54 protein-coding genes (2 of these 54 cut by a window edge) are annotated in these 56885 nt (G+C 64.1%); 12 read left to right on the forward strand and 42 right to left on the reverse strand.

Features of this window, described 5'->3' with window-relative positions:
* The 9 genes from der to ndk form a co-directional block, all read right to left on the reverse strand.
* Positions 1-644 carry the start of a ribosome biogenesis GTPase Der gene (gene der, locus P0D87_RS07760; RefSeq protein ID WP_029967444.1) on the reverse strand. The gene continues 694 nt to the left of window position 1, outside the view, so only the first 644 of its 1338 coding nucleotides appear in the window; its start codon is at positions 642-644; its stop codon lies beyond the left edge, outside the window.
* 10 nt (positions 645-654) lie between these two features.
* Positions 655-1008 (reverse strand): hypothetical protein, encoded by a 354-nt coding sequence (locus P0D87_RS07765; protein WP_149029190.1) that lies wholly within the window; start codon positions 1006-1008, stop codon positions 655-657.
* Between the two features lie 260 nt (positions 1009-1268).
* Positions 1269-2414 (reverse strand): outer membrane protein assembly factor BamB, encoded by a 1146-nt coding sequence (bamB, locus tag P0D87_RS07770; RefSeq protein WP_029967447.1) that lies wholly within the window; start codon positions 2412-2414, stop codon positions 1269-1271.
* Between the two features lie 74 nt (positions 2415-2488).
* Positions 2489-3118, reverse strand: coding sequence for a YfgM family protein (locus P0D87_RS07775; RefSeq protein ID WP_053858426.1), 630 nt, complete (start codon positions 3116-3118; stop codon positions 2489-2491).
* 79 nt (positions 3119-3197) lie between these two features.
* Entirely contained in the window at positions 3198-4538 is a 1341-nt protein-coding gene (hisS, locus tag P0D87_RS07780; protein WP_053858427.1) for a histidine--tRNA ligase, read from the reverse strand.
* 20 nt (positions 4539-4558) lie between these two features.
* The gene (gene ispG, locus P0D87_RS07785) at positions 4559-5875 is read right to left on the reverse strand and encodes a flavodoxin-dependent (E)-4-hydroxy-3-methylbut-2-enyl-diphosphate synthase (RefSeq protein ID WP_053858428.1); all 1317 of its coding nucleotides are present in this window, start codon (positions 5873-5875) and stop codon (positions 4559-4561) included.
* Between the two features lie 83 nt (positions 5876-5958).
* Positions 5959-7035, reverse strand: coding sequence for a helix-turn-helix domain-containing protein (locus tag P0D87_RS07790; protein ID WP_053858429.1), 1077 nt, complete (start codon positions 7033-7035; stop codon positions 5959-5961).
* 215 nt (positions 7036-7250) lie between these two features.
* A complete protein-coding gene (rlmN, locus tag P0D87_RS07795) occupies positions 7251-8402 on the reverse strand; it encodes a dual-specificity RNA methyltransferase RlmN (protein ID WP_029967454.1) in 1152 nt (383 codons plus the stop codon).
* Positions 8403-8560: 158 nt separating this feature from the next.
* Positions 8561-8986 carry a nucleoside-diphosphate kinase gene (gene ndk / locus P0D87_RS07800; protein WP_006051306.1) on the reverse strand — a complete coding sequence of 142 codons (426 nt, stop codon included), beginning with the start codon at positions 8984-8986 and terminating at the stop codon, positions 8561-8563.
* Positions 8987-9339: 353 nt separating this feature from the next.
* Here ndk and P0D87_RS07805 point away from each other — a divergent pair, with 353 nt between their 5' ends.
* Positions 9340-10038 carry a Bax inhibitor-1/YccA family protein gene (locus P0D87_RS07805; RefSeq protein ID WP_006051305.1) on the forward strand — a complete coding sequence of 233 codons (699 nt, stop codon included), beginning with the start codon at positions 9340-9342 and terminating at the stop codon, positions 10036-10038.
* Positions 10039-10192: 154 nt separating this feature from the next.
* Here the strand turns inward: P0D87_RS07805 and P0D87_RS07810 are convergent, their stop codons facing one another.
* The 10 genes from P0D87_RS07810 to P0D87_RS07855 form a co-directional block, all read right to left on the reverse strand.
* Positions 10193-10966: an MBL fold metallo-hydrolase gene (locus tag P0D87_RS07810; protein ID WP_053858430.1), complete on the reverse strand. Its 774-nt coding sequence runs from the start codon at positions 10964-10966 to the stop codon at positions 10193-10195.
* A gap of 7 nt (positions 10967-10973) precedes the next feature.
* Positions 10974-12113, reverse strand: coding sequence for an NlpB/DapX family lipoprotein (gene bamC / locus P0D87_RS07815; RefSeq protein ID WP_053858431.1), 1140 nt, complete (start codon positions 12111-12113; stop codon positions 10974-10976).
* A 125-nt stretch (positions 12114-12238) separates the two neighbouring features.
* Positions 12239-13165 (reverse strand): 4-hydroxy-tetrahydrodipicolinate synthase, encoded by a 927-nt coding sequence (gene dapA / locus P0D87_RS07820; RefSeq protein ID WP_053858432.1) that lies wholly within the window; start codon positions 13163-13165, stop codon positions 12239-12241.
* 43 nt (positions 13166-13208) lie between these two features.
* On the reverse strand, positions 13209-13808 hold the full coding sequence (locus P0D87_RS07825) for a class I SAM-dependent methyltransferase (RefSeq protein ID WP_053858433.1): 600 nt from the start codon (positions 13806-13808) through the stop codon (positions 13209-13211).
* A 17-nt stretch (positions 13809-13825) separates the two neighbouring features.
* On the reverse strand, positions 13826-15028 hold the full coding sequence (locus P0D87_RS07830; protein ID WP_006051300.1) for a tryptophan--tRNA ligase: 1203 nt from the start codon (positions 15026-15028) through the stop codon (positions 13826-13828).
* 6 nt (positions 15029-15034) lie between these two features.
* Positions 15035-15697 carry a site-2 protease family protein gene (locus P0D87_RS07835; RefSeq protein WP_006051299.1) on the reverse strand — a complete coding sequence of 221 codons (663 nt, stop codon included), beginning with the start codon at positions 15695-15697 and terminating at the stop codon, positions 15035-15037.
* A gap of 47 nt (positions 15698-15744) precedes the next feature.
* Positions 15745-16380, reverse strand: a complete 636-nt coding sequence (locus P0D87_RS07840; protein WP_006051298.1) for an L-threonylcarbamoyladenylate synthase — start codon at positions 16378-16380, stop codon at positions 15745-15747.
* Positions 16381-16539: 159 nt separating this feature from the next.
* Positions 16540-17370 carry a 3',5'-nucleoside bisphosphate phosphatase gene (locus P0D87_RS07845; protein ID WP_044021762.1) on the reverse strand — a complete coding sequence of 277 codons (831 nt, stop codon included), beginning with the start codon at positions 17368-17370 and terminating at the stop codon, positions 16540-16542.
* Positions 17371-17500: 130 nt separating this feature from the next.
* Positions 17501-18385: an alpha/beta fold hydrolase gene (locus P0D87_RS07850; protein WP_029967461.1), complete on the reverse strand. Its 885-nt coding sequence runs from the start codon at positions 18383-18385 to the stop codon at positions 17501-17503.
* A 104-nt stretch (positions 18386-18489) separates the two neighbouring features.
* Positions 18490-19413 carry a ferritin-like domain-containing protein gene (locus P0D87_RS07855; protein ID WP_053858434.1) on the reverse strand — a complete coding sequence of 308 codons (924 nt, stop codon included), beginning with the start codon at positions 19411-19413 and terminating at the stop codon, positions 18490-18492.
* Between the two features lie 403 nt (positions 19414-19816).
* Between P0D87_RS07855 and P0D87_RS07860 the strand changes: the two genes are divergently transcribed.
* From P0D87_RS07860 to P0D87_RS07870, 3 genes are all read left to right on the forward strand, one after another.
* Positions 19817-20341 carry a gamma carbonic anhydrase family protein gene (locus tag P0D87_RS07860; RefSeq protein ID WP_006051294.1) on the forward strand — a complete coding sequence of 175 codons (525 nt, stop codon included), beginning with the start codon at positions 19817-19819 and terminating at the stop codon, positions 20339-20341.
* Positions 20342-20415: 74 nt separating this feature from the next.
* Positions 20416-21366 (forward strand): Hsp33 family molecular chaperone HslO, encoded by a 951-nt coding sequence (gene hslO / locus P0D87_RS07865; protein ID WP_006051293.1) that lies wholly within the window; start codon positions 20416-20418, stop codon positions 21364-21366.
* Positions 21367-21481: 115 nt separating this feature from the next.
* Positions 21482-21868, forward strand: coding sequence for a hypothetical protein (locus P0D87_RS07870; protein ID WP_029967468.1), 387 nt, complete (start codon positions 21482-21484; stop codon positions 21866-21868).
* Positions 21869-21987: 119 nt separating this feature from the next.
* Here P0D87_RS07870 and ftsB read toward each other — a convergent pair whose 3' ends face one another.
* From ftsB to P0D87_RS07915, 9 genes are all read right to left on the reverse strand, one after another.
* Positions 21988-22419, reverse strand: coding sequence for a cell division protein FtsB (gene ftsB / locus P0D87_RS07875; protein ID WP_006051291.1), 432 nt, complete (start codon positions 22417-22419; stop codon positions 21988-21990).
* Positions 22420-22533: 114 nt separating this feature from the next.
* Positions 22534-23817, reverse strand: a complete 1284-nt coding sequence (gene eno / locus P0D87_RS07880) for a phosphopyruvate hydratase (RefSeq protein ID WP_053858435.1) — start codon at positions 23815-23817, stop codon at positions 22534-22536.
* Between the two features lie 80 nt (positions 23818-23897).
* Positions 23898-24752 carry a 3-deoxy-8-phosphooctulonate synthase gene (gene kdsA / locus P0D87_RS07885; protein ID WP_053858436.1) on the reverse strand — a complete coding sequence of 285 codons (855 nt, stop codon included), beginning with the start codon at positions 24750-24752 and terminating at the stop codon, positions 23898-23900.
* Positions 24749-26422, reverse strand: coding sequence for a CTP synthase (gene pyrG, locus P0D87_RS07890; protein ID WP_006051288.1), 1674 nt, complete (start codon positions 26420-26422; stop codon positions 24749-24751). Before pyrG ends, kdsA begins: the two co-directional genes overlap by 4 nt.
* Before the next feature lie 121 nt (positions 26423-26543).
* Positions 26544-27347: an alpha/beta fold hydrolase gene (locus P0D87_RS07895; protein ID WP_006051287.1), complete on the reverse strand. Its 804-nt coding sequence runs from the start codon at positions 27345-27347 to the stop codon at positions 26544-26546.
* Between the two features lie 246 nt (positions 27348-27593).
* Positions 27594-30725: a ComEC/Rec2 family competence protein gene (locus tag P0D87_RS07900; protein WP_053858437.1), complete on the reverse strand. Its 3132-nt coding sequence runs from the start codon at positions 30723-30725 to the stop codon at positions 27594-27596.
* A 134-nt stretch (positions 30726-30859) separates the two neighbouring features.
* Positions 30860-31648, reverse strand: a complete 789-nt coding sequence (locus tag P0D87_RS07905) for a TatD family hydrolase (RefSeq protein WP_029967474.1) — start codon at positions 31646-31648, stop codon at positions 30860-30862.
* 163 nt (positions 31649-31811) lie between these two features.
* Entirely contained in the window at positions 31812-32555 is a 744-nt protein-coding gene (gene lolD, locus P0D87_RS07910) for a lipoprotein-releasing ABC transporter ATP-binding protein LolD (protein ID WP_029967476.1), read from the reverse strand.
* A complete protein-coding gene (locus P0D87_RS07915; RefSeq protein ID WP_006051283.1) occupies positions 32548-33801 on the reverse strand; it encodes a lipoprotein-releasing ABC transporter permease subunit in 1254 nt (417 codons plus the stop codon). The genes lolD and P0D87_RS07915 overlap by 8 nt, the downstream gene beginning before the upstream one ends.
* A 605-nt stretch (positions 33802-34406) precedes the next feature.
* Between P0D87_RS07915 and P0D87_RS07920 the strand changes: the two genes are divergently transcribed.
* The 5 genes from P0D87_RS07920 to P0D87_RS07940 all read left to right on the forward strand — a co-directional run bounded on the left by P0D87_RS07920 (position 34407) and on the right by P0D87_RS07940 (position 41277).
* Positions 34407-35585, forward strand: coding sequence for a hypothetical protein (locus P0D87_RS07920; protein ID WP_053858439.1), 1179 nt, complete (start codon positions 34407-34409; stop codon positions 35583-35585).
* Positions 35586-35644: 59 nt separating this feature from the next.
* Positions 35645-37351, forward strand: a complete 1707-nt coding sequence (recJ, locus tag P0D87_RS07925; protein WP_053858440.1) for a single-stranded-DNA-specific exonuclease RecJ — start codon at positions 35645-35647, stop codon at positions 37349-37351.
* A gap of 184 nt (positions 37352-37535) precedes the next feature.
* Positions 37536-38640 (forward strand): peptide chain release factor 2 gene (gene prfB, locus P0D87_RS07930; RefSeq protein ID WP_107706556.1). Its coding sequence is split into 2 segments (ribosomal slippage): positions 37536-37616 and positions 37618-38640, totalling 1104 coding nucleotides; the frame shifts between segments, so codons are not numbered across the junction.
* 117 nt (positions 38641-38757) lie between these two features.
* Positions 38758-40284: a lysine--tRNA ligase gene (gene lysS, locus P0D87_RS07935; RefSeq protein ID WP_029967482.1), complete on the forward strand. Its 1527-nt coding sequence runs from the start codon at positions 38758-38760 to the stop codon at positions 40282-40284.
* Positions 40285-40518: 234 nt separating this feature from the next.
* Entirely contained in the window at positions 40519-41277 is a 759-nt protein-coding gene (locus P0D87_RS07940; protein ID WP_053858441.1) for a glycine zipper 2TM domain-containing protein, read from the forward strand.
* Between the two features lie 131 nt (positions 41278-41408).
* Here P0D87_RS07940 and iscX read toward each other — a convergent pair whose 3' ends face one another.
* From iscX to P0D87_RS07990, 10 genes are all read right to left on the reverse strand, one after another.
* Positions 41409-41606, reverse strand: coding sequence for a Fe-S cluster assembly protein IscX (iscX, locus tag P0D87_RS07945; protein WP_006051276.1), 198 nt, complete (start codon positions 41604-41606; stop codon positions 41409-41411).
* A 15-nt stretch (positions 41607-41621) separates the two neighbouring features.
* Positions 41622-41963 (reverse strand): ISC system 2Fe-2S type ferredoxin, encoded by a 342-nt coding sequence (fdx, locus tag P0D87_RS07950; RefSeq protein WP_006051275.1) that lies wholly within the window; start codon positions 41961-41963, stop codon positions 41622-41624.
* A gap of 155 nt (positions 41964-42118) precedes the next feature.
* Positions 42119-43990, reverse strand: coding sequence for a Fe-S protein assembly chaperone HscA (hscA, locus tag P0D87_RS07955; RefSeq protein WP_053858442.1), 1872 nt, complete (start codon positions 43988-43990; stop codon positions 42119-42121).
* Between the two features lie 123 nt (positions 43991-44113).
* Entirely contained in the window at positions 44114-44641 is a 528-nt protein-coding gene (hscB, locus tag P0D87_RS07960) for a Fe-S protein assembly co-chaperone HscB (protein ID WP_029967488.1), read from the reverse strand.
* 140 nt (positions 44642-44781) lie between these two features.
* The gene (iscA, locus tag P0D87_RS07965) at positions 44782-45105 is read right to left on the reverse strand and encodes an iron-sulfur cluster assembly protein IscA (RefSeq protein WP_029967490.1); all 324 of its coding nucleotides are present in this window, start codon (positions 45103-45105) and stop codon (positions 44782-44784) included.
* A 144-nt stretch (positions 45106-45249) separates the two neighbouring features.
* A complete protein-coding gene (gene iscU / locus P0D87_RS07970; RefSeq protein WP_006051271.1) occupies positions 45250-45666 on the reverse strand; it encodes a Fe-S cluster assembly scaffold IscU in 417 nt (138 codons plus the stop codon).
* 94 nt (positions 45667-45760) lie between these two features.
* Positions 45761-46984, reverse strand: coding sequence for an IscS subfamily cysteine desulfurase (locus P0D87_RS07975; protein ID WP_006051270.1), 1224 nt, complete (start codon positions 46982-46984; stop codon positions 45761-45763).
* Positions 46985-47056: 72 nt separating this feature from the next.
* Positions 47057-47587 (reverse strand): Fe-S cluster assembly transcriptional regulator IscR, encoded by a 531-nt coding sequence (iscR, locus tag P0D87_RS07980; protein ID WP_006051269.1) that lies wholly within the window; start codon positions 47585-47587, stop codon positions 47057-47059.
* 131 nt (positions 47588-47718) lie between these two features.
* Positions 47719-48216, reverse strand: a complete 498-nt coding sequence (locus P0D87_RS07985) for a low molecular weight protein-tyrosine-phosphatase (protein ID WP_053859064.1) — start codon at positions 48214-48216, stop codon at positions 47719-47721.
* A 171-nt stretch (positions 48217-48387) separates the two neighbouring features.
* Positions 48388-48627, reverse strand: a complete 240-nt coding sequence (locus P0D87_RS07990; protein ID WP_029967494.1) for a hypothetical protein — start codon at positions 48625-48627, stop codon at positions 48388-48390.
* A 269-nt stretch (positions 48628-48896) separates the two neighbouring features.
* Here P0D87_RS07990 and P0D87_RS07995 point away from each other — a divergent pair, with 269 nt between their 5' ends.
* Positions 48897-49421: a hypothetical protein gene (locus tag P0D87_RS07995; RefSeq protein ID WP_044021733.1), complete on the forward strand. Its 525-nt coding sequence runs from the start codon at positions 48897-48899 to the stop codon at positions 49419-49421.
* Positions 49422-49647: 226 nt separating this feature from the next.
* On the opposite strand, the gene P0D87_RS08000 is transcribed toward P0D87_RS07995, so the two are convergent.
* Complete coding sequence (locus tag P0D87_RS08000; protein ID WP_006051263.1) at positions 49648-51063, reverse strand: lactate utilization protein B; 1416 nt, start codon at positions 51061-51063, stop codon at positions 49648-49650.
* A gap of 18 nt (positions 51064-51081) precedes the next feature.
* Positions 51082-51804 carry a (Fe-S)-binding protein gene (locus P0D87_RS08005; RefSeq protein ID WP_053858443.1) on the reverse strand — a complete coding sequence of 241 codons (723 nt, stop codon included), beginning with the start codon at positions 51802-51804 and terminating at the stop codon, positions 51082-51084.
* 179 nt (positions 51805-51983) lie between these two features.
* Between P0D87_RS08005 and P0D87_RS08010 the strand changes: the two genes are divergently transcribed.
* Entirely contained in the window at positions 51984-52796 is an 813-nt protein-coding gene (locus P0D87_RS08010) for an IclR family transcriptional regulator (RefSeq protein WP_006051261.1), read from the forward strand.
* A 134-nt stretch (positions 52797-52930) separates the two neighbouring features.
* Here P0D87_RS08010 and pbpG read toward each other — a convergent pair whose 3' ends face one another.
* Complete coding sequence (pbpG, locus tag P0D87_RS08015; RefSeq protein ID WP_006051260.1) at positions 52931-54115, reverse strand: D-alanyl-D-alanine endopeptidase; 1185 nt, start codon at positions 54113-54115, stop codon at positions 52931-52933.
* Positions 54116-54884: 769 nt separating this feature from the next.
* On the opposite strand from pbpG, the gene P0D87_RS08020 reads away from it, so the two are divergent.
* Positions 54885-55457 (forward strand): phasin family protein, encoded by a 573-nt coding sequence (locus P0D87_RS08020; RefSeq protein ID WP_006051259.1) that lies wholly within the window; start codon positions 54885-54887, stop codon positions 55455-55457.
* Positions 55458-55814: 357 nt separating this feature from the next.
* Here the strand turns inward: P0D87_RS08020 and lpdA are convergent, their stop codons facing one another.
* Positions 55815-56885: the 3' portion of a dihydrolipoyl dehydrogenase gene (lpdA, locus tag P0D87_RS08025; RefSeq protein WP_053858444.1), read on the reverse strand. It continues 705 nt past the right edge of the window; 1071 of the gene's 1776 nt are visible here — the last part of the coding sequence; the start codon falls outside the window, past its right edge; its stop codon occupies positions 55815-55817.

Genomic DNA, 56885 nt, shown 5'->3' on the forward strand with positions numbered 1-56885 from the left:
CGCGTGGTGCCGGGCATGTCGAATGCGATCACGCGCTCTTCGCCCACCAGCGCATTGATCAGCGTCGACTTGCCCACGTTCGGACGGCCGACGATCGCGATCTTCACGCCGCGCGCTTCCTTGTCCTCGTCGGTCTCTTCGGGCTGGCCCGCGTACGCGACGCCGAGCGCCTCGTTGATCATTTCGGTGACGCCGTCGCCGTGCGCGGCCGAAATCGCGCGCGGATCGCCGAGGCCGAGTTCGTAGAAGTCGGCGGCAACGGTGCTGTACTTCATCCCCTCGGCCTTGTTGACGACGAGGAAAATCGGCCGGCCCGTCTTGCGCAGATAGTCGGCGATCGACTTGTCTTGCGGCGCGAGACCATTGCGTCCGTCGACGATAAACACGACGATGTCCGACTCCTCCACCGCCTGGCGCGTCTGGCGCGCCATCTCGTGCAGGATGCCGTCTTTCGCGACCGGCTCGAAACCGCCGGTGTCGACGACGAGATACGGCCGCTCACCAGTGCGCCCTTCGCCGTAGTGGCGATCGCGGGTGAGGCCGGGCAAGTCGGCGACGAGCGCGTCACGCGAACGCGTGAGGCGGTTGAACAGCGTGGATTTCCCCACATTGGGGCGCCCGACGAGGGCAATAACGGGTTTCATCAGATGTTGTTCACGGTGAAACGCGGATCGGAATCGACCGTCCGCATGGCGACGCCATTGCGCCGCTACACGGCAGCGTTTGACGAAAATTATCACGAATTCGGCCAGCCCCGGATGCGCTGTCCAGATGCGCGCCGAGGCGGACGGGGGTTTGGCTGATGCGCAGCGTGATCGGCTGCGGGTCATGTCCTGGTGCAGGCGGTTCGTTCGCCGGCTGCGCTGCGTGTCTTGTGATGCGGCTGACTGCGCCGCTGACTATGCTGCTGACTGCGGCACTGACTGCGGCACCACCAGCAACAAGCGGCGTCACGCGTGCTGCTTTTGTTGATCGCTTGCGTGCATCGCTCGACTGCATCGCGTTCATGCGCTGCTGTGTTCGCCGTTCGCGGCCGATCGCTGTTATTCGCAGCGATTGTGCCGCTCGCTTTCGCAGCGCTTTTCGTTCTCACCGGCTCAGCCAGTCCGGTGGAATCGCTTACTTACCTCGCGATGTGGCACGCGCGATGTGCGTTGCCTGCACCGCCTGCCGGCGTCGGCGCACGCAAAGGCGCTACCACTACTACGCGCCTCAAAAAACGCGCGGCCGGCAAAGCCGGCCTGCGCGCTCGACAGCGCCCCCGCCAATCAGCGCGGACGGTAACCGTACAGGTCGCCGTCGCGCGTTTGCACGACGAGCGTCTCGCCGGCCAGCACGGGTGCCGCGCTAATCGCGCTACCGTCGGTCTTCATGCGTGCGACGAGCGTTCCGTCCTCGCGCGACAGGAAGTGCACGTAGCCCTGATAGTCGCCCAGCACCGCAGCGCGGCCAAGGATAAACGGCACGCCGAGTTCGCGGTTCTTCAGCTTGTCGTTCTTCCACAGCGGCGCGCCGGTGGTAACGTCGAACGCGGACACGACGGACCAGTCGTCCGGTGCGACGACCGCGCGATCGTCCTGCGCAAGACCGCTCGCGCTCGAGAACGCCTTTTCCCACAGCGCACGGCCCGAGTTCGCATCGAAACAGCCAATCTGACCTTGGAACGTCACCGCGCAGGTTTCCGAACCGACCAGCGTGGGCGGGCCGGTCACGTCGTTGATGCGCTCCACTTCCGTCACGCCCTTCGGATAGGACACCGGCGTTTGCCAGTACGTCTCACCCGTTTGCAGATTGATCGCCGAGAACGATCCGCCAGGGAAACCGGCCAGCACGGCCGCGTCGCCCGCGAACGTCATGCCCGACGACACGCGCAGGTTCAGCGGCACAGCGCGATTGCGGTAGTTCCACTTCTGCTCGCCGGTTTGCGCATTGAACGCGACGATCTGGCCGTCGACTGTACGCACGACCACGAGACCATTGCCGACGAGCGGCGGCGAGATGATTTCGCCGGGCGCCTTGGCCGTCCACAATTGCTTGCCGTCTGTGCCGAGCACATAGACGTCGCCCTTCAGACCGCCGACGGCCGTCAGCGTGCCGTCGCTGCCGACACCCGCGGAGATGTCGTCGTGCAGCTTGACTCGCCAGATGTCCTTGCCGGTTTGCGCGTCGATCTTCGCAACGGAGCCGTTCGCGCCGGCCGCGTACACGGCGTCGCCGATCGCAACCGGCGAGAACAGATAACGGCCTGCCTTGCCGACGCTCGTCTTCCAGGCTTGCTGTACGTCGAGCACGGGTTTGAACTCGGTGAGCGGCGTCGGCACGCGGCGCTCGTCTTTCGTAGATGAGCATGCCGCGAGAGCGAGGACGGTCATCGCACAGACAACGGGCACAGCGTAACGTTTCAGCAGATTCATCGGTGGACGAAGCATTCAGGAAATAGGTTAAAGAAAGGCCGGTTGATCTTGGCGCGCGACATTGCGCGCGCTGCTTAGCCGCCCAGCGCGTCCAGCTTGAACTGGATCAATTGGCGCTCCGAACTGTCGTTCTTCGGCAGCGATTCGAGCGCGAGCTTGTAGGCCGCGCGCGCGTCGTCACGCTTGCCCTGGGCGGCGAGCAGATCGCCGCGGCCGTTGGCCACGATGCCCTTGAACGCGTCGGATTGCGGTTCGGCGAGCAGTGCGAGGCCCTGGTCGTAAGCCTTCTCGTCGAGCAGCAGCGAAGCGAGGCGCAGCCTGGCGATCTGCTTGAACTCGTCGTCCTTCGCGTGATCGATGGTCCATTGCAACTGCGTTTTCGCGCCGGCTTCGTCGCCGGCTGCGTACAGCGCCTTGGCGGCGCCAAGCGCCGTCATTTGCGCGTACGCGGTGCGGCTGAACTTGTCTTCCATGTCGGCCGCGACGCGGCTGATCTTCGCCTTATCGCCCGATGCCACCGCCTGCTGTACCTGGTCGTACAGCACGGCGGCTTCCGCGGCCTGACGCCGCTGCCAGAAATTCCAGCCGTTCCAGCCGGCTGCGGCGACCAGCGCCACCAGCACGATCCACGTGGTTGCATTGCCCCACTGCGCCCACCATGCCTTCAGACCTTCAATCGATTCTTGTTCGTCGTGGTAACTCATTGCCCGGCGATTTCCTCTTTCTTGCTACGTGTGCGTGTCGAGTCTGATCGGTCACAAAACCGGCTCGACGACATCGCGATCAGTCGTCGCCGTCTTCGGCGGTTGCAACCATCGCATTGATTAGAAATTCGGTCAAGTCTTCGGCGGGCACGTTATGTTGCTCGTTTTTACCGCCGTTAGCATTTGTATCTCGCAGCGGTTTGACCCCGACCGTACCGTTCGCGATCTCGTCTTCGCCGAGCACCACGGCGAACGCGGCGCCGCTTGCGTCGGCGCGTTTCATCTGCGATTTGAAGCTCGCCGATTGACCGTCGGCGCTGCAATGCAGGATCACGTCGAGGCCGGTATCGCGCAGACGCTCGGCAATAATGAAGGCCTGCTCGCGCGCCGCATCGCCCTGGTGGACGACGTACACGTCGCAACCTTCGTCTTCGGGCACGAGCTGTTCTTCTTTCAGCAGCTCGAGAATCCGCTCGATGCCCATCGCCCAGCCGCATGCGGCCGTAGCCTTACCGCCGAGTTGCTCGATCAGCGGATCGTAACGGCCGCCCGCGGCGACCGTGCCTTGCGCGCCGAGCTTGTCCGTCACCCATTCGAACACGGTCAGATTGTAGTAATCGAGACCGCGCACGAGACGCGGATTGATCGTGAACGGAATGTTGTTCGCTTTGAGAATGCGCTGCAAACCTTCGAAGTGCGCGCGCGATTCCTCGCCGAGAAAGTCGATCAGCTTCGGCGCGTTTTGCGCGACTTCCTGGAGCGCGGGGTTCTTCGTATCGAGCACGCGCAGCGGGTTCGTGTAGAGACGCCGCTTTGCATCTTCGTCCAGCACGTCCATGTGCTTTTCGAGGTACGCAATGAGTTCGACGCGATGCGCCGCGCGCTCTTCCGCGAGACCCAGCGAATTGATCTCGAGCTTGATGCCCATGAGGCCGAGGTCGTCCCACAGCCGCTGGCACATCATGATGATTTCAGCGTCGGCGTCGGGGCCGGCAAAGCCGAGCGCTTCCACGCCGACCTGATGAAACTGCCGATAACGGCCGCGCTGCGGACGCTCGTGACGGAACATCGGGCCGATGTACCACAGACGCTTCGGCCCGTCGTACAGCATGTTGTGCTCGATCGCCGCACGCACCACCGCCGCCGTATTTTCCGGGCGCATCGTCAGATTTTCACCGTTCAACGCGTCGGTGAAGCTGTACATTTCTTTCTCGACGATATCCGTCACTTCGCCGATACCGCGCGTAAACAGCTGCGTATGTTCGACGATAGGCGTACGAATATTCTGGTATCCGTACGAACGCAGCATCGACTTGACGGTCGTTTCGAAAAATTCCCACAGCCCGGCTTCCTGCGGAAGGATGTCGTTCATGCCCTTCACGCCGGACAGCTTCTCGAGCTTTTTCTTCTGTTCAGTCATCTGTATGCGATAGCCGATGTTTAGTTGAGCGCCTCGGCGCGGCCATAGCGGCGCTCGACGTAGTCACTCACGATTTGCTGGAATTCTTGCGCGATGTTCTCGCCGCGCAGCGTCTTGACCTTCTCGCCGTCGATAAACACGGGCGCAGCCGGGTTCTCGCCCGAGCCCGGCAGGCTGATGCCGATGTTCGCCTGCTTCGACTCGCCCGGACCGTTGACGATGCAGCCCATCACCGCGACGTGCATTTTTTCGACGCCAGGATACTGGTCGCGCCACACCGGCATTTGCGTGCGCAGATAGGTCTGGATTTGCGACGCCAGTTCCTGGAACAGCGTGCTGGTCGTGCGACCGCAGCCGGGGCAGGCAATGACCATCGGCGTGAACGAGCGCAGACCCATGGTCTGCAAAATTTCCTGGCCGACGATCACTTCGCCGGTACGCGGCGCGCCCGGTTCAGGCGTGAGCGAAATGCGGATCGTGTCGCCGATGCCCTGCTGCAGCAGCACCGACAACGCCGCCGTCGACGCGACGATGCCCTTCGAGCCCATGCCCGCTTCCGTCAGACCGAGATGCAGCGCGAAATCGCAACGGCGCGCGAGCTCGCGGTACACCGCGATCAGGTCCTGCACGCCGCTCACCTTGCACGACAGAATGATCTGGTTGCGCGAGAGACCGAGTTCGACCGCCCGCTCCGCCGAGCCGATCGCCGACTGGATCAGCGCTTCGTACATCACGCTTTGCGCTTCCCACGGCGTGGAACGCGCGGCGTTTTCGTCCATCATCTTCGCGAGCAGGTCCTGGTCGAGACTGCCCCAGTTCACGCCGATACGCACCGGCTTGTCGTACTTCACCGCCGCTTCGATCATCTGCGCGAATTGCGTGTCGCGCTTCGCGCCGTGGCCGACATTGCCGGGGTTGATGCGGTACTTCGACAACGCCTCCGCGCACGCCGGGTAGTCGCGCAGCAGCAGGTGGCCGTTGTAATGAAAATCGCCGACGAGCGGCACCGATACGCCCATGCGGTCGAGCTGCTCGCGCACCGCCGGCACGGCCGCGGCCGCCTCCGGCGTGTTGACCGTGATGCGCACCAGTTCCGAACCGGCTTGCGCGAGTTCCTTGATCTGGATAGCGGTGCCGATGGCGTCGGCGGTGTCCGTGTTTGTCATCGACTGGACGCGCACCGGCGCGTCGCCGCCGATGGTGACGAGCTGGCCGCCCCAACGGACGTCGACCGCATGCGACTTGCGCCGCGGCGCCTGTCCGCCGAACACCGGCTCGTTTGACACGATCTTGCTACTGGATTGGGATTGAGCTTCGGATTGCATCGAAAAACCCATTTACGCCGCAGTCGCCGCAAAAATGCAGCGCCTGAATTGAAAAAGCGCCGCGGTCCGGTTGGCCGCGGCGCACACCGTCTGTATCAAGGCAGCGCGAAGCGCGCCACGTTGCCTTTCGCCGCCGCATATTTCGACGGATCGACCGGCTGGCCGTCGAGCGTAATCGACTCGAGACCCGCCTTGTTGCCGACCGTAACCTTCAAGGGCGCTTCGCCCGTCACTTCTTTTGTGTCGCCCGCACGCACGAGGCCGGAGAAGACTTCCTTACCGTCCTTGCCGCGCACGCTGAACCAGCTGTCCTGCGTGACGCGCAGCGCAACGATGGCCGAACCTGCCCGCGGCGCTGCAACTGCCGCCGATGCGCCCGCGACCACCGCCGGCGCGCTCGCCACAGGAGCAGAGGGCGCAGCAGGCGTAGCCGTGACGGGCGGCGCCGAAGCCGGCGCCGTGCCGGCAGCGAGCGGAGCGGGCATCGGTGTAGCCGACGACGCGCCTTGCGCCGCAGCGTCCGTCTCGGGCGCCGCCTCCTGAGCGGCTGCCTCCGAGCCGGCCGCCGGGCCTTGCGCGACAGCACCGGATGCACCAGTGGCGCCACCCGCGCCGCCGTTCGCGCTTGCTTTCAGGCGCGCGAGCCAAGCCGTGGAATCGCCGCCATTGGTATGCCACATGGCGAGCGCGATAACCGCGACGATCACCGCCGCGACGCCCCACAACCACGACCGGCTTCTTTGCGCGCCCCCGCCGAGCGACAGCGACACGCGGCCGCGCGGCAAATCCTTGCCCGATGAGGCCGGCATCGACAGATCCGGCGCAGGCACGCCCTTCTCGCGACGCAAAGCCTGCGTAAACGGCGTGGGATCGGCGCCGAGCATCTTCGCATAGCTGCGCACGACGCCGAGCGCAAACGTGGTGTCCGGCAAGTGGCTGATGTCGCCCGCTTCGAGCGCGCGCAATTTGGCGGGCGCCACCTTGAGGCGGGCAGAAACGTCTTCGATCGACCAGTTCTTCGATTCGCGCAGTTGCGTCAAGCGCGCGCCAACCGCCGCCAGCGAGTCCAGGCCCGGCTGCCCCACAGGCTGCACCACCGCCCGTGCGACAGATGCCGGGCGGCCTTCGTTCGTGTCTGTGTCCTGCGGCTGCGGGTGCTGCGGCTCACTCATCCCAAATCCTTTCGCGTCGATTCTTTTTTCACTGTGCGACCGGACCGGTCCAAACCTCATGTCCGAATCGCAGACCGTTTATAACAAAATGCGCGGCCTCTTGTGCCGCTTCCGATCGATTCTGCAAACTTTCTTTTCAATTGCCGGGGCGTGAAGCGTTTTTGCGCATTCTCCGGCGCTTGCGCCGAATCTTCGCAGCCCCCCGCCCCTTCCTGCTAGACGGCGCGAACCTCGATGATCTTCGCTGCCTTCCCGGTGCGCTCAGCGAGACGCGTGCGGTCTTTCACCGCACCCGCCAACTGACCGCAGGCAGCGTCGATATCATCGCCGCGTGTTTTGCGCACGGTGGTGACGACGCCCGCGTCCATCAACACCTGTGCAAACCGCTTGATCTGTTCCGACTTCGAGCGCACGAGGCCCGATTCGGGGAACGGATTGAACGGAATCAGATTGAACTTGCATGGGACGTCGCGTGTGAGCGCGAGCAGCTCGCGCGCTTGCGCTTCGCTGTCGTTCACGCCGTCCAGCATGCAATATTCGAAGGTAATGAAATCGCGCGGCGCGACTTTCAGATAGCGCTGGCAAGCCGCCATCAATTCGCGCAGCGGGTATTTTTTGTTGAGCGGCACCAGCATGTCGCGCAGCGGATCGCTCGGCGCATGCAGCGATACCGCCAGCGCAACAGGCAGATCGGCGCCCAGCCGGTCCATCATGGGTACGACGCCCGAGGTCGACAGCGTGACGCGCCGGCGCGACAGGCCGTAGGCGTTGTCGTCGAGCATCAGGCGCATGGCGGGTACAACTGCGTCGTAGTTCAGAAGCGGCTCGCCCATGCCCATCATCACGACGTTCGTGACGACGCGCTCGCCCTTGCCTTCGCCGCCCACGGCGCGGCCGCCGGCCGCGCCGAGCGACGCGCGCAGCGCGAACTCGGCCATGCGCAACTGGCCGATGATTTCACCGGTGGTGAGATTGCGCGAGAAACCTTGCTTGCCGGTAGAGCAGAAACGGCAGTTCACCGCGCACCCCGCCTGCGACGACACGCAGAGCGTGCCGCGCGTTTCTTCCGGGATGAAAACGGTTTCGACCGCGTTGCTGTTGCCGACGTCGATCAGCCACTTGCGTGTGCCGTCGGTAGAAATATGGTCGCTGACGATGCCCGGCATCGAGATCGTGGCCCGCCCCTTGAGCTTTTCGCGCAAGGACTTCGCCAGATCGGTCATGCCGTCGAAGTCCGCAGCGTTGTACTGGTGGATCCAGCGCTGCAATTGTTTGGCGCGAAACGGCTTCTCGCCCAGGCTGTCGCAGTAAGCGACGAGCCCTTGGGCGTCGAGGTCGAGAAGGTTGACGGTGGAACTGCTCGTCATATCGAATCCTGCCATTTCAGTGCGAGACTGGTTCATGCAACAAGCTGCATGAACGCAAAACCGTTCGCGCCCATCCTGCTGCTTTTACCTTACTACTTTGCCCGGCGATTGGTGTGAATAAACGCATTGACTGCACCGGCCGCCGGGGCAATTCAGCATTAGCGCGAGTACACGTTCACTTGCGGGAAGAAGAACGCGATTTCAACTGCAGCCGTTTCAGCGGCGTCCGAACCGTGCACTGCGTTCGCGTCGATGCTGTCGGCGAAGTCGGCGCGGATCGTGCCCTTTTCGGCCTTCTTCGGGTCCGTTGCACCCATCAGGTCGCGGTGCTTCAGGACGGCGTTTTCGCCTTCCAGCACTTGGACGACCACCGGGCCGGAGATCATGAATTCGACCAGGTCCTTGAAGAACGGGCGTGCGGCGTGCACAGCGTAGAACTTCTCAGCATCGGCGCGCGACAGATGGACCATGCGCGAAGCCACGATCTTCAGGCCGGCGTTTTCGAAACGGCTGTAGATCTGGCCGATCACGTTCTTGGCCACTGCGTCCGGCTTGATAATGGACAGGGTGCGTTCGATCGCCATAAAAACTCCAAAAAATTAAGAGGTTACAGATTCAAATGAATCCGCTATTGTAGCATGTTCCCATGTATGATTGCGATTGAACCCTTACAGCATTGAAAGACTCCAAGCAGGAGTTTGTGAATGCTGGTAGCGTAGGCCGTGTAGGACTTTCAACGCACTTTTCGCAGCGTGAACGCATTGAAACTCCGGGCCATCGCACCGATCTTATGATCGGGTAGTTTGCGGCGGGCGGCGAACAGCGTCCGGCGCGGCGGCATATGGCAACAACGGGCAACAACGGCCACCACCGGGTAAGAACGCTGGGCAATCCGCTGACAACATCACGCAACACGCTTCTGACGTAAGGAGAGACCATGAACGATCATCCGTATAGCTTTGGCCGCACTGGCGCGGTCAGCACGGTCGAAACGCGTAACCGGGTGCTACGAAACACCTACTGGCTGCTGGCGCTGTCCATGATTCCGACAGTGCTCGGCGCGTGGGTGGGTCTCGCCACCGGTTTTTCGCTGTTCGCCGCCACCAGTCCCGCCATGAGCCTGCTGGCGTTCTTCGCGATCGCCTTCGGCTTCATGTTCGCGATCGAGAAAACAAAAAATAGCTCCGCGGGCGTGTTCGTGCTGCTGGGCTTCACGTTCTTCATGGGCCTGATGCTGTCGCGCATTCTGGGCTTCGTGCTGGGCTTCTCCAACGGCCCGTCGCTGATCATGCTCGCCTTTGGTGGCACCGGTGTGATCTTCGCGTCCATGGCGACCATCGCGACCGTGAGCAAGCGCGACTTCTCCGGTCTCGGCAAGTGGCTCTTCATGGGCGTGATCGTGCTGCTGCTGGCGTCGGTCGCGAACGTGTTCCTGCACCTGCCGGCGCTGATGCTCACGGTGTCCGTCATGGCGATCGTGATCTTCTCGGCGTACATGCTGTTCGACGTGCAGCGCGTCGTGAACGGCGGCGAGACGAACTACATCACCGCCGCGCTCGCGATCTATCTCGACCTGTACAACGTGTTCGTGAACCTGCTGGCGCTGCTCGGCATTTTCGGCGGCAACCGCAACTAAGGCTTCACACCTCGCACCTCGGCGGCGCTCAACGCGCCGGCCTGGTGGAAATCATGAAAAGCCCATAACGAGCGATCGTTATGGGCTTTTTTTACGCGTGCGATGACGATGCGCCCCGGCGACAAACCGCCGCGGCCCCGGACCTACTCGCGCATCACAAGCTGAGCCACTCGAATCCATCCGCCTGCGACGCGACCACCACCTCGGTCGCCGCGGCGCCGAGCACGCTCGCCATCGCGGCCTGCGCGAGTTCCGGCAGATTGTTCTGCTGACTCAAATGCGCAGCGACCAGATGACGCAGACGCGAGCGATCGAGCGAAGCCAGAATTTCGGCCGCCGCGTCGTTGTTCAAATGCCCGTGATTGCCGCCGATCCGCGCCTTCAGCGATTGCGGATAGCGGCTGCCGGCCAGCATGCGTACGTCGTGATTGCATTCGAGCACCAGCGCGTCGCAGCCGCTCAACACATTGCTGATATGAGGCGTGGACGTGCCGACGTCCGTCAGCACGCCAAGACGGCTCGCGCCATTCGAGAACACGTATTGCAACGGCTCGCGGGCGTCGTGAGGAACGGTGTAGGGAAGAACGCTCAGGTCGCCGATCGCCACCGCCTCGTCGCCCCACAGCACTTGCAGATCGACGTCGGCTTCATCGGCACCGACCGCGCGGGCCGTGCCCCAGCTCATGTAGAGCGGAATCGACCACTTGCGCGCCAGCGTCAACGCGCTGCCAATGTGGTCGCTGTGTTCGTGTGTGATCAGAACGGCGTCGAGCGCTTCGGCGCTCGAACCGAGCCGGTTCAGGCGCCGCTCGATTTCTTTCGCCGAGAAGCCGCAGTCGAGCAGCACGCGCGTGGTGGTTACGCCGCTTTGCGCCTCCACCAGCAACGCATTGCCTTCACTGCCGCTGCCAAGACTTGCGAACCGCACGGCCTGTTCAGTTCAGTTGCGCGTGCAGGAGCGTCACGAGGCGCTGCGCGTCGGACGAATTGTCGATCTGCCCGTTCGTGTCCAGCACCGCGACCTGCGTCACGGCGTCACCCTTCGGGCGCACGTTGACGAGGAACTGCTGACCAGGCTTCTTCGTCGAAGTGCCGCTGTAAAACAGCTTGCCGAGCAGCCCTTCCTTCTTCAGTTCCTGCATCGAATCGGCGTAGCGCACGTAGTAGATGCCCTTCTCGCGATCGCGGTTGTCGACCGTGAAGTTGGTGCGGTCGAGCGCCAGGCCCACGCGCAGCCACGCACGGTCAAACGATTCCTGCAGGTCGAGCGTCGACGCGCCGGCGCTCTTGTCAAGCGTGGCGGGAGCCGTGGCCGGACGCGCTTCCGTCAGCAATTGCTTCGACTGCTTTTCGGTGAGACCGAATTTCTGCATCAGCTTGGTCAGGAACAGCGCTTCGAGCGCCGGGTCGCGCGGACGCTCTTCCCAACGCGACGACGTCTTGTCCTGCCCCGTCAGCACTTCTTCCATCGCGCTATGCGTGACGGAAATGTCCGTGGTATCGGAAGGACCGCGCGACACGAGCGTGCGGAAACTGTCCCGCGTGCCCGACGAATAGGCGAAGTCGATCACTTTGCCCACCGTGCGGCGGAACCAGTCGTCCGGAATGTTGGCGCGGTTTTCCGCCCAGTCGGTCACCATGATGCCGGTGGCCGGCGCGTCGGTCTTCAGTGCGAAGCCGTTTTCCTGCCAGAACTCCTGCAGCTGCGGCCACAATTGTTCCGGCGAGCGGCCGTTGACCACCAGCCAGCGACGGTCGCCGTCGCGCTCGATGTGCATGCCGTACGGGTCTTGCGCGGTCGGCTGGCCTTCGGTCGAATTGCCGGCCGCCGTGACCGCGCGCTTGGTCGCGCCGCCCAACGCCAGATTGGCCGGCGGTGCAACGTAACGCTGATCAGTGCCGGTGGTGGTCAGGTCGCCGGGAATGGCGAGCGGCGGCGCGCTGCCCGCGGCCTTGTAATTCACACGATCGGAAGCGAACCAGTCGTTCAGGGTGTCACAGCCGGCGAGCGTCACCAGGGCAAGCGTCAGCGCCGCCATGCGGGTTGCGTGGAGGGAAAGTGCGGAACGTTTCATGAGGTCCTTCGTGATGCTGGAACGCGGTGCCTGGTTCTGGGTGCCGGGAACGTGGGCTGGATCGACGTCGGTTAAGGAAATGCCGGTGGCTGGGCGAGCGCTGACGGGTATGACAGGCCGCCCGGTTAGCCGAGCAGGCCCGCTTCGCGCAACGCGCCGCGCACCACTTCGTGGTATTGCGCGTCGAGCGGCGTGAGCGGCAGGCGGATGCCGCCCTGCACACGACCCAATTGCTGCAGTGCCCATTTCGCCGGAATCGGATTCGATTCGATGAACAGGTTCTTATGCAGCGACAAGAGCTTCAGATGAATTTCGCGCGCGGTCTTCGCGTCCGCCGCAAGCGCGGCCTTGCACAGCTCGCTCATGGCGCGCGGCGCGACGTTGGCCGTCACCGAGATATTGCCGTGGCCGCCGAGCAGCATCAACGCGATGGCGGTCGGATCGTCGCCGCTGTAAATGCCGAAATGCGCCGGCGCCGACTTGATCAGATGCGCGGCGCGATCGATATTGCCGGTCGCTTCCTTCACACCGATGATGCCCGGCACCTGCGCGCAACGCAGAATGGTCTCGTTGCTCATGTCCGCGACCGTGCGGCCCGGCACGTTGTACAGGATCACCGGCAGATCGACCGTTTCGGCGATCTTCACGAAATGACGGTAGATGCCTTCCTGCGTCGGCTTGTTGTAGTACGGCACGACCTGCAGCGTCGCGTTTGCGCCGACTTCCTTCGCCTCGCGCGTGAGCTCGATGGCTTCAGTCGTGGAATTGCCGCCCGAGCCCGCGATCACCGGAATCCGGCCCGCCGTGTGCTCGACCGCGGTCTTGACCATCAGCACATGTTCCTCGACGGAAAGCGTGGCCGATTCGCCGCTCGTACCGACCACCACGAGCGCATTCGTGCCCTCGGCGATATGCCAGTCGATCAGTTTGCAAAACGCCGGCAGGTCGAGGCTGCCGTCTTCGAGCATCGGGGTGATGATGGCAGGAATGCTGCCGCGAATCTGAACGCCGTCGTTGCCGGCGGTGTTGCCCGAGTGTGTGCCGTTAGTCATGAAACGCCATGAATTTGATCAGGTAAACCGCGATTGTAGCGGATTAGCCAGCCAACTCGTAACAAGGCGGGGGCGCCGCCTGCGCGGGGTTGTCTGAGCGGTCCGCCTCGAGAATGGCGCAGATGCGCTGGACGTAAGCCGGGCGTGGCTGCGCGAGAAAACCGTCCTTAAACGCGACCACCCGCAAGTGCCCGCGCACGACCTCGAGCAGCTCGCCTGGCGCGAGCAGGAACGCGGGGTTAGAGGGCTTGCCGACCGTTTCGTTTCCTTGCGCGAAGGTCTCGTAAACCAGTACGCCGCCGGGCGCGAGCGACGAAATCAGTTGGCCGAAAAGCGGCCGATGCAGATAGTTGGTGACGACGACCGCCGCGAACTTCTCGTCCGTGCGCAACGGCCACGGAGCGCCTTCGATGTCGGCGACAATCCGCGTGATGAGCGGTTCGTCGGCGAGCGCGTCGAGCGCGGCCGCGTCGCGGTCGATCGCGGTGACGGGATGCCCCAGCGACGCAAAGAAGCGCGCATGCCGCCCCGCACCCGAAGCGACGTCGAGCACCGCGCCGCCCGCCGCGACCAGATGCGCCCAATGACGCACCCAGCGCGACGGCTCGCCCAATCCATGCATGGCTGCGGCCGGCGTGCTCATGACGTGCGCGCCGCTCGTCAGTTGTACGACAGACCCATCGCCTCGCGCACGTCGCGCATCGTTTCCGTGGCGAAGCGGCGCGCCTTGTCGCAGCCGTCGGCGACGATCGCGCGCAACAGCGACGGGTCGTCCATGTACTTCTGCGCGCGCTCGAGCATCGGCTGCTGCTCGCGCAAGATGCCTTCGATCACCGGCTGCTTGCATTCGAGACAGCCAATGCCCGCCGACCGGCAGCCCTTCTGGACCCACTGGTGCGTGGTCTCGTCCGTGTAGACCTGGTGCAACTGCCACACCGGGCACTTGTCCGGATCGCCCGGATCGGTGCGGCGCACGCGGGCCGGATCGGTCGGCATGGTGCGCACTTTCTTCGTGATGGTCTCGGCATCTTCGCGCAGACCGATCGTGTTGCCGTACGACTTCGACATCTTCTGGCCGTCGAGACCCGGCATGCGCGACGCTTCGGTCAGCATGGCCTGCGGCTCGACCAGAATGATCTTGCGCGAGCCTTCGAGATAGCCGAACAGGCGCTCGCGGTCGCTCATCGACAGGCTTTGCGATTCCTGCAACATCGCGCGAGCCTGCTCGAGCGCCTCGTCGTCGCCTTCCTGCTGATAGGCGTTGCGCAGTTCGTGATACAGCTTCGCGCGCTTGCCGCCGAGCTTCTTCGCGGCTTCGTTCGCCTTGTCCTCGAAATCCGCCTCGCGGCCGTACAGATAGTTAAAACGCCGCGCGATTTCACGCGTCATTTCGACGTGCGGCACCTGGTCTTCGCCGACCGGCACGAGCGACGCGCGATACAGCAGAATGTCCGCCGCCATCAGCACCGGATAGCCGAGAAAGCCGTACGTGGACAGATCCTTGTCCTTCAGCTTTTCCTGCTGCTCCTTGTAGGTCGGCACGCGTTCGAGCCAGCCCAGCGGCGTGCTCATGCCGAGCAGCAGCGATAGCTCCGCATGCTCGGGCACGCGGCTCTGGATGAACAGCGTGGCCTGCGCCGGGTCGATACCGGAGGCGAGCCAGTCGATCAGCACCTCCCAGACGTTTTTCTCGATGACCTCGGGCGTTTCGTAGTGGGTCGTCAGCGCGTGCCAGTCGACGACAGCGAAGAAGCACGGGTATTCGGACTGCAGCCGCACCCAGTTTTTCAGCACGCCGTGATAGTGGCCGAGGTGCAGCGACCCGGTGGGCCGCATGCCGGAGAAGATACGGTCTGGGAACATGATTATTTAGAAAAGCGAAACAAGTGGAGTCAGGATTGCGGTGATGCCGCTGTAGCCGAGCGCGACGAGCGGGCTCAACCAGTAGCGCGTCAGCGTGCCCGTCATGACCAGCGCCATGACGATAAAAAAGCCATACGGTTCGAGGCGCGACAGCGCGATGGCCTGGCGCGGCGGCAACAGCGCCATCAGCACGCGGCCGCCGTCGAGCGGCGGCAGCGGGAACAGATTCAGCACGCCGAGCACCAGATTCACGCCGACGCCCGCGCCCGCCATGCGCGTGAAGAACGGTTCGTCGACGGCCATCACGGCGAGCGCCACGCCGAACAGGCCCCAGATCAGCGCCTGGACGAAGTTGCACCCCGGCCCGGCGGCCGCGACCCACAGGCTGCCCCAACGCGGATTGCGCAGATTGCCGAACGCGACCGGCACCGGCTTCGCATAGCCGAACATGAACGCGCCGCTCGTGGCGAAGTACAGCAGCAACGGAATGGCGATCGTGCCGAGCGGGTCGATGTGCCGCATCGGATTGATCGAAACGCGGCCGAGCACGTAGGCCGTATTGTCGCCGAGCCAGCGCGCGACGTAACCATGCGCGGCCTCGTGCAGCGTGATGGCGAAGATCACCGGCAACGCGTAGACCGCGATGGTTTGTATCAGGGAAGAATCCATAACTCGCTATTGTAACAATGCGATTGCGTGCGTCTGTCCGCTTTCGCTCATGCCGTCTCTTCGAGACCGAATGGCGCGAGAGAACCGCGCCCTGCCCGCACCAGCACCGGCTCGTCGCCGGTCAGATCGATCACCGTGGACGGCTCGCACACGCAAGCCCCGCCGTCGATCACGAGATCCAGTTGTTTTTCGAGCCGCGCGCGGATTTCCTCGGGCTCGTTGAGCGGCGCCGTTTCGCCCGGCAGAATCAGCGTCGAGCCGAGCAGCGGCTGGCCAAGTTCGCCGAGAATCGCGAGCGTGATCGCATGGTCCGGCACGCGCAAGCCGATCGTCTTGCGCGACGGATGCGAGAGCCGCCGCGGCACTTCCTTCGTGGCCTGAAGCACGAACACATAAGGCCCCGGCGTCACCGATTTGATGAGTCGGTACTGACGGTTGTCCACCATCGCGAAGTTCGCGAGTTCCGACAGATCGCGCACCAGCAGCGACAGCAACTGCTTCTCGTCGAGCCCGCGAATCCGGCGCAGGCGCTCCACGGCGTCCTTGTCGTCGAGATGGCACGCGAGCGCGTAGCTCGAGTCGGTCGGCAAGGCGACCACGCCGCCGTCGTTGATGATCTGCACGGCCTGCTTCACGAGGCGCGGCTGCGGGTTATCGGGATGAAGCCGGAAGTATTGGGACATGGCGGCTAACGATGGCGACGGAGAGACAACGGTTTATAGCGCGGCTCAAGGCAAAACGACCGTGGACCGTGCGAGGCGAACGCGGACTTGACGAGCGGGAACGCGAGCGCGCCGGATTCCCGGCTCGCACACGACGTGCCGCGTCGGCACGGCGCGCGTTCACAGCCAGCGTTCCCAGACGGGCTTGAGATCGGAAGGAAGCGGCGGCAGCGTGCCCAGTTCGACACGCCCCTCGCCCGGCGCATGAAAATCCGACCCGCGCGACGCCTCGAACCCGAAGCGGCGTGCGACGTCGGCGTATTCGCGGTATTGATCGGGCGTGTGGCTGCCCGTGACGACTTCGATTGCCTTGCCGCCGAGGTCGATGAATTCGGCGAAAAACGCGTCGAATTCTGTCGGCGAGTACGCGTAACGGCCCGGATGGGCAACGATTGCCTCGCCGCCGGCCGCCTTGATCCAGCCGACCGCGTCGGCCAGTTTCGACCAGCGGTGCGCCACATAGCCGGGTTTGCCGTCGCCGAGATAGCGGTTGAATACGTCTTGCGTGGACGCGGCGTAGCCGCTTTCGACGAGGAAGCGCGCGAAATGCGTACGCGAAATCATGTCCGGGTTCGACACGTACTTGAGCGCGCCTTGATACGCGTCGGGAATGCCGAGCGTGGCCAGTTGCTCGCCGATCGCCTCGGCGCGCGCCGCGCGGCCGTTGCGCGTGCGCGCGAGGCCGTCGATCAGCACCGAGCTGGTCGGGTCGATGCCGAGCCCGACGATGTGAACGGTACGCGCCGCCCACGTCACCGAAATTTCGACGCCGCTCAGATAGTCCATGCCGAGTTCCGCGGCGGCTTCACGCGCTTCCTGCTGGCCGCCGAGTTCGTCGTGATCGGTCAGCGCCCACAAGGTCACGCCCCCCGCATGCGCACGGCGCGCGACATCGGCCGGCGCGAACTGGCCGTCGGAAACGGTGGAGTGACAGTGGAGGTCGGCGTTCATCATCGTCTGGAGAAGGTTTGCAGCCATTTTACTGCAACGCAGTAAGTGGACGCAGAGCAAATCTCGTAGGCGATTGCTCCGGCGGCGTCGCTGCGACGCTCGCGCCGGTGCAGTGCCGCCCTTGCCGGCGCTACGCGCAGAATCCCTCGATCAGCGCCGCCACCTGTTCCGGCTGATCGTGGTGCACCATGTGCCCCGCTTCGTCGATGAACTTCTCGCGCCAGTCGGCAAATGCCTGGAAACGCGCCTTGAATTCGTCGAGCGGAATCTCGCCGGCCAGTGTCGCGAGCGTCGGCGAATTGGCGGCTTCGACATGCAGCACTTTCGCGCTCACCTTGCGCCAGACGGCCATGACCTCGTCGAGCCGGTACAGCGTCGGGCCGCGCAGTTTGTGCGCCGGGTCGGCGAGCAGCATGAAACGCCCTTCGCCGTCGGGCTTCGACCAGTGCTTCGCGAGGAACTCCGCGCGGGCCGGGGCGAGCCGCGGATTCGTCTTGATGAGGCGCCCGGCGACTTCATCGAGCGATGCGTAGCGCTTGAGTTGCGGCGGATCGCGCGACTCGTCCAGCCAGTTCTGCAGACGCTTCGGGGCTTGCGCCGGGTGCGCGGGCGCGAGTCCGAAGCCTTCCAGATCGACCACCCGCCGCACGCGCTCGGGGCGCGCGCCCGCATACAGGCAGACGACGTTCGCGCCAAGGCTATGCCCGACGAGATTCACCTGGCCGGTCGGCGCGTAGTGGTCGAGCAGCGCGTCGAGATCGGCAAGGTAATCGTGGAACCAGTAATGGCCGCCGCCGCTTTGCGCCACCGGCCAGTCGGACAGGCCAAAGCCGCGCATGTCCGGAGCGATGACCTGCCAGTCGCCGCCGAGCGCATCCACGACGAACTGGAACGACGCGGCGACGTCCATCCAGCCGTGCAGCATGAACAGCATCGGCGCGTCGGGATGGCCCCAGCGCCGCACATGCAGACGGATGCCTCGGACGGCGACGAACTCGGAGCGGGAAGTATTCATGGTCGGAGGCCCGCCAAAAAAAAGAATGATCGTTCGATTATAACGAGATAGGCGGGCGATGGGCGGCGCCCGAGTGCGGACTAACTCAGTCGCGTGGAGACGCCCTACTTTTGCGGATCGTCCACGTCGAGGCCCGCCAGCGCCGCCAGTTCCGCCAGTTCCGCGTCGTCAAAACCCGCATCGCGGCGCGCCTCGAAATTGAACGGACCACGCAATTTCGGCGCGTGATACTGGTCGGCGAGGCGCGTGTAGGTCGTGTGCGGGTCCAGCCCGCCTTCGTCGCACAAATGACGAAACCAGCGATTGCCGATCAGCACGTGGCCGATTTCGTCGCGCAGAATCACGTCGAGAATCGACGCCGAAGCGTCGTCTCCCGCCTGCTGCAGACGCGCGCGGATCGGCGGCGACGCATCGAGGCCGCGTGCTTCGAGCGTGCGCGGCACGAGCGCCATGCGCGCGAGCACGTCGCCACGGGTGCGCTCGCACATGTCCCACAGGCCGTCGTGCGCGGGAAAGTCGCCGTACGCATGGCCGTAGTCCGCGAGCCGCGCGGACAGTAGCGAGAAGTGGTACGCCTCTTCGGCGGCGACTTTCAGCCAGTCGGTGTAGAAAGCGGCGGGCATGCCGGCGAAGCGCCACACGGCGTCGAGCGCCAGGTTGATCGCGTTGAATTCGATGTGGGCGAGCGCGTGCAGCAATACCGAGCGACCTTGAGGCGATTGCATGCTGCGCCGCCCGAGCTTGCGCGGCTCGACGAGTTCCGGACGCGCGGGCCGGCCGGGCAATTCCGGCGGTTCGTCGAGTGTGATATTGGCGATACACGGCAGGCTGCCGTCGAGCACCGCTGCGTAGAGCGCGCGCGCGGCGTTTGCCTTGGTCGCCGGATCGGGTTCGCGCAGCGCGGCAAGCGCCGCTGTGCGCGCGCAAAGCGCGTCGTCGCCCATGTCAGACGCGGACTGAACGGACGAAGCGGACGAAGCGGACGAAGCGGACGAAGCGGACGAAGCGGACGAAGCGGCGGACATCATGGCAGCGTGATCGGTAGAGGGAAGTGAGAGCGACGGAGGTCGACGGACGTTTAAGGGCAGCGCGCGCCTGTCGCGGGCAAACAGCGAACGGAGCTGGCGTCGGTCGGGTCACAAGCGCAGTGGCTACCGCCGCTTGCAGGTCTGACGGCATGGCCGCACTGGCCGCTTGTGTCCGCACGCGGCAACACCATGCAACAGCAACCCGCCAGACCCACCAAACCGCGCCCACCACCCCGCATATCGCACGAAGCGGCCGAACCACACAACCGTTTACAATACTCGATTCGACGCTCGCGAGAGCCCAAAGCGCCTCGCAGCAGCCAACGAAAAGCCGTCAAACCCGACACGCCGCGAGCCGTCCGCACGCCCGGCGACCGATCCGACCGATCCACGAGGAGACAACGTGACCATTTACAAGCTTGGCGACGCCGCACCGAACATCCACGAAAGCGTGTTCGTCGCGGATTCCGCGACCATCATCGGGAACGTGACGCTGGAGGAAAATTCGAGCGTCTGGTTCGGCGCGACGCTGCGCGGCGACAACGAGCCGATCACGCTCGGCGCGGGCAGCAACATCCAGGAAAACGCAGTGTTGCACACCGATCCGGGCTTTCCGCTGACCATCGAGGCCAACGTGACAATCGGCCATCAGGTCATGCTGCACGGCTGCACGATCAAGGAAGGCGCGCTGATCGGAATTCAGGCGGTGGTCTTGAATGGCGCGGTAATCGGCCGCAACTGTCTGGTCGGAGCGGGCGCCATCGTGACCGAAGGCAAAGTGTTTCCCGACAATTCGCTGATTCTCGGCGCGCCCGCGAAAGTGGTGCGCGAACTGACCGACGCGGACATCGCCAACATGCAGCGCGGCACGGCAAGTTACGCCGAGCGCCGCGAGTATTTCAAGGCGCAGCTCGTGCGTATCGGCTAACCGGCCGGGCGCGCGGCGCGCACGGCGTGTGCAGGGCATCTCGCCGTGCCGCGCCATTCGACAGAGGAAAAGTTGTGAGCGACCAGTTGCAAAAATTCATGTTCAGCGCGGCGCCGGTGCGCGGCGAAATCGTTTCGCTGCGCAATACATGGCAGGAGGTGCTGACGCGCCGCCAGTATCCGGCGCCCGTGCGGACGATTCTCGGCGAGATGATGGCCGCGTGCGCGCTGCTGTCCGCGAATCTGAAGTTCGACGGCACGCTGATCATGCAGATTTTCGGCGACGGCCCGGTCAAGATGCTGGTGGTTCAATGCAGCTCCGACCTGTCGATGCGCGCCACCGCCAAACTTTCCGGCGACGAAGACAGCGTGATCGGCGAGACGACGTCGATGATCGAATTGCTCAACGCAAGCGGTCACGGCCGCTGCGTGATCACGCTCGATCCGCGCGACAAGAAGCCGGGGCAGCAGCCGTATCAGAGCATCGTGCCGCTGTCGGGCGAAAACGGGCCGCTCGAGTCGATGGCCGAAGTGCTCGAACACTACATGCATCACTCCGAGCAGCTCGACACGCGCCTGTGGCTCGCGGCCAATTCGGAGCGCGCGGTCGGCATGCTGCTGCAAAAGCTTCCCGGTGACGGCGGCATCGTCCCGCATCCCGGCGAACTGGACGCGGATACATGGGAGCGCGTCTGCACGCTTGGCGGCACGCTGTCGCAAGACGAACTGCTGAAGGAAGAACCGGAGACGGTGTTCCGGCGCCTCTTCTGGCAGGAGAACGTCCAGCATTTCGAGCCGGCCAGCGCCCGTTTCGAATGCACCTGCTCGCGCGAAAAAGTCGGCTCGATGCTGAAGATGCTGGGTCGCGACGAAGTGGACGGCGTGATCGCCGAGCGCGGCCACGTGGAGATTCATTGCGAGTTCTGCAATCAGCGGTACGAGTTCGACCCCGTCGACGTGGCGCAACTTTTTTTCGCCAATGCACTCTCACAAGGTGTGACGCCGGCTGCTGAACAACGGCATTGAAGCGGTCGGCGGGTGGGCGCTTTGCGGGTTCGTTTAATGTCCGCAGAGCGTCCACTTAGTGTCTGCTCAATGTCCGCTTAGACTGCGCTGACGTATCGACCGATCGAGATTCAACATGAGCATTCCCACTTCATTGCCGCGTCCCGCGCGCACGCTTGCCGTGTTGACGGCGCTCGCCGGCCTCACCGCATTGACCGGTTGCATGATGGACCCGCCGGGTCCCTCGCCCATTTATAGCCGGCTGCCCGCCGACCAGTCGGGCATGGCCAGCACCGCACAACCGCTGACGCCGGCCGAGCGCGAGCGTTACGACGCAATCGACCGGCAGGTCATGGCCGAGCAGAACCAGGCCATCGCCGCCGAAAACGCCGCGCAAGCGTGGTCGCGTTATTACAGCCCGCGTGTGCCCGTCAGCGTGTACGGCAGCTACTACGGCGGTGGATGGGGACACGGCTGGGGCACCGGCGTCGGCATCGGCTATGGGTCGTACTGGGGCTGGTGATCCAGTGGCAGGTGCAATGCGGCAGAGCCGTCGTTCCGGTCGTCGAATGTGCGGCCCAAAATGCAAAAAGGCGCGGTTCACAGACCGCGCCTTTTTTTGTCTACCTCTCGACGCCCTAGTCAGTGCGCCGGCTTCTTCTCTTTCGCCGCCTTGCTGCCGTGCTTACGCTCGGGCTTCGCGCGCGACTCCGGATTCGGCACCACATGCAGCGGCGCGGCCGACACCTCGCCGCGTGTCGACGCACTAGTCGACGGCGCGTTCGCCGTCGGCAACGGCGCATTCGGCGACACGAACTGCACGAACACTTCGCCGTCCTTGACCATGCCCATCTCGTAGCGGGCGCGCTCTTCGACGGCAGCCGTGCCGTTCTGCAGATCCTGCACCTCGCCTTGAATACGCTCGTTGCGCAGCTTCGCGTCGGCGTTCTTTTGTATCTGCTGCGCGAGCTGCTGCTGCAGTTCGTGGACGCGCAACCACCCGCCGTGGCCCCACCACAGCGGGTACTGGATCAACGCCAGCAGAACGATCAGTACAGCAGTGACGAGCCGCATGAAGTAAGCACAATAAATACGCGCCGCCCTGCGCTTTACGCAGGGCGGCGAGGTCAATCAGACACGAGGAAGAACCGGCTCATCGGTCAGCGCTAAAAAGTCCACTCACAACCATTAGCGCAGATTGTAGAACGCCGACTTGCCCGGATAGCTGGCGATATCACCGAGGTCTTCTTCGATACGCAGCAGCTGGTTGTACTTCGAGATGCGATCCGAACGCGACAGCGAACCCGTCTTGATCTGGCCGGCGTTCAGGCCGACGGCGATGTCCGCGATCGTCGAGTCTTCCGTCTCACCCGAGCGATGCGAGATGACAGCCGTATAGCCCGCGCGCTTCGCCATTTCGATTGCGGCGAACGTTTCGGTCAGCGTGCCGATCTGGTTGATCTTGATGAGGATCGAGTTCGCGATGCCCTTCTCGATGCCTTCCTTCAGGATGCGCGTGTTGGTGACGAACAGATCGTCGCCGACGAGCTGAATCTTCTTGCCGAGCTTTTCGGTCAGCAGCTTCCAGCCTTCCCAGTCGCCTTCGTGCATGCCGTCTTCAATCGACACGATCGGGAACTTGTCGGCCAGCGTCGCGAGATAGTCCGCAAATTCCGCCGACGACAGTTGCAGGCCTTCGCCGGCCAACTGGTATTTGCCGTCGTGGTAGAACTCGCTCGCTGCGCAGTCGAGCGCGAGCAGCACGTCTTCACCGGCGCGGTAGCCGGCTTTCTCGATAGCTTGCAGGATGGTCGACAGGCACTCGTCGTTGCTGCCGAAGTTCGGCGCGAAGCCGCCTTCGTCGCCCACTGCCGTGCTCATGCCGCGGTCCGACAGAATCTTCTTCAGCGCGTGGAACACTTCGGCGCCGCAGCGCAGTGCTTCGCGGAAGGTCGGCTGGCTGACCGGCACGATCATGAATTCCTGGATGTCCAGGCTGTTGTTCGCGTGCGCGCCGCCGTTGACGATGTTCATCATCGGCACCGGCAGTTGCATCGCGCCCGAGCCGCCGAAGTAGCGGTAGAGCGGCAGGCCGGCTTCTTCAGCAGCAGCCTTCGCGACGGCCATCGAAACAGCCAGCATCGCGTTCGCGCCGAGGCGCGACTTGTTGTCCGTGCCGTCGAGTTCCAGCAGCGTCTTGTCGAGGAAAGCCTGCTCGGAAGCGTCGAGGCCCATGATCGCTTCGGAGATTTCGGTGTTGATGTGCTCGACAGCCTTCAGCACACCCTTGCCGCCGTAGCGGCCGGTTTCGCCGTCGCGCAACTCGATTGCTTCGCGCGAACCGGTGGACGCGCCCGACGGCACCGCGGCGCGGCCCATCGTGCCCGACTCGAGCAGTACGTCGCATTCGACGGTGGGGTTGCCTCGCGAATCGAGAATCTCTCGACCGATGATATCTACGATAGCACTCATGGTTTCCTCAAGAAATGACGATGAATTCTTTACAGCGACACGGTGTCGATATGCAAGCCGGCACGCGGCGAACGCGTGAATCAGTTGAAATCGCTTTCGAGGAACGGCGTGCGCTTGACGGCCTGATCGAGCGTGACGAGCGTCTCGAGCAGATCGGCCATGCGATGGAGCGGCACCGCGTTCGGACCATCCGACTTCGCTTCTGCCGGATTCGGGTGCGTTTCCATGAAGAGACCGGCGACGCCGACCGCCACGGCCGCACGCGCGAGCACCGGCACGAATTCGCGCTGACCGCCCGAGCTCGTGCCCTGGCCGCCCGGCAACTGCACCGAATGCGTGGCGTCGAACACGATCGGCGCGTTGGTTTCGCGCATGATCGCGAGCGACCGCATGTCCGACACGAGGTTGTTATAACCGAACGACACGCCGCGCTCGCATGCCATGAAGCGGTCTTCGGAAAGATCCGCCTCACGCGCCGCGTCGCGCGCCTTGTCGATCACGTTCTTCATGTCGTGCGGCGCGAGAAACTGGCCTTTCTTGATGTTGACCGGTTTGCCCGAACGCGCGCACGCGTGAATGAAGTCGGTTTGACGGCACAGGAAAGCCGGCGTTTGCAGCACGTCTACCACTGATGCGACCTGCTCGATCTCGTGCTCGGCGTGAACGTCCGTCAGCACCGGCAAACCGAGTTGACGCTTCACTTCCGACAGGATGCGCAAACCTTCGTCCATGCCGAGACCGCGAAACGACTTGCCGCTGCTGCGATTGGCCTTGTCGTACGACGATTTGTAGATGAACGGAATGTTCAGCTTCGCGCAGATTTCCTTCAGGCGGCCCGCGGTGTCGATCGTCATTTGCTCCGATTCGACGACACACGTGCCCGCGATCAGGAAAAACGGCTTGTCGAGCCCGATTTCGAAATCGCCCAGTTTCATGCTTTCTCCCCGACTTCGCTCGCGACGCGCGACTGCTGATGCGCGAGCGCGGCTTCGACGAACGACTTGAACAGCGGATGGCCGTCGCGCGGCGTGGACGTGAATTCCGGGTGGAACTGCACGCCGACGAACCACGGGTGCATGCTGCGCGGCAGTTCCATCATTTCCGGCAGATCTTCACTCGGGGTACGGGCGCTGATGATAAGACCACCGGCTTCGAGCTGGGGCACGAAGCGGTTATTGACTTCATAACGGTGACGGTGACGCTCGTTCACGTCCTTGCCGTAAATCTCTTCGGCCATCGTGCCGGGCTTGATCGGGCAGCGTTGCGAACCGAGGCGCATCGTGCCGCCGAGGTCGGATTCTTCCGTGCGCTTTTCGACGCGGCCTTCGCGGTCGTACCACTCGGTGATCAGCGCGACCACGCGGTTCGGCGTTTCCTGATCAAACTCGGTGCTGTTCGCGTCTTTCAGCGCGACCACGTCGCGTGCGAATTCGATCACGGCCAGTTGCATGCCGAGACAGATGCCGAGATACGGCACCTTCGCTTCACGCGCATAGCGGATCGCGGCGATCTTGCCTTCGGTGCCGCGACGGCCGAAGCCGCCAGGCACGAGCACGGCGTCCAGATGCTTGAGACTTTCGACGCCCTGCGTCTCGATCTCTTCCGAATCGATGTACTCGATGTTCACGCGCGTGGACGTATGCATGGATGCATGACGCAGCGCTTCGATCAGCGACTTGTACGACTCCGTCAGATCGACATACTTGCCGACCATGCCGATCGTGACTTCGTGCTTCGGATTCTGCAACTTCTCGACGAGTTCGGCCCACATCGACAGATCGGCGGGCTTCGGCGTGAGCTTCAATTCTTCGCAGATGATCGCGTCGAGACCCTGGTCGTGCAGCATCTGCGGAATCTTGTAGATGCTGTCCGCGTCCCACACCGAAATAACGGCGTCTTCGGGCACGTTCGAGAACATGGAGATTTTCGCGCGCTCGTCGTCCGGAATGCGGCGGTCGGCGCGGCACAGCAGCACGTGCGGCGAGATACCGATTTCGCGCAGCTTCTGCACGCTGTGTTGCGTGGGCTTGGTCTTCAGTTCGCCGGCGGTGGCGACCCAGGGCACCAGCGTGAGGTGCACGAAGCACGCGCTGTTGCGGCCCATGCGCAGGCTCATTTGACGCGCGGCTTCGAGGAACGGCAGCGATTCGATATCGCCCACCGTGCCGCCGACTTCGACGATCGCGACGTCCGGCTCGCCGCAGGTAGCGGAAGCTGCCCCACGCTCGATGAACGCCTGGATTTCATTCGTGATGTGCGGAATGACCTGCACCGTCTTGCCGAGATAATCGCCGCGGCGTTCCTTGCGGATCACCGATTCGTAAATCTGGCCCGTGGTGAAGTTATTGGCCTTGCGCATCTTCGTGCTGATGAAGCGCTCATAGTGGCCGAGGTCGAGGTCGGTTTCCGCTCCGTCTTCCGTCACGAACACTTCGCCGTGTTGAAACGGGCTCATCGTGCCGGGGTCGACGTTGATGTAGGGATCGAGCTTGAGAAGAGTGACTTTGAGACCGCGCGATTCGAGGATCGCGGCGAGGGAAGCGGCGGCAATACCCTTGCCGAGGGAAGATACTACGCCGCCGGTGACGAAAACATATTTGGTCATCGCTGGATGCTCGCGGGAAAAACGGATTATACCGTAAAGCAGGGTCTCAACCCCAGCAAAATGCGAGCGCCCGCGGCAAGCCGATGCGCCGCGCGAGCCACGGCGATCGACGCGCGCCGCCTCAGCCGCGCTCGCTCAGTTCGCGCAACATCCGCTGCACGGCGCGCGCGGTTTCGATCGGCTTTTCCATCGGAAACAGATGGCTGCCCTCGATCCATTCGATGTGCCCGCCCGTCGCCCGGCGCGTCGCGCTCAAGCCGACCTGGCGGACTTCCTTCGAGCGCGTGCCGCCGATGAAACCCACCGGCACCGGCGCGCCGCGCGCGAGCCGCGCACCGAGCGTGTGCGGCAAGGTCCGGTAGATCTGATATTCGATGCGCCGATCGAACGCGAGACTGCGCGAGCCGTCGTGCGAGACCTGCGGAATGCCGAACTCGATGTAGTCGGACAGCATGCGCTCGTCCCAACGCGCGAACGCGGGCTTCGAATGAAAATGCCGCCACGCCTCGTCGCGGCTCGCCCAGTGCGTTCGGCGCGTGCGGGTCGCGGCCGCGGGCGACAGCCGCTCGTCGAGCCCGGTGAATTGCGACACGCGCAGGATGCTGCTGCGCCAGCCGGCGACCACCGGCGAATCGAGCATCACGACGCCCCTCACCCACTGCGGCTTTTTCAGCGCGGCCATGAGCGACAGATAACCGCCAAGCGAATGGCCGACGAGCCACACAGGCTGCTCATACGTGCGGCCGATGTCGTCGATCAATTGCTCGACGAGATGCGGCCAGTCCTGCGTCACCGGAAAGCGCGGATCGTGTGCGATGCGTTCGATGTAGCGCACGTCGTAGTCGTCGGAGAGTTCGGCGAAAATCGTCCGGTAAGTCGAGGCCGGAAAGCCGTTCGCGTGCGAAAAATGAATGATGTTTTTCAACTGCGGTTATCTCCGTTCTGTTTTCGTTTTCGCGCGGCGGGTGAAGCGGTGCGGCATCTGGAAGGTATGCCGCAGTGTTCGCGGGTGCGTTCGCGGGTGCGCTCGTGGCGGCGCTTGTTGTGTGGCTGTGTGGCTGTGTGGCTGTGTGGCTGTGTGGCGGAACTGCCCATTTTCAGCCTCTCCTTTTGCGATGCGCCGATGCCGCTGACACGATCTGCGAACGTCGAGCGAACGTTGGGCGAGCATTCATCGATCCATCCAGTAGCGCCGCTGCGTGTCGCGATAACGCTCGACCGTGAGCGCGGCGTCTGGCGCATGCGGAGCGTCGCGCGCGGCGAAGTAAGGATCGACAAGCACGCGCACCGCGCCGTCCGAATCGCTCCTGCCCAACTCGATGTGCCGCGCCGAATAGCGCGCCAGCACGCCCGCACTGGGATGATGAAACCGGTTGCGATAGCCTACCTGAAATAGCGCGACGAGCGGGTCGATAGAATCGAGGAACGGTTCAGTGGATGAGGTCTTGCTGCCATGATGCGGGACCACGAGCACCTGAGCGCGAAGCATGTCGCGATCGCGCGAAAGCAGCACGCGTTCGGACGGGGCCTCGATGTCTGCGGTTAGGAGCGCGGCGAGGGGCGTGGCTTGGGGTTGGGGGGTTGGTCCCGCGGTCGGTGCGCTGTTCGGTGCGCTGGTCGATGCGCTGGTCGATGCGCCGGTCGGTGCGCCGGTCGGTGCGTTGGTCGATGCGCCGGTCGGTGCGCTGGTCGGTGCGCTGGTCGGTGCGGTGTTTGATGCGCTGGTCGGTGCGCTGCGCACTGAGCTATCTGTGTCACCCGTGCCATCCACGCCCGCACTCTCCGCACCGCTGTGAACGGCACTACCCGATTCCGACGCAACCGCCAGTGGCAACGTGCTCACGCGCAGCACGCAGCAATGCGCGTTCGGCTTGCCTTGCAGCGGCCCGGGGTCGGGCCAGAGCATCGCGAACTCGACGCCATCCCACTGCCACCGCTGACCCGCCGCGCACGGCCATGTGTCTGCGCCGCGTTGCCGCGCGTTCGTCCATAGCGCGTTGGCAGGCGCGAGCGCGGCGACCATCTGACGAACCTCGATGGCATCCAGCACGGCCGGCGCGCCGCCCGAATGGTCGGAATCGGCATGGCTGATGATCAATGTATCGAGCGCATTCACGCCATGCGCTCGCAAATACGGCACCACTACTCGCTCGCCGGCATGCGTCGATTCGGGCCCTGGTCCGGCATCGAACAGCAGCGCGTGATGCGCGGTCTCGACCAGCACCGACGTGCCCTGCCCCACATCAAGCGCGGTTAGCCGGAAGCTGCCGTGCGGCGGCCCGGACGGCGCGGGCACGACAAGCGGCAGCCATGTGAGCGGCGCGGCCCAGCGCAACGGCCAGCCGCGCGGCGCAAGACACCAGAGCACGCCGGTCGCGGCGGCGGCGAGCGTCCATGCATTCGGCTGCGGCAGCCACCAGAGCACCCAACGCGGCCCGGACAGCCGTTGCAATCCCGCGATCATCACCTCGAGCAACGCGTGCGCGATGCGCCACGCGTAGGCATCGAGCGGCGCGGGCAACACGACGCCGGCCAGCACCGACGGCGTGACCAACACGCTCACCCACGGAATCGCGAACGTATTCGCGAGCGGGCCGATGAGCGGAATCTGGGCGAACCAGTAGACGGTCAACGGCGCGAGCGCGAGTGTGACAGCGAACTGGACATGGGCGGCGCCATAGAGCCGCTCGCCGAACGCGCGAATGCGCCGTGCGGCGACAATGCGAAAGCGGGACAAGGGTAACGAGGGCGATAAGTGCGACAACCGGGACGCGCGCGATAGGCGGAACAACCGCGACAAGCCTAACGATCGCAACGCGTGTGACACCCGCGACGAGCACGATAGGCGCAACAACCGCGATACGTCGAACAACTGCAACGCGCGCGACAGCCGCGACGAGCGCGATAACGGCAACACGCCCAATAAGCCCAACACCCGCGGCACGCGGGACAAACGCAACGACCGCCACAAGCGAGTTGGCCCCGACGACGCCGCCAACACCCCGCCCGCCCCAACGCCATCGTCGTCGATCTCATCAAAATGCTGCTCACGGCCCCACACCCGCGACCGCCCCGACGTCGCAAAAAGAATCGCCGCCACCGCGCAGAAGGACAACCAGAATCCCGCCGACACCACCGCCCACGGATCGATCAGCACCACGAGCCCGAGCGCCCACGCAAGCACGGCCGAGCGCGGCACATTGCGCCCGCTCACATAGGCGAGCGCGACGACGCTTGCCATCCACAACGCGCGTTGCACGGGCACGTTGAAACCGGCCAGCGCCGCGTGCAGCGCGGCAAACAGCGCGCCGCCCGTCACCGCGACGATTTGCGCTGGCAGCCACAACGGCCAGTTGCGGCCGATCCATCCCGAGCGCCGCCAGAAAGCGCCCGCGAGCCAGGCGGCGATCCCCGCGGCAAAGCCGATATGCAAGCCCGAAATCGCCACGAGATGACTTGTGCCGGTGGCGCGCATCAGTTGCCAATCGACGTCGCTGATCTCGTCCTGTGCCCCGATCGCCAGCGCGACGACGATGCCGCGATGCGGCGCGCTGCCAAGCACCGTGTCGATTCGTGCCCGCAGCGCCGCGCGCCAGCGGTCCACGGTCACGCCGACACCGCGCGCGTCTGGCCGCAACCGCACCGCCTGCGCCGCCGCGCTGACGTAGCCGGTGGCGCGCACATTACGCGCGAGCAGCGCAGCTTCCGCATCGCGCAGACCGAAGTTCGCATTGCCGTGCGGCCGTTTCAGACGCACGCGCAAACGCCAGCGCTCGCCGGGCCGAAGCGGCGGCGGAGCTTCGTCCGCGATCCATGCAAGTTGAATGACGCGAGGAAAGATGACCGGCGTCGGCGGCAGCGGTCCCGCTTCGTGTGAGTCCACCGACTCGACATCGAACAGAAAACGCGCGCCGTTATCGTCGCGCGCGGGCAATCCTTTGATGCTGCCGGTCACGTCGATGTCGCGGCCTTCCCACGCGAGCGGCAAGCTTGGAGCAAGCCGCGCGTCGGCGCGCCACGCGGCATAGCCGAAGCCCGCGCCCCAGGCCACACAACAGACCGCGCACCAGCCCGCGAAAGAACGCCAGCGCCGCAAGGTCCAGTGTGCGACCGCGCCGTAGTCGCCGCCCGCGTCGCACTCGTCGCACTGAATCTCGGCCCGCCGACGCAACCCCCAAATCGCAACAGCCGACGCCGCACAGGCCAACGACACCAACAAGCACCCGCCTCTCCAACCCGGCAACTCAGCCTGCTGCTGCAGCCAGATCACACCCAACGCAAACCCACACCACCATGCACGCATCCGCCCTCCGCCCGCCATCCACCGGACGAAACAACGAACACCCGCTCACCGCGCGGCGCAACGCACAGGCATGCCGGGACGTGTGTCTCGCCCGGCGCGAACCACTCACGAACCACTCGAATCAATCGCTTCGATTATGCAGAGGAAAGTGCGAGCCGCGGCAGCGCGGCGAGCGCGTTAGCCGTTGTGCCTAGGGCGGTCTCGTCGACGGCCATGCCGCGCAATTGCGCGAGCCCCGCGCCGATGCCTGGAATCTGCTCGGGCGAGTTGCGCTGTTTGTAGATCCAGGAGGGTGGAATATCGGGCGCGTCGGTCTCGACCACGAGCGCGTCGAACGGCAACTGTTCGGCGAGGCGCCGAATCTGCCGCGCGCGCTCGAACGTCAGATTGCCGCCGAAGCCGAGATGCATCCCCTGATCGATGTAGGCCTGCGCCTGCTGGAAGCTGCCGTTGAACGCATGCGCGATGCCGCGATGAATCTGGTGCCGGCGCAGTCCCTTGATCACCTGGTCCTGCGATTTGCGCACATGGCAGATCACCGGCAGATCGAATTCCCGCGCGATCTCAAGCTGGCCGTTGTAGAAGAATTGCTGCCGGGCGTCGTCGAGGCCGTCGACGAAATAGTCCAGACCGATCTCGCCGATGCCGACAAAGCGCGGATCGTCGAGACTCGCCTCGATTTCCGCGCGCAGCAGTTCGAGGTCGCCGTCCTGCGCGGAGGGCGTGAAGAGCGGATGAATCCCGAGCGCGTATGCGCCGCCTTCGAAGCGATGCGCCAGTTCGCGCACGGTCGCGAAGTTCTGCCGGCCAATGGCGGGAATCACGATACGCCCGACGCCCGCGCCTCGCGCCGCCGTCGCGACGTGCTCGCGATCGGCGTCGAATTCGGAAGCGTCGAGATGGCAGTGCGTATCGATCCACATGACTTGCCTCGCTAGCTGAGCAACTGAGTGAGCAAATGAGCCGCAGAGCAACAGAACGCTTTAAACGGAACGCGGCGCTGACTGGAACGTAGCCAAGCGGGCGAACCTGGCGAGCCCGTACCCGGCAACAACCCAACTTCGCCCGCACCGCCCCGCCTCCCCGTCACACCGGCACGGGCGGCTCTTCGTATAGAACGCCGTCGCGCAGCCGCATGATGCGGTCGCACCGGCCCGCGAGTTCCGGATCGTGCGTGACGATCACGAAGCTCGTTTCGAGCGTTCGCGACAGTTCCAGCATCAGGTTGAAGACGGTATCCGCGGTGCCGCCGTCGAGGTTGCCCGTCGGTTCATCGGCGAGAACGCACGCCGGTTTCGTGACCAGCGCCCGCGCGATCGCCACGCGCTGACGCTCGCCGCCCGACAGTTCGCCCGGCCGATGTTTCGCGCGATGCGCCATGCCGACGCGCTCCAGCACCGCGAGCGCCTCGCGGCGCGACGCTTCGGTTGTCATGCGGCGAATTCGCAGCGGCATCGCGACGTTGTCGAGCGCGGAAAATTCCGGCAGCAAATGATGAAACTGATACACGAAGCCGAGCGCGCGATTGCGCAGGTCGTTGCGCTCGCGCTCGGAGAGTTTCGTGAACGGCTTGCCCATCACCGAGACATGGCCCGCGCTCGGATCGTCGAGACCGCCGAGCACATGCAGCAGCGTGCTCTTGCCTGAACCGGACGCGCCGACAATCGCGAGTTTCTCGCCGCGCCGCACGCTCAACTGCGTGTTGTTCAGCACCTGGACATTCAGACCGCCCTGCACGAACGACTTCGAAATGCCGGTCGCTTCCAGCACGTAGGGATGCGGCGTCGTTTCCTGAGCGGTCATGGGTAAAGTTGCGGAACGGTCATTCATAACGCAGCGCCTCCGCGGGACGGACTTTGGCGCCGCGCCAGCTCGGGTAAAGCGTGGCCACGGCCGACATCAGGAATGCAATGATGCCGATGCGCGCGACGTCGGCGGGAATCAGCTCGGACGGCAACTCGCTGATGAAATACACCGACGGCGGCAGGAACTGCACGCCGAACGCATGCTCGATCATCGGCACGAGCCACGGAATGCTCCACGCGATCAGGCAACCGAGCGCAACGCCGGTCGCCGTGCCGATAAAGCCGATCGTGACGCCCTGCACGACAAAAATCTTCATGATCGAACGCGGCTGCGCGCCGAGCGTTCGCAAGATTGCGATGTCGGCCTGCTTGTTGGTCACCGTCATCACCAGCGACGACACGAGATTGAACGCCGCCACCGCGATGATCAGCGTGAGGATGATGAACATCATGCGTTTTTCGATCTGCACCGCCGAGAACCAGGTCTTGTTCTGCTGGGTCCAGTCGCGGATATACAGGTCGCCGGAGAGGCTCCGCGCGAGCTGATGCGCGACTTCGGGCGCCCGCTGCATGTCGGCGAGGCGCAGCCGCACGCCGGTCGGCGCGGGCAGCCGGAACAGCGCCTGCGCGTCCTTGATGTTGATGAGCGCCAGCGTGCTGTCGTACTCGTAATGCCCGGACTCGAAGATGCCCACCACCGTGAACTGCTTCAGGCGCGGCAGCATGCCGGCCGGCGTGATGGTGCCTTCGGGCGCGACGAGCGTGATCTTGTCGTTGACGGCGACGCCCAGGTTGGTCGCGAGATCCGCGCCCAGCACGATGCCGAATTCGCCCGGCACGAGGTCCGTCAGCTTGCCGCCTTTCATTTCCTTGCCGATGTCCGAGACCTGCGGCTCGAGCGCCGGTTCGATGCCGCGCAGCGCGACGCCGCTCACGGCGTCCTGGCGTGTGAGCAGTGCCTGCGCTTCGACATAGGGCGCGGCGCCGATCACCTCCTTGTTCTGGCGCGCTTCCTGAGCGGTGAGTTGCCAGTTGGGCATCGACCCGGTCGGCGAGAAAATTTCGACGTGCGCGAGCACCGACAGCATCCGGTCGCGCACTTCTTTCTGGAAGCCGTTCATCACGGACAGCACGACGATCAGCGCGGCCACGCCGAGCGCGATGCCCGACATCGACACGAGCGCGATAAAGGAGATAAAACCGTTGCCGGTCGTGCGTTTGCCGGCGCGCGTGTAGCGCCAGCCGATCTGCCATTCATAGGGAAATTTCAAGCGAGTCCTTTTCTGCGTTCTTCGGCCACCGTTCTTCGGCCACTCTTGCCGCCGGGGCCGCCGCTGCGCGGCTGCGGTTGCGGTTGCTTGCGGCTGCCCGCGGTTGCGCATGGTTGCGTGGCCCGAGTGTCCTGATCATTGGTGTCGCGGCAATGCGGATGGTTCCAGTCTGGTCTGGCGGCGCAACTCCGCGCCAGACTCCACCCCATATCGCCGATGCCGCCACCGTCAATCAAGCGCGAAGTTTGCCATACAATGCCGCGCCGCCGCGTAAAGGGACGGGTGACGAGCGGCGGGTCGGCGAGGTCCGCGCGGTTGACCGGTTGCCGCAGTTGACGTGTCGCTGCGTGGACGCGTTGCCGGAGTTGACGCGTTCCCGCGGTGCGCCGGCTTGCGCGTTCACCGCCTTCGCCGCAAAGCGCCCTGCGGCGATCCCTCGCGAGCCCACCGCGGCGCAAATGCTCCCGCTGTCCGCCAGCCGCTCTACGCCCGCCCCAGCGCAAATGCTCCCGCCGTCCGCCAGCCGCTTCACGCCCTCCGCGACGCCAACGCCCGCGCCCGCCATCCGCCGCGCCAATCGAAATCGCCGCACGCTTTGCCCTACAATGCGCAGCATCATGCACGCCAACCGCCTCCATCTTCTGCTTCCTTTCGCGCTGCCTGCCGCAGCCGATGCCGTCACTGCCCTCCACGACATCCGCAGCCCCGCCCTCGACCGGCTGATCGCGCGCGCGACGCTCGTGGAACGCGTGATCGGCGAGGATTTCCAGCGCACGCTGCCGCATGAACGGTGGATCGCTCGCCAGTTCGGCGCTTTATCGACCAGTGCGACCAGTGCGACGAGCGCGACCAGCACGACCCGCCCCGCCGACGCCACCAATGCAAGCCCGGCCGCCGACGAAGCCCCGCTCGCCCCGTACATGCTGCGCGCCGACGGCGGCGATCCCGGCGACGCCACCTGGGCCTGCGTGCAGCCGGTGCACGTGCGCATCGCGCATGACCATCTGGTGCTAATCGATCCGGCGTCGCTCGAACTCTCGGACGAAGAAGCCAGCGCGCTGCTCGCGGTGGCGCGGCCGCTCATCGAAGAACTCGGCGTGCGAATCGAGGCGCCGAATCCCACGCGCTGGTATCTGTCCGGCGACGGCTTCGGCACGCTCGCCGGCGCATCGCCGCTGCGCGCGAGCGGCCGCAACATCGAAATCTGGCTGCCGCACGAGGCGCATTCCGGCGAGCGCTCGCGCGCGTGGATGAAGCTGCAGAACGAAGTGCAGATGGCCTGGTTCGAGCATCCCGTCAACGAGTCGCGTGAAGCGCGCGGCCTGCCCGCCGTCAACTCCATCTGGTTTCATGCGCAAGGCGCGGCGCGTCCTGTGCAAAGCCCGTTCACGCAAGTTTTCTCCGACGCCGCCGCCACGCGCGGCCTCGCGATGACGGCCGGCACGCCGGTCGCGGCGCCGCCGGCGTCGTTCGCGGCGCTGGCGTCGTCGGCGTCGTCGCCGTTGGCTAAAGACGCCGGCAGCGACAACAACACAACGCTCGTCGAGCTCGATCCGTTCTCGGCGCCTTACATCGAACAGGACTGGGCCCGCTGGAACGCGGCCTTCGCGTCGTTGCAGGGCGACTGGATCGAACCGGCGCTCGCAGCGCTCGAATCGGGCGCGCTCGCGCAACTCGGCCTGACGCTATGCGGCGACACTGGCTCGGTGACGCTCAGCATCACACGCGGCGATCTGCGCAAGTTCTGGCGGCGGCGCGTGCTCGCGTCGCTGTTCATCGAATGATCGACCGCACGACCTAACGTCCACGCCCCTATCGACGCACCAACCGACGCCCCTTCACAATGACCCGAATCGTTACGCGCGCCTGTTCTCCCGTCGACGCCGAAATCCTCGTGCGCCACGGCCTGCATCCGGTGCTCGCGCGCCTCTATGCGGCGCGCGGCGTGTGCCTGCCCGACGAGCTCGAAACCGGCCTCGCGCGCCTCGTGCCGCCCGCCGCGCTCAAGGGTTGCGACGAGGCCGCCGCGCTGCTCGCCGACGCCATCCAGCAGAAGCGCCGCATGCTGGTCGTCGCCGATTACGATTGCGACGGCGCCACCGCCTGCGCAGTCGCGGTGCGCGGGCTGCGCATGTTCGGCGGCAAGATCGATTACCTCGTGCCGAACCGCTTTGAATACGGCTATGGGCTCACGCCCGAGATCGTCGCGCTGGCCGCGCAAAGCGCGTCGGGCAAGCCGGAACTGCTGATCACCGTCGATAACGGCATCGCGAGCGTGGACGGCGTGGAAGCGGCGAACGCGCTCGGCATCGACGTGCTCGTCACCGATCACCATCTGCCCGGCGACCAGTTGCCGGCCGCGCGCGCCATCGTCAATCCGAATCAGCCGGGCTGCGAGTTCCCGAGCAAGTGCATCGCGGGCGTGGGCGTGATGTTTTACGTGCTGCTCGCGTTGCGCGCGGAATTGCGCCGGCGCGGCGCGTTCGGCGACGACTTTCCCGAGCCGCGCCTGGACGGCCTGCTCGATCTGGTCGCGCTCGGCACCGTCGCCGATGTCGTGAAGCTCGACGGCAATAACCGCGTGCTCGTCGCGCAAGGTTTGCAGCGCATCCGCAAAGGCAAGATGCAGCCGGGCATCGCCGCCCTCTTTCGCGCGGCCGCTCGCGACGCGCGCAACGCGTCGGGCTTCGACCTCGGCTTCGCGCTCGGTCCGCGCCTGAACGCGGCCGGACGGCTGTCCGACATGTCGCTCGGGATCGAATGCCTGACAACCGACGACATCGGCCGCGCATGGGAACTCGCGCAGCAGCTCGACACGATGAACCGCGAGCGGCGCGAGATCGAAGCCGGCATGCAGCAGCAGGCGCTCGACGACCTCTCGTCGATCGACCCCGACGGCGCGACCACCATCACGCTGTTCAATCCGGCGTGGCATCAGGGCGTGATCGGCATCGTCGCGGGACGGCTGAAGGAGAAGTTTCACCGGCCCGCGTTCACGTTCGCGCTCGCCGACGACAGCGGCCAGCTCGTCAAAGGCTCGGGGCGTTCTATCGCGGGCTTTCATCTGCGCGATGCACTCGATCTGATCTCGAAGCGCGAACCCGGCATGATCGTCAAATTCGGCGGCCACGCGATGGCCGCGGGCCTCACGCTCTCGACCGCCGACGTGCCGCGTTTCACGGCCGCGTTCGAAGCGGTCGGCCGCGAATGGCTGAGCGACGACGCGCTGTCGCGCACCGTCGAAACCGACGGCGAACTCGAGGACGCGTATTTCACGCCGCAATTCGTCGACATGCTCGACGCCGCCGTGTGGGGCCAAGGCTTTCCGGCGCCGGTGTTCTCGGGCGAATTCGACGTGGCGTCGCAGGCGCTCGTGAAGGACAAGCACCTCAAGCTGCAACTGATGCGCGGCCGCCAGCGCTTCAACGCGATCTGGTTCAACCACACGGACACGCTGCCCGCGCGCACCACGGTCGCGTACCGGCTCGCGAGCGATACGTGGAACGGCGTGTCGCGCGTGCAATTGATCGTCGAGCATGCGGTGAGCTAGCACGCTCGTCAACGAACTGCCGCGGCAGCGCACGCCCAACTCGCGCCCAACTCTCACACAGCACGCACCGCCCGAAAATCTCCGCAAAATCAACCGCAAACACGCGCCGGATCGCCACGAGGCCTCCGGCGCGGCACGCCGATCGGCTATAATTTCCCCTTTTTACGAAGCCACAAAGATCGACATGGAAGCGGAACGTCTCAACGCGATCGAAGCCTCTCTGGCGGACCTGCGCACGCGCGCGGCCGACCTACGGGGGTATCTTTGACTACGACGACAAATCTCGTCGTCTGATCGAAGTCAACCGGGAACTCGAAGACCCGGACGTCTGGAACGACTCGAAACACGCCCAGGCGCTCGGCCGGGAAAAGAAGCTGCTCGACGACACGGTCGGCAAACTCACCTCGCTGCACAACGACTTGCGCGACGCGCAAGACCTGTTCGAGATGGCGCGTGAAGAAGGCGACGACGAAACGCTCGTCGCCTGCGAAGCGGACGCGCAAGCGCTCGAGCAGCGCGTGGCCGACATGGAATTTCGCCGCATGTTCGCGAACCCCGCCGACCCGAACAACGCGTTCCTGGACATCCAGGCCGGCGCGGGCGGCACCGAGGCGTGCGACTGGGCCGCCATGCTGCTGCGCCAGTACCTGCGCTATTGCGAACGCAAGGGCTTCAAGACGGAAGTGCTCGAGCAGACCGACGGCGACGTCGCGGGCATCAAGAACGCCACCATCAAGATAGAAGGCGAATACGCGTACGGCTTTTTGCGCACCGAAACCGGCGTGCACCGCCTCGTGCGTAAATCGCCGTTCGATTCTTCGGGCGGGCGTCATACGTCGTTCTCGTCGGTGTTCGTGTATCCGGAAGTCGACGATTCGATCGAAGTGGACATCAACCCGGCCGATCTGCGTATCGACACGTACCGCGCGTCGGGCGCGGGCGGTCAGCACATCAACAAGACCGATTCCGCGGTGCGTATCACGCACATGCCGTCGGGCATCGTCGTGCAATGCCAGAACGACCGCTCGCAGCACCGCAACCGCGCGGAAGCCATGGCCATGCTGAAATCGCGCCTGTACGAAGCGGAAATCCGCAAGCGTCAGGCCGAGCAGGACAAGCTCGAAGCCGGCAAGACCGATGTGGGCTGGGGTCATCAGATCCGCTCGTACGTGCTGGACAACAGCCGCATCAAGGATCTGCGCACCAACGTCGAAATCAGCAATACGAAGAGCGTGCTCGACGGCGATCTCGATCCGTTTATCAGCGCAAGTCTGAAGCAAGGCGTCTAAGCGACAACCGGCGCGGCACGCACAGCCGCGCCGCCTCTTTTTATTGCCTGAGGTTTTTCACCGACTGGCTGTTCGCAAGCGGCTCGACCCACGCGGACCACGAACACCAAGACCATCATGAACGAACCGATCCAACCGAACCTCGTGCCCGAGGTGGACGACAACAAGATCATCGCGGAGCGCCGCGAAAAGCTGCGCGAATTGCGCGAGCAAGGCGTCGCCTATCCGAACGATTTCCGTCCCACGCATCACGCCGAAGATCTGCAGGCGCAGTTCGAGCACACCGACAAGGAAGCGCTCGAAGCGAATCCGCTCGAAGTCGCGATCGCCGGCCGCATGATGCTCAAGCGCGTGATGGGCAAGGCGAGCTTTGCGACCGTGCGCGACGGCTCGGGTCAGATCCAGTTCTTCATCACGCCGGCCGATGTCGGCCAGGAAACGTACGACGCCTTCAAGAAGTGGGACATGGGCGACATCGTCGCGGCGCGCGGCGTGCTGTTCCGCACGAACAAGGGCGAGCTGTCGGTGCGCTGCACCGAACTGCGTTTGCTGTCGAAGTCGCTGCGTCCGCTGCCGGACAAGTTTCATGGCCTGTCGGACCAGGAAATGAAGTATCGGCAACGCTATGTCGATCTGATCGTGACGCCGGAAACGCGCAAGACATTCGTCGCGCGAACCAAGGCGATTTCGTCGATCCGTAAATTCATGGCGGATGCCGGCTTCATGGAAGTCGAAACGCCGATGCTGCACCCCATTCCCGGCGGCGCGGCGGCCAAGCCGTTCACCACGCATCACAACGCGCTCGACATGCAGATGTTCCTGCGCATCGCACCCGAGCTGTATCTGAAGCGTCTCGTGGTCGGCGGCTTCGAGCGCGTGTTCGAGGTCAACCGGAATTTCCGTAACGAGGGCGTGTCCGTGCGCCACAATCCGGAATTCACGATGATCGAGTTTTACGCGGCCTACACCGACTACAAGTGGGTGATGGATTTCACCGAGCAGTTGATCCGCCAGGCCGCCATCGACGCATTGGGCACGGCCACCATCACGTACCAGGGGCGCGAGCTGGATCTGGCCAAGCCGTTCCACCGTTTGACGATCACGCAGGCCATCCAGAAATACGCGCCGCAATACACGAACGAGCAGCTCGCCGACAGCGCGTTTTTGCGCACCGAGTTGAAGAAGTTCGGCGTGGATGCGTCGCAGCCGCAGTTCCTGAACGCGGGCGTGGGTTCGCTGCAACTCGCGCTCTTCGAGGAAACCGCCGAGTCGCAGTTGTGGGAGCCGACGTACATCATCGACTATCCGCTCGAAGTGTCGCCGCTCGCGCGCGCGTCGGACAAGGTCGAGGGCATTACGGAGCGCTTCGAGCTCTTCATTACCGGCCGCGAGATCGCGAACGGCTTCTCGGAGCTGAACGATCCGGAAGACCAGGCCGCGCGCTTCAGGAAGCAGGTCGACCAGAAGGACGCCGGCGACGAAGAAGCCATGTTCTACGACGCGGACTATATCCGCGCGCTCGAATACGGCATGCCGCCGGCGGGCGGCTGCGGCATCGGCATCGACCGTCTGGTGATGATGCTGACCGACAGCCCGAGCATCCGCGACGTGATTCTGTTCCCGCATCTGCGTCGCGAGGACTGAAGACCGCGGTTTTTGCTTGCGGTGGATTTGTGGAAACGCCCGGCTCGATGTCGGGCGTTTTCTTTTGCACGCGCTGCATGAGACGCCGTTTGTAACGATAGGTAAAAGCCCCGCTGCCCCCAGCCGTCGCACGACGGCTTTCCGGCAAATCGTTACAATTCGAAACGCCTCGGGGATCGAATTCCGCGAGACTGGGTCTCACTAGAAGTCACTCTGCCGAAGACGGAGGTCAAGATGGACAAGCCCAACACGCAACCCGCCACACAAGCTGCCCCGCCGACGCCGCCGACTCAGCGGCGGCTTCATCCGCTCGTCGCGACTGCCGCGGGCGCGGTAATCATCGCGAGCCTCGTCGCCACGGCGGCCGTCACCGGCATGCTCCCCAAGGCGTCGAGCAACGGCGAACCGACGAATCAGACGCAAGCGGCGCAGGTTGTGCCGCAAAGCGCGCAGCAACAGCAACCTGTGGTCGATTCGGCGGCGCCGGCGAATCTGGCTGCGCAGCAGCCAGCGCAGACAGCCGCCGCACAGCCCGCCGAGCCGCAACGCGCACCCGCACCCGTGCAGCAGCAATACGCCCAACAGCAACCCGCGCCGCAACCACAGGCCGAGCCCGCGCCTCAATACGCTCAGCCACAGCAGCCTGTACAGCAAGCGCATTGCTCGACGTGCGGCACGGTGGTCGCGATCTCCGCGGCGCGTCAGGAAGGACACGGCACCGGCATCGGCGCAGTCGGCGGTGCAGTGGCCGGCGGCGTGGTCGGCAACCAGTTCGGCAACGGCAACGGCCGCACCGCGATGACGCTGCTCGGCGCGCTCGGCGGCGGGCTCGCCGGCAACTCGGTCGAAAAACATATCCGCAGCACGACGTCGTATTCCGTGCGGGTACGGATGGAAAACGGCAAGACGCGCTACTTCACGTATCACGAAGCGCCGCCCTTCCAGCAAGGTCAGCGCGTTCGCGTGCAAAACGGCACGCTCGTCGCGGACTAAACGCGGACTAAACGCCGCGGCGCTTAAACCTCACACGCACACGAAGTCAGCGCGCATAAAAAAGGCGATTCCAATGATGGAATCGCCTTTTTCCTTCCTGCCTCGGCATCGGCCGAAACCGCTTCGCAACCTCAGTAATCCGCGTCTTCAATCCATGCAGCCTGAATCGCCTCGAGAATTTTTTCGTTCGACCGGTTCGGGTCGTCGTCGAATCCTTCCAGCTCCGTGACCCAGCGATGCAGGTCGGTGAAGCGCACCTGCTGCGGATCGACGTTCTGATGCTTGTCGGTCAGGGCCATCGCGATGTCTTGCGTATCGGTCCACTTCATGGCTGCGTCCTCCTGTTAGTGGTTTTCCTTCGCGTGATTGATCGAGTAACGCGGGATTTCAACGACCAGGTCCTGCTCGGCCGGAACGATCGCCTGGCACGACAGACGCGAAGCCGGCTCGAGCCCCCACGCCTTGTCCAACAGATCGTCCTCGTCTTCCTCGGACGGCGTCAAGGCGGCGAAACCCTCACGCACGATCACGTGACAGGTCGTGCACGCGCACGACTTCTCGCAGGCATGCTCGATTTCGATGCCGTTATCGAGCAGGTTGTCGCAAATGCTCTTGCCGGGCACGGCTTCGATCACCGCGCCTTCCGGGCACAGTTCGACGTGAGGCAGCACAACGATTTGAGGCATACATTTTCCGTTTGGGTCTGAGGCGCGGCCTCAAACAGGCTTCGCACCATTTTACTGGCGACGCGCGGAGTTTTTAAGTCCGCGTGTCTTTAAGTCCATCGCGCTCATGGGTTTGCAGCGGCGAACCGCGGCTGGCCACGTGAGCGCGGCAAGCGTCAGATCTCGTCGAGCTTGCGGCCGGCGAGCGCGCGGCGAATGCCTTTGTTCATGCGGCGGGCGGCGAATTCGTCGGTGCCTTCGGCGAGCTTTTTGGTCGCCGCTTCGATTGCGTCGACGTCGTCGCTCTGCGCCACGTCGCGCAAGCCGTTCAGCAGCGCGTCGAGTTCCGCGCGTTCGCTGTCGTCGAGCAGTTCGGCGTCGGCGGCGAGCGCCGCGCCGGTTGCTTCGATCAAACGCCGCGCCTCGACTTGCGCCTCGCGCAGCGCGCGGGCGCGCATGTCGACTTCGGCGGTCGAGAAGCTGTCCTCCAGCATGCGCGCGATGTCGTCGTCGGCGAGACCATACGACGGCTTCACGACCACCGACGCCTCCACGCCCGAGCCCAGCTCGCGCGCGAACACGGACAAGAGGCCGTCCGCATCCACCTGATACGTCACGCGGATGCGCGCGGCGCCCGCCGCCATCGGCGGAATGCCGCGCAGCTCGAAACGCGCGAGCGAACGGCAGTCGCTGACGAGCTCGCGCTCGCCTTGCACGACGTGGATCGCCATCGCGGTCTGGCCGTCCTTGAAGGTCGTGAAATCCTGCGCGCGCGCGACCGGAATGGTCGAATTGCGCGGGATGATCTTCTCGGTCAGCCCGCCCATCGTCTCGACGCCGAGCGACAGCGGAATCACGTCGAGCAGCAGCCAGTCGTCGCCGTCCGCGCCGCGGTTGCCCGCGAGCAGATCGGCCTGGATCGCCGCGCCGAGCGCGACGACCTGGTCCGGGTTGAGATTGGTCAGCGGCGGCTGGCCGAAGAACGCTTCGACCGCGCGGCGAATCACCGGCATGCGGGTCGCGCCGCCCACCAGCACGACGCCCTTGATGTCCTTCGTCGCGACTTTTGCGTCACGCAGCGCTTTCTTGGTCGGGCCGAGCGTGCGTTGCACGAGCGACTGTGTGATGGCCTCGAAAGTAGCCTCGGCGATCGTCAGATCGATCCTGGTGCCGTTCGAAAGCGTCGCGGCGAGGGTTGCCTCAGGCGCGTTCGACAACGCCTCCTTGGTCGTGCGCACGCTGTCGAGCAGCAGCCGCACGTCTTCCGGCGCGAGCGACTGCGGCGCGATGCCGGCCTGCTGCAGCACATGGCGATAGAGCGCGTGGTCGAAATCGTCGCCGCCGAGCGCGGAGTCGCCGCCCGCCGCCAGCACTTCGAACACGCCTTTCGTGAGCTTCAGAATCGACAGGTCGAAGGTGCCGCCGCCGAGGTCGTAGACCGCGTACAGGCCTTCCGAGCCGTTGTCGAGGCCGTAGGCGATTGCGGCCGCCGTCGGTTCGTTCAGCAGGCGCAGCACGTTCAGGCCGGCGAGGCGCGCGGCGTCTTTCGTGGCCTGGCGCTGCGCCTCGTCGAAATAGGCCGGCACCGTGATGACCGCGCCGACCAGTTCGTCGCCGAGCGTGTCTTCGGCGCGCTGGCGCAGCGTCGCGAGAATTTCCGCCGACACTTCGACCGGACTCTTCACGCCGTCGACGGTGCGAATCTGCACCATGCCGGGCGCGTCGATGAAATCGTACGGCGCGTTTTCGGCGCCCTCGACTTCCGCCTTGCCGCGGCCCATGAAGCGCTTGACGGAGACGATCGTGTTGCGCGGATCGGTCGCCGCCTCGGCCTTGGCCGCGCGGCCGATACGCCGGCCGCCCTTTTCCAGGTAGCGCACGACAGAGGGCAGCAACACGTGGCCATCTTCGTCAGGCAGCACGTCGGGCACACCGCTGCGCACGGCGGCGACGAGAGAATTGGTCGTGCCGAGATCGATACCGACCGCCAGACGCCGCTGATGGGGCGCCGGCGCCATGCCGGGTTCGGAGATTTGCAGTAAGGCCATCTGGATCTTCTCGGAGCCGCGAAGCCCCGTCCTGAATTTTGCGTTGCTGGATGTAGTGCCAAAGCCGCGTCAGCGCCAATGCGATGCGATGCGACGCGCCGGTATGCGACGCGCTGAACGAGGCTAGCTCTCGAGCCGCTCGATCTGCGAGCCGGTTTCCGACGCCACCCGTTCGATGAACATCAACTGCCGCACCGCCTCGCCCGCCGCCTGGTCCGCGCCGCTGTCGAGCAATGCGCCGAGCTTGTCGAAACGCACGCGCTCTTCGTCGCGCAATTCGCCGAGCAGCGCATCGAGCGCGTCGACGTTCTTCGCCGCGGCGGCGTCTTCGATCGCTTCGCGCCATTCCATCTGCTGCATCAGAAACGCCGGCTCCATCGCCGTGTTGTCGTGCGCGCCGATGTCGATGCCGCGCAGATGCAACAGATACGTCGCGCGCTTGAGCGGATCGCGCAGCGTCTGATACGCCTCGTTCGCGCGCGTCGCCCATTGCATCGCGATGCGCTTTTGCGCGTCGCCGGCCGCCGCGAAGCGGTCCGGATGCACTTGCGCCTGCACCGTGCGATACGCGTGATCGAGCGCGGCGGGATCGAGCGCGAATTGCGCCGGAAGACCAAAGAGGTCGAAGTGGCTATCGTTCAGCGAGGCCATCGGATAGAAGTTTCCGTTCATTCAAAGGAGCGCATGCAAAGCGCAGTCCCGCGGTGCGATCGTGTGATTGTGCGATCTTGCGAAGCAAACTAAAAAGGCGGCCCGCGCCGCCTTTGGTCCGCTCCACGCGGAAGTTCCGGTTATACGCGGAACGACTCGCCGCAACCGCACTCGTCCTTCACGTTCGGATTGTTGAACTTGAAGCCTTCATTCAGGCCCTCGCGCGCGAAATCGAGCTCGGTTCCGTCGATATAAGCGAGGCTCTTCGGGTCGACAATGATCTTCACGCCGTTGCATTCGAATACCTCGTCTTCGGGCGCGAGTTCGTCCACATACTCGAGCTTGTAGGCCAAGCCGGAGCAGCCGGTGGTGCGCACGCCCAGACGCAGGCCCACGCCTTTACCACGACGGATCAGATACTTCTGCACGTGCTGTGCTGCCTTTTCGGTCAACGTAATTGCCATAGCGTTTCTCATTGCGCGGTGCGTGCCGACGCCCCGCTGCCCTGCCTGCATCAAATATCGCTCATGCGTGACGGCGCGAACCCACCGCGCCGTTCGCTTCCGCCGTTCGCTTCAACTCGCCCGATCGCTTTCGAACTCGTGGCTTCAGGCGTGCTGCTGGTCGCCTTCCACTACTGCTGCTTCGCCGTGACGTTGCTTGTAGTCGGCGACCGCTGCCTTGATCGCGTCTTCCGCGAGAATCGAGCAGTGGATTTTCACCGGCGGCAACGCGAGTTCTTCGGCGATCTGCGTGTTCTTGATCGACATAGCCTGATCGAGCGTCTTGCCCTTCACCCACTCGGTGACGAGCGAGCTCGACGCGATCGCCGAACCGCAGCCGTACGTCTTGAACTTCGCGTCTTCGATGATGCCGTCCGCGCCCACGCGGATCTGCAGCTTCATCACGTCGCCGCATGCGGGTGCGCCGACCATGCCGGTGCCGACCGCGTCGTCGTCCTTCGAGAACGAGCCGACGTTGCGCGGGTTTTCGTAGTGGTCCAGAACCTTGTCGCTATAAGCCATGATTACACTCCTTGATTCGTTTCAATCTGCGTGTTCGTAAATTGCGCGGTGAACTGCGCGGTAAATTGCGCGATCGTTTCGACTAGCCGGCGCGTCAGTGCGCTGCCCACTGAATCGTCGAAATATCAATGCCGTCCTGGTGCATTTCCCACAGCGGCGACAGATCGCGCAGCTTCGCAATTTTCGTCTTCAGCAGATTGATCACGTAGTCCACGTCCTGCTCGGTCGTGAAGCGGCCCACCGTGAAGCGGATCGAGCTGTGCGCGAGTTCGTCGTTACGGCCAAGCGCGCGCAACACGTACGACGGTTCCAGCGAAGCCGACGTGCACGCCGAACCCGACGACACCGCCACGTCTTTCACCGCCATGATCAGCGATTCGCCTTCGACGAAATTAAAGCTGATGTTCAGGTTGTGCGGTACACGCTTTTCCATGTCGCCGTTCACATAGACTTCGTCGATCTCCGACAGCCCACGCAGCAACCGGTCGCGCAGCATGCGAATGCGCTCGTTTTCCGTTGCCATTTCCTCGCGCGCGATGCGGAACGCCTCGCCCATGCCGACGATCTGATGCGTAGCCAGCGTGCCCGAACGCATGCCGCGCTCATGACCGCCGCCGTGCATCTGCGCCTCGATACGCACGCGCGGCTTGCGGCGCACGTACAGCGCGCCGATGCCCTTCGGACCATACGTCTTGTGCGCCGAGAAGGACATGAGGTCGACCTTCAGCTTTTGCAAATCGATATCGATCTTGCCGGTGGCTTGCGCGGCGTCCACGTGAAAAATAATGCCTTTTTCACGGGTGATTTCGCCGATTGCCTCGATGTCCTGAATCACGCCGATCTCGTTGTTCACCGACATCACCGACACGAGAATCGTGTCCGGGCGAAGCGCGGCCTTGAACTTCTCGAGGTCGATCAGACCGTCGTCCTGCACATCCAGATACGTGACTTCGAAGCCTTCACGCTCCAGCTCGCGGCAGGTGTCGAGCACGGCCTTGTGCTCGGTCTTCACCGTGATGATGTGCTTGCCTTTGCTCTTGTAGAAGTGCGCGGCGCCCTTGATCGCGAGGTTGTCCGACTCGGTTGCGCCCGAGGTCCAGATGATTTCGCGCGGATCGGCATTGACGAGCGCGGCGACGTTTTCGCGCGCTTCTTCGACCGCGCGCTCCGCCGTCCAGCCATACGAATGGCTGCGCGACGCGGGGTTGCCGAACTGCTCGCGCAGATACGGAATCATCTTGTCCACCACGCGCGGATCGACCGGGGTCGTGGCGCTGTAGTCCATGTAAATGGGCAGGTGGGGAATCTCGTTGTTCATGTATCGCTCCGGGGACGTCGTGTGCTCTGGCTTCTGAATTCGTGATCGCGCTGCGGTATGCCGCGCCGCGTCTTACGAACCGGCCATGTTGAAAACGGAATTAGGACCTTTGGGCGCCACGCGAACCGGCTCGACCGCCGGCGCCTCACTGCGCCTGTCGCGCAGAACGGCCGGCGCGCCTTCGCGCGAACGTTGCTGGTCGACCAGATCTTTCAGCGAGACCGAATCCAGGTACTCGACCATTTTCTGGTTCAGCGTGGACCACAGCTCATGCGTCATGCAATGGCCGTCGTGCTGCTTGGTGCCCTCGCACGAGCCCTTGCCGCCGCATTGGGTGGCGTCGAGCGGCTCGTCCACCGCGATGATGATGTCGGCCACCGTCACGTCTTCGGCGCGGCGCGCGAGATTGTAGCCGCCGCCCGGCCCGCGCACGGACTCGACGATTTCATGACGACGCAGCTTGCCAAACAGCTGCTCGAGGTACGACAGGGAGATATGCTGGCGCTGGCTGATACCTGCAAGCGTCACCGGGCCCTGCTCCTGGCGTAAAGCCAGGTCGATCATCGCCGTGACGGCGAAACGGCCTTTCGTGGTGAGTCTCATATGTATGGGGAACCGCTATTCTCGACAAGTTTTGTCAAGTATAAATACATGACCGATTTAGTCAAGTATCCCTCCTGGGATGTGGGTCATTACTTAATTGCTCGCGCGCTTTTTCCCAGCGACGCCGCGACCTAGTCGATCAATTGGGGGCGCAATGCGGCGATGAGCCCGCGGCAAGCCGCCTCGCATTGATCCAGCACCTGCTCGAAACCTTCCGCGCCGCCGAAATACGGATCGACGACTTCGCGCGAGCCGCTCCAGCGAGCGTCGCTTTCGGGCACGAACTCCATCAGCAGGCGAATCTTGTCCTGCTGGTCCGGCGGACACACCTGGCGCAGCGCGGCGACGTTCTTGTCGTCCATTGCGATCAGCAGGTCGAAGCGGTCGAAGTCTATGTCCGCTATCTGCCGCCCACGCAGTGCCGCGAGATCGTAGCCGCGGCCGCGCGCGGCGTGCTGCGCGCGCTCGTCCGGCGGCTGGCCGATGTGCCAGTCGCCCGTGCCGGCGGAGTCGAGCAAAATGCGCCCACCAAGCTTCGCCTCGTCGACGAGACGGCGCATCACGGCTTCCGCGGTCGGCGAACGGCAGATGTTCCCGAGGCAGACAAAGCAGATGGACACAGTTTTCATCGGAGGCTTCTTTTGCGCTTTTCGGCGCGGTGAGGTGCGAATGGCGGCAAACAAGCCGCGACGCGACGCCCGCCGCGCGGTGCCGCGATTATACAAAGGCGCACGAAATCGCGCTGCGGACGCCGCCCGGCATTGCTTCGGCCGCTCGCGGGCTCAGGTTCAAGTTCAAGTTCAGGACGCCTGCGCCAGAGGCAGCGCGGTCACGGCGCGCAACGGCTTGACCGGCGCGGACGACGCGTCGTCGATCATGCCGTAGGACGCCGCCCGCGCCAGTTCGGCGGTCAATTGGTCTGCCGCCAGCGGCGCCTGCGAGCCGCGCGCGGACAGATCGCCGCAAATGTGCAGATACGCCACTGCCGCTAATCCGACGACCAGTGCGAGAGGCCAGTACACCGCTATTGTCTTTTTCATGATGTCGTTCTTCCAAAGGAGGGGTAGGTAAGCTCATCGCTTACTATGCCCATGACGAATCCTATAGGAATAGCCAATCGGGAAAAACCGGCTCAGGCGCGATACAGCGTTGTCGGAAATGGAACAGTGATTGGATGCGGACACGATCAGGCGCGATCGGCTCACGCCTGGCACGAAAAATAAGTCCTTACAAAAGCATACAAAGCTACCGCCACGGATGCGCATAATTGCGGTCTCATTACTACGAAACCTACTGTCTCGAGCTTGAAATGAAACGCTTCGCACCCTTTGCCGCTGTCGCCGTCGCCGCCCTGCTCGGCGGCTGCGCCGTCTATCCGGACGGCACGCCGATGTACAGCAACGGCTACAGCACCTACGACGGCTACTACGACGCGTACGGCGCGCCCGTCCCGCAGACGAACGTCTACATGGGCTACAGCAATTATTACGGTCCGGGCTATTACGGCGGTCCGGGGCGCTATTACGGTCCAGGATACGGCGGATACCGAGGGCGGCCGTACTACGACGGAGACCACGGCAATCGGGGCGGAAACGGTGGGCCGCATGGCCAACCCAACGGTGGACCTCGCGGCCAGCCCAACGGCGGACCGCCTCCGCAGGGAGCGGTCGCGGGTCCGCGCGGTCCGAGCGGCTCGAATGCGCCGCGGCCCGGCGTCGCGCCGCCGCCCCCGCCGCCGCCCGCGCCGGCGCCAGCACCGCAGGCGGGCGGTCGCGGCGATGCCGGCGCACCCGTGTTGAGAGGCAATCCGGCTCGGGGCATGACGACGCATTAGAGCAGCGCTTTAGAAAACGCTGAACGGCACGCCGCGGCGTGTCATGCGACTTGCCACGCAGGTCAGCGTCGGCGCATGGCGCCAGCGCCGGGCACAGACCGAGGAAATCGTGGAGGGCCGGCGCAACAGCAGTTGGCGCTCGCGAAAACTTCTACCGGCACGTTGCACAACTCACTAGCAGTAGCAGTAGCACTCGCACGACGGCAGAGCGCCGCCCCAACCTTCTTCAGCCGATATGACTGCGTTGCGCGGCGTACAACTCCCGGAACGTGCGTCCAACCGGCGCGGGCATATCCCGCGTATTCGTCCAGCCGGCGCCGCCCAAAGGGAGCTTCGCAATCGACCGATTGCGCCCGCCCATGCGTTCGAGCACGCGCACAGCGAGTTTCGTGACGAGCGCGTAAGCGTCCGGATGCATCGCCAGAAAACCCCACACTGCGAGACCCGCGCGCTCCTTCCACGGACGCAGGCGCCGTTCGACCTGCTTCTCGCGCAGTTTGCGCAGCAGATCGGACAACGGAATGCCGACCGGACATACGCTATTGCACTCGCCGCACAGCGTGGCTGCTTGCGGCAGATCGAGCGCCTTATCGAGGCCGACGTAGCTCGGCGTCAGCACAGAACCCATCGGGCCGGGATACACCCAGCCGTAGGCATGGCCGCCGACTTTCTGATACACCGGGCAATGATTCATGCACGCGCCGCAACGAATGCAGCGGAGCATCTCCTGAAAATCGCCGCCGATCAGCCCCGTGCGCCCGCCGTCGACGAGCACCACATACATATGCTCGGGCCCGTCCTGATCGCCCTCGCCTCGCGGCCCGGTCAGCACCGAGAAATAGTTGGACGTGGTCTGGCCCGTCGCCGAGCGCGGCAGCAAGCGCATGGCCGTCGCGAGGTCTTCGAGCGTGGGCAGCACCTTTTCGATGCCGGTGACGGCGACATGCACGCGCGGCATCACCGTACACATGCCTTCGTTGCCCTCATTGGTGACGAGCACCACCGAGCCGGTTTCCGCGATCACGAAGTTGCCGCCGGTCACACCCATGTCCGCGCTCATGAAGTGCGGGCGAAGCACCTGCCGGGCTTCCAGCGTCATATCCGGAATTTCGGTGAGACGCGGCCGGCCGTGCGTTTTGGCGAACAGGTCGGCGATCTCGTCCTTATCCTTGTGGACGACGGGCGCGATGATGTGGCTAGGCGGCTCGTTGTCGTTGATCTGCAGAATGTATTCGCCGAGATCGGTCTCGATGGATTGCACGCCCATCTGTCCGAGCACCTCGTTCAGGCGCATTTCCTCGGTGACCATCGACTTGGTCTTGATCACCTTCTTCACATCGTGCCGGCGTGCAATTTCGCCGACGAGCCGCGCGGCCTCCTGCGTGGTCTCGGCAAAGAGCACGGTGACGCCGCGCCGCGCCGCCTCGCGTTCGAACGTCTCGAGCCACACGTCCAGATTTTCGAGCGCCCGGTTGCGACGCTCCTTCAGTGCGTCCCGCGTGGCGGGAAAGTCGATCGCGGTCAGCGCCGCGGCGCGCGCGGAGACGAACTTGGTGGACAGCTTGGTCAGGTTCTGCTGCAGCCGCTGGTCCGCAAGCTTCTGACCGGCGCGCGCCTTGAATTGCATCGATTGGATTTGCATGGCGGTCCCCTTACCCCGTTACACGTCGCCGGCCAGTACCTGCGCGATGTGCAGCACGCGCGTCGCGGTATCGCCGGTGCGCCTCAGGCGCCCTTCGATATTGAGCATGCAGCCGAGGTCGCCGAGCACCACCGCGCCCGCGCCGCTGTCGCGGATATTCGCGCATTTTTCGTCGACGATCGCCGTGGAGATGTCGCCGTACTTCACCGCAAACGTGCCGCCGAAGCCGCAGCAGTGCTCGCAGCCCTTCATTTCGGTCACCGCGACGCCCACCTGGGCGAGCAGTTCGCGCGGCTGCGCCTTCACGCCGAGTTCGCGCAGACCGGAACACGAATCGTGATACGTCACCTGTCCGGCGAATTCGCCGGGCTGCAACCGCACTTTGGCGACGTTGACGAGGAAGTCGGTCAGCTCGAACACCCTGGCGCGCAGGCGGCCGAAGCGATTCATCAGTTCGGGGTCGTCGGCGAAGAGATCGCCATAATGCGTGCGGATCATGCCGCCGCACGAGCCTGACGGCACCACCACGTAGTCGAACTGCTCGAATTCGCGCAAGGTTTTCTCGGCGAGGTCGCGGGCGATGCGCCGCTCGCCCGAGTTGTACGCGGGCTGGCCACAGCACGTTTGCGCCGGCGGCACCACCACTTCAAAACCGGCGCCTTCGAGCAGCTTGATTACCGAAAAACCGATTTCGGGCCGCATCAGGTCGATCAGGCAGGTGACGAACAATCCGACTCGCATGAGCCCTCCTCCGGGAAAACGTCCCTGATTATCCGCTGTTTGGCGCACAATACCAACGCCCGGAAGGCATAGGACGAACGCCTCGCCGAATTCGAAGGCCGCTTCCAAGTGCGTTCGCTTTTTTCACGATACGAGATACAATCAGTTTCCGCTGTTTGACGCGTCAACCGATTCTTCTTATGAGCGACACGAACCCGGATCCCAAAACTTCGATCCAGGTGATCGAACGCATGATGCGCCTGCTCGACGCACTCGCCGCGCATAGCGACCCGGTCAGCCTGAAAGAACTCGCCATCCGCACGGAACTGCATCCGTCCACCGCGCACCGCATCCTGAACGACATGGTGATGTGCCGGCTCGTCGACCGGTCCGATCCCGGCACGTACCGGCTCGGCATGCGCTTGCTCGAACTCGGCAATCTCGTGAAGGCGCGGCTGTCCGTGCGCGACGCGGCGCTCACGCCGATGCGCGAACTGCATCGGCAGACGGGCCAGACGGTGAACCTGTCGGTGCGTCAGGGCGACGAGATTGTGTACATCGAGCGCGCTTACTCCGAGCGTTCGGGCATGCAGGTAGTGCGGGCCATCGGCGGACGCGCGCCGCTGCATCTGACTTCCGTCGGCAAGCTCTTCCTCGCCGCCGACGAATCGACGCGCGTGCGCGCCTACGCAACCCGCACCGGCCTCTCGGGCCACACGCAAAACAGCATCACCGACTTAGCCAAGCTCGAGCGCGAACTGTCGCATGTGCGCCAGCAAGCGTGCGCGCGCGACAACGAAGAACTGGAACTCGGCGTGCGCTGCATCGCCGCGGGCATCTACGACGACACCGGCAAACTCGTCGCGGGTCTGTCGCTTTCGGCGCCGGCCGACCGTCTGCAGGATTCCTGGCTAGGTCAGCTCAGCCAGACGGCGCTCGTGATTTCCGAGGCGCTGGGGTATCGGCCGCAGGCTTCGCAGGATCATGGGCATCATCCGGGCTCGCATGCATAGGCCCTAAGTCGCGAATCGACGAATCAACGAATCGACGAATCGCAGCGTGCAACGAAAAAGCCCCGCAAATGCGGGGCTTTTCAATTGTGGCGACCGATTCTTAAACCGACCGCAAACACAGAAACACAGCGCGCTCAGGTGCCCGGCCCGCCGGCGTCCGCGCTCGTGATACGCGCCTGATCGCCGCCGTTGTCGAGCCACGTGCGCAGCCGCGTGGCGTCGGCGAAACGCGAGTACTTGCCCGACGAGTCGAGCAGCACCAGCACCATCGGACGGCCATGAATGTTGGCCTGCATCACGAGGCACTCGCCCGCTTCGTTGATGAAGCCGGTCTTTTGCAGACCGATCTCCCACGTCGGGTTACGCACGAGCGCATTCGTGCTGTTGTACGCGAGCGTGCGCTTGCCCGTGTACACCTCGTAGCTGCGGTCCGTCGAGAACCGGCGGATCAGCGGATATTGATACGCCGCATTGACCATCTTCACGAGATCGCGCGCGCTCGACACGTTCTGGCTCGTCAAGCCGGTGGGATTCTCGAAGTGCGTGTCGGTCATGCCGAGTTGCCGCGCCTTCGCGTTCATGGCGGCGAGGAACGCCGGCCGGCCGCCCGGGTAGTAGCGCGACAGCGCGGCGGCAGCGCGGTTTTCCGACGCCATCAGCGCGATATGCAGCATGTCTTCGCGCGACAGCACCGAGCCGACGGATAGGCGCGAGCCGGTGTTCTTTTCGTAGTCGCGGTCTTCGTCCGTGACTTCGAGCTGATCGGTCATCGGCTCTTTCGAATCCAGCACGACCATCGCGGTCATCAGCTTCGTGATGGACGCGATCGGCACCACGGCGCGCGAGTTTTTATCGAAGAGCGACTCGCCGGTGTTCTGGTCGACCACGTACGCGACGCTCGAGCGCAGCATCAGCGCGTCCGGCGTCTCGTGCAGGCCGAATGCCTGGCCGACGGTCGGCTGGCGCGGCTCATAGGCAACGCGCCGCACCACCGAGTGGTGACGGCCGTTCGACGTATAGGTCACGCGCTTGCGCTTGACGCTCGCGCGCGGCGCGTCGTCATCAGCGGCGGCGGCCTTTGCGACCGCGCCTTTGCTGCCGGCTTTTACAGCTTTGCCGGAGACCTTGGTTGCGGCGGCGGGCTTCTTGCCGGCCTTCGCGTGCTTCGAAGTTTTTGCGGAGGCAGCGGGCGTCGCGGCAAAAGTGCTCACGGGCGTGCCAAGCGCCGCCGCGAGGACCATGGAGGCGGCCACCGACAAAGCGGTGCTGCGCGCCGCGCCGTGGATCACTTTTAGCGACGAAAACATGTCGGTTTTCATGGGTGTTCTGTAGGGAGCGGCGAGAGGGTTCCGCAAGTGTAGTAAAACAACGAAAAATTAGCAATTTGAAGCACTTATCTGCGCTCCTTAAACCAGCTTATAAGCTCCGATCGCAAAAACGCAAATAAGTGCCGCGCTTCGATCGATAAAAACGATCGGAGTGCCGCGCCTCGCCACCACCGTCACCCTGAAAAAGGGTGTGGTCCTTTCAGCATAACGGCAATTTCGAGACAACCTTGATGAGGGGAAACACGGCTGTCGCGGCCAACGAGGTCTCGCGCCGCGGACGCCAGCGAGACAACACGCGCAGCGGACGTTGTCTTAAATGCCCGCTGCAAATCGCAGACGCGCGTTCGACCGGCATCAACGATTAACGTTCCGTGACAGTTTATGGTTTACATCAATTCGCATCCGCGCCGAGCTTTTGTTAAATAGACCCCTCACGGTTTTTTTTGCGGTGCACGCAAAAGCGCCTCGGAGAGGCTGTTGGAGCCGGAACAAAATACCGTTTTCGGACTTTCCACTGGCAAGAACGGTCAATCGTTCCGCGTCATGCGGCTGTCATTCAGAGCGCATAAGCTATTGTTTCCTAAGTGGTTTCTTAAGATTGTGCAATGCACAAAAACCACTTGACATTCCTTGGCGCCATCTTAAAATAGAACTCATTGCTGCGATGCACAATACATCGCGGTCCGGGCAGACGAATTTGTGCGTCTCGCCACCACCCAATGCGGTCGCAGAGTTCGGCCGCGATCCAGGAGCGTAAACCATGACTTTGCTGACCCCCGAGCAATTCGCTGCAGCCCAGAAAGCCAACTTCGAAACGCTGTTCGGCCTGACCACCAAGGCATTCGAAGGCGTCGAAAAGCTGGTCGAACTGAACCTGCAAGTCGTGAAATCGACGCTCGCGGAAAGCCAGGAAAATGCCCAGCGCGCGCTGTCGGTGAAAGACGCGCAGGAACTGCTGGCACTGCAAGCGAGCCTCGCGCAGCCGGTCGCTGAAAAGGCGCTGTCGTATGGCCGTCACGTGTACGAAATCGTTTCGGCAACGCAAGGCGAGTTCGCCCGCGTAGCGGAAGCGCAGTTCGAAGAGCAGAACCGCAAGGTTCAGTCGCTCGTCGAAAACGTCGCGAAGAATGCACCGGCCGGTTCGGAAACCGCTGTCGCCGTGATCAAGTCGGCCATCACTGCCGCCAACACCACGTACGAAACGGTCCACAAGGCCACGAAGCAAGCTGTCGAAATCGCGGAAAGCAACTTCAACGCAGCCGCCACGGCCGCTTCGAAGGCTGCATCGCAAGCCGCTGCACAAGCTTCGCGCTCGGCCAAGAAGCCGGTCTAAGTTTCCGGTCTGCTTCCAGGCTCGCTGTCGGAGCCTGGGTCGACTGACCCGAGGCCTTGCTTCGGGCATCGTTTGCGCCGGCCCAGCTTCATCGCTGGGCCGGCGTTGCTGTAAGCAACAGCGTCGTGCCGTTGCCGCTCACACGGTTTCAATTGGCCGAACGCTCCGATACGTTGAATGACGTATCGTTTGCCCGGCGAAGCGCCGGGATTTTTTTGCGCGGCGTTCGCGGCGTTGCTTCGTTTCGGGCCGCGGCTCGAATGCGATTGAGCTTCAGATGAAAAACGGCGCGCCCCGCAAAGGGCGCGCCGTTTCTTTTTGAGCGCCATCCGCACGCATGCGGATGAGCCAAACGCATTACTTCTTTTTCTGCGGCGGCAAATCGGTACAGACGCCTTCGTACAGTTCGGCGGCCATGCCGATCGATTCGCCGAGCGTCGGGTGCGGATGAATCGTCTTGCCGATGTCTTCCGCGTCCGCGCCCATTTCGATCGCGAGGCACACTTCGCTGATGAGGTCACCCGCATTCAGACCGACGATACCGCCGCCGATCACGCGATGCGTTTCCTCGTCGAACAGCAGCTTCGTGAAGCCCTCGTCGCGGCCGTTGGCAATCGCGCGGCCCGATGCGGCCCACGGGAACACCGCCTTGCCGTACTTGATGCCTTCTGCCTTCAACTGGTCTTCGGTCTTGCCGGCCCACGCCACTTCGGGATCGGTATATGCCACCGACGGAATCTGCAGCGCGTCGAAGTACGCCTTCTCGCCGTGAGCGGCTTCGGCGGCAACGTGTCCTTCGTGGACGGCTTTGTGCGCGAGCATCGGCTGACCGACGATATCGCCGATCGCGAAGATGTGCGGCACGTTGGTGCGCATCTGTTTGTCGACGTCGATAAAGCCGCGATCCGTGACCGCCACGCCGGCCTTGTCCGCGCCGATCTTCTTGCCGTTCGGCGAGCGTCCGACCGCGACCAGCACGAGGTCATAGCGCTGCGCTTCCGCCGGAGCCTTCTCGCCTTCGAACGACACGTAGATGCCGTCCTCTTTCGCTTCGGCCGCGGTGGTTTTGGTCTTCAGCATGACGTTGGCGAAACGCTTGCTGTTGTACTTTTCCCAGACCTTGACCAGATCGCGATCCGCGCCGGCCATCAGACCGTCGAGCATTTCGACGACGTCGATCTTCGCGCCGAGCGTGGCGTAGACCGTCGCCATTTCGAGCCCGATGATGCCGCCGCCGATCACCAGCATGCGTTGCGGAATCTGACGCAGCTCGAGCGCGCCGGTCGAATCGACCACACGCGGATCTTCCGGAATGAACGGCAGCTTCACCGCTTCCGAGCCCGCGGCGATGATCGCCTGCTTGAACCGGACGACCTTTTTGCCGCCCTCGGTCTGCACTTCCATATGGTTCGGATCGACGAACGCGCC

This window comes from Paraburkholderia sp. RL17-368-BIF-A (genome assembly GCF_046054045.1).
Taxonomy (GTDB): domain Bacteria; phylum Pseudomonadota; class Gammaproteobacteria; order Burkholderiales; family Burkholderiaceae; genus Paraburkholderia; species Paraburkholderia graminis.

Excerpts from the sequence above, each read along its gene's own strand:
- P0D87_RS07765 (WP_149029190.1), bottom strand. The coding sequence starts at position 1,008 with ATGAACGCGATGCAGTCGAGCGATGCACGCAAGCGATCAACAAAAGCA.
- bamB (WP_029967447.1), bottom strand. The coding sequence starts at position 2,414 with ATGAATCTGCTGAAACGTTACGCTGTGCCCGTTGTCTGTGCGATGACC.
- P0D87_RS07775 (WP_053858426.1), bottom strand. The coding sequence starts at position 3,118 with ATGAGTTACCACGACGAACAAGAATCGATTGAAGGTCTGAAGGCATGG.
- hisS (WP_053858427.1), bottom strand. The coding sequence starts at position 4,538 with ATGACTGAACAGAAGAAAAAGCTCGAGAAGCTGTCCGGCGTGAAGGGC.
- ispG (WP_053858428.1), bottom strand. The coding sequence starts at position 5,875 with ATGGGTTTTTCGATGCAATCCGAAGCTCAATCCCAATCCAGTAGCAAG.
- P0D87_RS07790 (WP_053858429.1), bottom strand. The coding sequence starts at position 7,035 with ATGAGTGAGCCGCAGCACCCGCAGCCGCAGGACACAGACACGAACGAA.
- rlmN (WP_029967454.1), bottom strand. The coding sequence starts at position 8,402 with ATGACGAGCAGTTCCACCGTCAACCTTCTCGACCTCGACGCCCAAGGG.
- ndk (WP_006051306.1), bottom strand. The coding sequence starts at position 8,986 with ATGGCGATCGAACGCACCCTGTCCATTATCAAGCCGGACGCAGTGGCC.
- P0D87_RS07805 (WP_006051305.1), top strand. The coding sequence starts at position 9,340 with ATGAACGATCATCCGTATAGCTTTGGCCGCACTGGCGCGGTCAGCACG.
- bamC (WP_053858431.1), bottom strand. The coding sequence starts at position 12,113 with ATGAAACGTTCCGCACTTTCCCTCCACGCAACCCGCATGGCGGCGCTG.
- dapA (WP_053858432.1), bottom strand. The coding sequence starts at position 13,165 with ATGACTAACGGCACACACTCGGGCAACACCGCCGGCAACGACGGCGTT.
- P0D87_RS07825 (WP_053858433.1), bottom strand. The coding sequence starts at position 13,808 with ATGAGCACGCCGGCCGCAGCCATGCATGGATTGGGCGAGCCGTCGCGC.
- P0D87_RS07830 (WP_006051300.1), bottom strand. The coding sequence starts at position 15,028 with ATGTTCCCAGACCGTATCTTCTCCGGCATGCGGCCCACCGGGTCGCTG.
- P0D87_RS07835 (WP_006051299.1), bottom strand. The coding sequence starts at position 15,697 with ATGGATTCTTCCCTGATACAAACCATCGCGGTCTACGCGTTGCCGGTG.
- P0D87_RS07840 (WP_006051298.1), bottom strand. The coding sequence starts at position 16,380 with ATGTCCCAATACTTCCGGCTTCATCCCGATAACCCGCAGCCGCGCCTC.
- P0D87_RS07845 (WP_044021762.1), bottom strand. The coding sequence starts at position 17,370 with ATGAACGCCGACCTCCACTGTCACTCCACCGTTTCCGACGGCCAGTTC.
- P0D87_RS07850 (WP_029967461.1), bottom strand. The coding sequence starts at position 18,385 with ATGAATACTTCCCGCTCCGAGTTCGTCGCCGTCCGAGGCATCCGTCTG.
- P0D87_RS07855 (WP_053858434.1), bottom strand. The coding sequence starts at position 19,413 with ATGATGTCCGCCGCTTCGTCCGCTTCGTCCGCTTCGTCCGCTTCGTCC.
- P0D87_RS07870 (WP_029967468.1), top strand. The coding sequence starts at position 21,482 with ATGAGCATTCCCACTTCATTGCCGCGTCCCGCGCGCACGCTTGCCGTG.
- ftsB (WP_006051291.1), bottom strand. The coding sequence starts at position 22,419 with ATGCGGCTCGTCACTGCTGTACTGATCGTTCTGCTGGCGTTGATCCAG.
- eno (WP_053858435.1), bottom strand. The coding sequence starts at position 23,817 with ATGAGTGCTATCGTAGATATCATCGGTCGAGAGATTCTCGATTCGCGA.
- kdsA (WP_053858436.1), bottom strand. The coding sequence starts at position 24,752 with ATGAAACTGGGCGATTTCGAAATCGGGCTCGACAAGCCGTTTTTCCTG.
- pyrG (WP_006051288.1), bottom strand. The coding sequence starts at position 26,422 with ATGACCAAATATGTTTTCGTCACCGGCGGCGTAGTATCTTCCCTCGGC.
- P0D87_RS07900 (WP_053858437.1), bottom strand. The coding sequence starts at position 30,725 with ATGCGTGCATGGTGGTGTGGGTTTGCGTTGGGTGTGATCTGGCTGCAG.
- P0D87_RS07905 (WP_029967474.1), bottom strand. The coding sequence starts at position 31,648 with ATGTGGATCGATACGCACTGCCATCTCGACGCTTCCGAATTCGACGCC.
- lolD (WP_029967476.1), bottom strand. The coding sequence starts at position 32,555 with ATGAATGACCGTTCCGCAACTTTACCCATGACCGCTCAGGAAACGACG.
- P0D87_RS07920 (WP_053858439.1), top strand. The coding sequence starts at position 34,407 with ATGCGCAGCATCATGCACGCCAACCGCCTCCATCTTCTGCTTCCTTTC.
- recJ (WP_053858440.1), top strand. The coding sequence starts at position 35,645 with ATGACCCGAATCGTTACGCGCGCCTGTTCTCCCGTCGACGCCGAAATC.
- lysS (WP_029967482.1), top strand. The coding sequence starts at position 38,758 with ATGAACGAACCGATCCAACCGAACCTCGTGCCCGAGGTGGACGACAAC.
- P0D87_RS07940 (WP_053858441.1), top strand. The coding sequence starts at position 40,519 with ATGGACAAGCCCAACACGCAACCCGCCACACAAGCTGCCCCGCCGACG.
- iscX (WP_006051276.1), bottom strand. The coding sequence starts at position 41,606 with ATGAAGTGGACCGATACGCAAGACATCGCGATGGCCCTGACCGACAAG.
- fdx (WP_006051275.1), bottom strand. The coding sequence starts at position 41,963 with ATGCCTCAAATCGTTGTGCTGCCTCACGTCGAACTGTGCCCGGAAGGC.
- hscA (WP_053858442.1), bottom strand. The coding sequence starts at position 43,990 with ATGGCCTTACTGCAAATCTCCGAACCCGGCATGGCGCCGGCGCCCCAT.
- hscB (WP_029967488.1), bottom strand. The coding sequence starts at position 44,641 with ATGGCCTCGCTGAACGATAGCCACTTCGACCTCTTTGGTCTTCCGGCG.
- iscA (WP_029967490.1), bottom strand. The coding sequence starts at position 45,105 with ATGGCAATTACGTTGACCGAAAAGGCAGCACAGCACGTGCAGAAGTAT.
- iscU (WP_006051271.1), bottom strand. The coding sequence starts at position 45,666 with ATGGCTTATAGCGACAAGGTTCTGGACCACTACGAAAACCCGCGCAAC.
- P0D87_RS07975 (WP_006051270.1), bottom strand. The coding sequence starts at position 46,984 with ATGAACAACGAGATTCCCCACCTGCCCATTTACATGGACTACAGCGCC.
- iscR (WP_006051269.1), bottom strand. The coding sequence starts at position 47,587 with ATGAGACTCACCACGAAAGGCCGTTTCGCCGTCACGGCGATGATCGAC.
- P0D87_RS07985 (WP_053859064.1), bottom strand. The coding sequence starts at position 48,216 with ATGAAAACTGTGTCCATCTGCTTTGTCTGCCTCGGGAACATCTGCCGT.
- P0D87_RS07990 (WP_029967494.1), bottom strand. The coding sequence starts at position 48,627 with ATGAAAAAGACAATAGCGGTGTACTGGCCTCTCGCACTGGTCGTCGGA.
- P0D87_RS07995 (WP_044021733.1), top strand. The coding sequence starts at position 48,897 with ATGAAACGCTTCGCACCCTTTGCCGCTGTCGCCGTCGCCGCCCTGCTC.
- P0D87_RS08000 (WP_006051263.1), bottom strand. The coding sequence starts at position 51,063 with ATGCAAATCCAATCGATGCAATTCAAGGCGCGCGCCGGTCAGAAGCTT.
- P0D87_RS08005 (WP_053858443.1), bottom strand. The coding sequence starts at position 51,804 with ATGCGAGTCGGATTGTTCGTCACCTGCCTGATCGACCTGATGCGGCCC.
- P0D87_RS08010 (WP_006051261.1), top strand. The coding sequence starts at position 51,984 with ATGAGCGACACGAACCCGGATCCCAAAACTTCGATCCAGGTGATCGAA.
- pbpG (WP_006051260.1), bottom strand. The coding sequence starts at position 54,115 with ATGAAAACCGACATGTTTTCGTCGCTAAAAGTGATCCACGGCGCGGCG.
- P0D87_RS08020 (WP_006051259.1), top strand. The coding sequence starts at position 54,885 with ATGACTTTGCTGACCCCCGAGCAATTCGCTGCAGCCCAGAAAGCCAAC.